This is a genomic window from Streptomyces sp. NPDC093089 (assembly GCF_044754405.1).
Taxonomy (GTDB): domain Bacteria; phylum Actinomycetota; class Actinomycetes; order Streptomycetales; family Streptomycetaceae; genus Streptomyces.
In genome coordinates, this window is the sequence record NZ_JBIVPA010000003.1 from 638,294 (window position 1) to 695,964 (window position 57,671).

Sequence of the window (57,671 nt, forward strand, 5' to 3'; positions counted from 1 at the left end):
CCTCGGCGACCCGGTGGCCGGAGTGTGGATGCCGACGGGCGGGAGTGCCCGGTGGTTCGTGGTTCCCTACGGCACCGACCAGCGGCTGCTGGCGGAGTGGCTGGTCCAGCACGCGCTGCCCGCCTACGTGCCCGGCGCGCTGACCCGCGCCCGCTCGCCCCTGGTGCGCGACCCGGCGTTCGCCACCGACGCCGAAGCCCAGCTGGTCGCGACGATCGCCGAGGAGCAGCGCGCCCACGAGCGGCGGCAGACCGAGCTGAAGCAGCGACTTGCCGAGCCGCGGGCCGTGGCCGATCCGCTGCGCGACCGCCTGCTGTTCGGCACCGGCCACCCGCTGGAGGACGCGGTATACGACGTCCTCGTGGCGGCCGGCGCCACGGTGACCCGCCTCGACGACGTGTACGGCACCAAGTCGGCGGATCTGCTGGCCGAGTACGGCCGGCGCCGAGTCCTGGTCGAGGTGAAGTCGGCAAACCAGCGGCCACCGCAGAGCCTGCCCGACAAACTGGTCAAGCACCTGAGCACCTGGCCCGGTCTGACCGGGACCGAGCCTGTTGACGGCGGCGTCTTGGTGGTCAACCACCAGATCAGGCTCCCACCCGCGCAGCGGGACGCCGAGGTCTACACCGACCGCGCGTTCGCCGACGCGCTGACCGTGCCGGTGTTCGGCAGCGCCCGTCTGTTCGAGTGGTGGCGCCGCGAAGACTGGGATGCCGTGCGACACGCCGTCTTCGGCGACACCGGCGTCGCGCAGCCTCCCGAGATCGCCATGCCGGATACCGATCCGAAGGCGCCCGGGCGGCCTGGCCTGCTCTCGCGCCTTCGCCGGTAGCCAGCAGACGCCGGAGCACGACGGGCCGCCACGCCAGACCTGCTCGGTGTCGAGGAGGCCCATCGGTGCCATCGCCGTCCCCAGCGCATCCCCGCAGGCAGGCGGATACCCGCAACGGGCCCCGCCGCTGCCGGGGTGCCTCGGTGGCGTCTGTCGGTCGCCGCTGCGCCCCTGGGCCGCAAGCCCCGCCCCGGGACCAGTCGGCTCCCTGACCCCTTGACGCGCCCGGCCTTGCGCATCAGCGTCCTCGGCCGACTGCTTCCCGCCAGAAGGCCTGCACCGGCCTGCCTCCGCCCGGACATGGAGCTCACCTCCAGGAACAGCCGGTCCGTGCGTCGCCCCGGTCCGCGACCCGGCAGCCAATCCGGCTTCAGCGGCCGGGGCCGGCTCTACCATCAACAGATGGATCACATGGTTTCAGACGATTCATCCAGACTTCTCTTGTGGCTGCATGGGCAGACTCGCGGGAATGTCGACATGATCATTGATCTGGGGTGGGACGACCCGCCCGACTGGCAGTGCGCCCCCGAATCGCGCACCGACATACTGGTGGGGGACCTTGCGGCCCGCAGGCTGGTCACCGTCCACCCCTACGGAGGGGGCGCCGCGCTTCAGATCACGCCGGACGGGGTCCGCGCGGCACATCAGGCCGCAACCGACCGGAACAAGCCCGCCCTGCGGATCCACTTTGCTGCAGATGCCCTGGTGAGTGCCGCCATGGAGTCCGAAGACTCCCAGGTCGACGTCCAGTCGTTCACCAACAGCCCCCGCGCTTGGTTTCACGATCGGCAGCTCACCCCCGCCGATGTGGCCCGTGCCGTCGAGCACCTCGAAGAACTCGGCCTGATCAAAGCCCCCGGGACACCCGTGGTGACCATCGCCCTCACCTACCGAGGCATCGAGTGCGGATCCCGCGAACCGATCTGCGTCAGGAGCGCCATGAGAGAGCAGAACCCCCAGCAGCCCCACATCACCTTCCACGGCTCCACCTACGGAGTGCAGATCGGGAACCACAACACCCAGAACAACGCCTACGGATACCCCACGGCGGAGCTCGCCGCCTTCACACGCGAGGTGCTCGAGACCGTCCGGTCTGCAGACCTCCCTGATGCCGCACGCAACCATGTCCTGAGCGCTGGTGAGCAGCTGCGCGACCAGCTCGAAGCAGAGCGCCCTGAGCCTGGCTTGATCCGCCGGTCCTGGGAGTCGTTTGTCCTGAGCATCATGCAGAACCTGGGCCAGAGCGCCGTAGGAGGTACCGTGCGAGCGATCGCAGCGTCCCACGGCATCGAGCTGCCTTCCTCTGAGTAGCCCTGAACGGGACATCAACGGCAACACAGCACGGCAGGAAAGGCCCCGATCCGCTCAGGACCGGGAGGGGAACGGCTTTCAGAGCGGAAGGTGCTGGCACAGCCCGCGGGTGACAGCGGCCAGGGAAGCCAGCACCATTCCCTCGTTCCGGAAGGAGCCGCGGGCGTACACCTAGGAACCTAGCCGACCCTCACCGGACCCGCCTGGTGCGCCACCGCACCCGGCACCTCCCTGGTCGCCGTGCACGTTCCGCGCAGCGCAACCGCCCCCGGCCCGGAGGCCGGGCGATTCCTGGACACGATCGCGACGCGCACTCTCCCCGACGGCGACAGCTATGGGCAAGGACCGGGCGTCGTACTCGTGACCACCGACCGGGACCGTGTAGTAATCCTGCCCGACTGCAGCGAGGCCGACCGGCTCGCCGCAGTCATCGAGTACACCGTCTGGCACTCCGGCTCCACCGTGAATGTGGTCGGGCTAGTGCCCAGCCTGAACGAAAAACTGATCGAAGCGGTGGAATCACTCCTCAACACCACACCCCGCACCACCCCCTGGAACCAGTTGGAGCGCCTCGCCGGGCCTCATCCACAGCGGGAAGCCTGCTACTACTGCCCGAGTTGATCTCGGAGATCGGAGACCGGCCGTACGAGCGCTTCGGCAGCGGACGCGCCCTGGCTGCCTACACCGGCGTCGCGCCGGTCACCTGCGCCTTCGGAACCACCGCCCGCGCCTCGTTCACGCGCGCCGCGGCTGTTGGGCTTCCAGGAGCAGGAGACCATCCGGCCCGGCACCGACGTCGTGGTCCTCCGGTTCCACCGAGCAGGACGCCGACCGCGTCCTGTGGCTCCCGCTGGCCCACGCCGCCGGACTCTACCTCTACCCGGCGGCCGGACCGCTGCTTGGGAGTCTGATGATTGCGGCGCGACTGGTCGGGGGAGGGGCGTGTCAGCGTCTGACACGGTTACGGACGGCCAGGAAGGCCAGCCCTAGAAGGATGGGCTCGGACACGCGGGAAGCCATCTCAATGTAGGTGCCGGCAGTTGTCAGGTCCTGCCCGGAGGATCGGAACACTACGGAGTTGAGCGTGACGTTCAGGGCCTTCTCGAAGCGCTCGCTGGTGAACCTTCGCTCCGTGGGGTTCTGTGGATCAGCCTTCTCGAGCTCGAAAGAGACCTTGCCCCCATCGCGTGGCATGGTGCCGATCGCTTCCAGTTTCGGGGAGTCTTTCGGGAGCCCGAAGCCCATGAGCAGCACGACGGTGACGAGCATGGCTGCAGCGAGCCAGCCCAGTGCCCGTGATGCGCGCAAACCGTAACCGGACAGCAGCCAGTAGCCCCACAGCAGTTTGCGTTCGCCCGGAGTGGTGCCAACGTGGTCGTGGCGGCGCATTTCCATCTCGCCGTAGTAAAAATCGGCAGCTCCAGGCTCGTTCTTGGCGTCCTCGAACGCTTTGCGCAGCTGTCGGTAGAGTGCAGCCGTATCTTCCGGGCCGGGCGTGAGGTTGGGGTCGGGGTGGTGCGGACCGGTGCGCCAGTTTCGAAGCGAGGGCGGCTGGCCCGTGAGCGAGGTAGGTTGATGCGCTCTGTGCGCGCGCCAGTGGTGTTCCTCGGCGAGGGTACGGCGCCTGGACCAGCGCAGCGGTAGTAGTCCGCGGCGATGCCAGCCGATCGGGGGATGTGCGAAAGCGGTGCGACCATCCATGTGGAGCTGGTCCAGGTGTACCGCGCCGGCGAAGCGGCATTCGGATAGGTCTATGTCCGTGAGGGCCAGGTGCGCCGCGTCCACGCCGCTAAGGTTGACCACCCGGACGCCTGAGTCCTGGCTCGCCAGCACCTCTTCGGACAGCATGTCCGCCTCTAGACCGGTGAAGGGGATTTGTTCGGCCGCCACAGTGACCGGGTACTCCATCACTGCCCCTGCCAGGTCTATTTGGGCGTAGCGCAGCCTCAAGGCGGCCGATGATGCCCACCGTGTCCGCCGGAGTGAGAGTCGTCGCGTGGCGATCGCCATGGTTATCGGCGCCTCGAACACCGCGAGATCCAGTCGCATCTCGCTGCCACATGCCAGGGGACCAAGCCATGGGGCAGACTTGAACCGAGCTCCGCTAAACGTAGCGTTGCTGGCGAAGGTTGTGCCGGGGAATTGGACGGGGCCGCTGAAGGTCGCCATGCGGAACCAGGCGTCACCGGTGAAGTTCGCCCCTCCAAACGAAGCAACGCTGTTGAAGGTCACCCAATCGAATTCGGCCTCGCCGGTGAAGGTCGCCCGGACGAACCCCGCAGTGCCGGTGAAGGTTGCCGTGCGGAAGGAGACGTTGTCGAAGGTTGCCTCCTCGAACCAGGCGGCGTCGGTGAAGGTTGCTCCGTCGAACCGGGCCTGGCCGAGACGGGGGCGTCCTGTGGCAGGGTCGTGCAGGGCGACGAGCAACTGAGCCAGTAGATCTTCGCTGAATGGCGTGCCGCGATGGTCGATGTCAGCGCCGGGGCCCAGGCGAGTCAGGTAGTCGGTGCGGTCGTTAGCGGTCAGGTGGGCGAGGCATGCGGTGTGACCGGGGACGCAGATTCCGCGGCAGCCGACCGGATCTTCCGCAGTTGTGCCATGGTCGCAGCAAGGCCACGCCGATGGCGGACTGGATGGTGGCTCGGCAGTTGCAGATGTCATGCCTCAAGGACGATTGATGGGTCTGGACAGTTCTCTCGCGCTCCGATCCGGGCCGAATCGGCTACCTCGAGGTGCGGCCCGTCGGTAGAGGCTCTTCGACGGGCCCTGGCTGCACCAGATGATCGCCCCGATTCTGGTGGGTAGTACGGCAGTACCGATGCCAGCATCCCCGGTCCCGTCTTGCTCTCGCCCGCTGACCTCTGGGCATGTGGAGGCCCCCAGCAGCAGAAGCCGTCTATGCCACCCCGGTCCCGGCGCGGGCATCCTCCTTCCGCGCGTCGGCGTGTTGCTCGTCCAGGTCGAAGCCCAGCTGTTCGGCTTCGACCTGCACGTCCGTCCACAACGCCAGCGGCGTCAGCAGCGTCCAAGGAGCGCCCCGCCCGGGGTCGTGGAGCAGCACGGTTTCGGTGTAGCCGTCACTCCAGCTCTCTCCGCGGTCCGCCCCGTTGCTCCACCCACGCTCGGTGAACCACAGCCGCTTTACTGCGCTTTCCACCAGCCGCGCGTGCAGCCCCACTGCGAACGGCCTGGTGTAGACGACTTCCCAGCCGTTGCGCGTGTGGACCTTCAGACGGGTGTTGCGTTCGGAGTCTTCGCAGATACCGATCTTCGCCATGGCCGGTTCTGTGGCCCGTTGCAGGAGATAGACGAGTGCGGGCTCGGTGTCCTTGAACCCGGTGAGCTTGCAGCTGCGGGAGTTGCAGGCTCCCTGGCCGCGATAGAGATTGCCCAGGCAGGGGTCCACCGGGGCCGAGCAGTCCATGCAGGTGCCCGCCCAGGGGGTGTTGGTGCCCTTGAAGGCGTCTGGGTCGTGCGGGCGGAACCGGTAGGACAGGGCCCTGTCCCACGCCTGCTGCTTGGTCAGCGGGGTGTTCGGGGCGCAGTAAATGCAGGCCCCTTGTCCCTGCATGACGTCGTGCAGCCTCGGCTGCACCGCGCGATGGCAGCGCTGGCAGATGGCCGGCCACGGCTCATCGACCCGTTCATAGACAGTCGTGGGTTCGACAAGGCCCTTCTGCCGCATGATGGCGACGGCCGCATCCGGATCGATCGCTCGCTTGGCGCAGTACTTGCAGGCCATGGCACCTTGGCGGACCGCCTTGACCAGGACCTTGATCGACTTGCCCTGGCGGGGGCAGTCCTTGTTCAGGCAGATGCTCTCCATCCGCGTTCTGTTGTTGGTGTATGGCTCGAGAGGCCTGATGTTGGCCTCGGCGATCGTCTTCGCCAACTCCGCTTCGCCCAAACGGAACTTCTCCGCCAGTGCGCGGTCGGCGCAGTCACGGCATCCGCGCGGTGCGTCGCCATGTTCCCTCGCCTTCGTGGCGATGCTGTCGTACGTCGGGTCGATGTCTGTTTCGCACCGCAGGCATACGCTGGGCCACGGTTCCCTCGCCCTGTTGAAAACCGTCTTCGGTCGGCAACCGTTGCGCAGCATCAGCTGCCGAGCCTCTTCCGGATCGACTGGTCGTCCCGACACCAATGTGACCTCCAATGCGTGTGCTGTGTAGCATCGCCGAGACTGTACGTGTCGGCACTGACGTCACTTCCCGGCGGTCATCTCACTGACCCGAGCCGCTCGCCCGAGAATGAGCCGCGGACCGCTCGCTCGTACCTGCTCGCTCCTGTCCTGTATTCCACAGGTTCTGATACACCCGCAGATCGGCGTTTGAGAGGCCCGGGTCGCCGCTGATGACCTGCACGGTCGTATCCCACTCGCGGTAGCCGTCCGCGCGTGGAGTGAGCAGCACCCCCACCGAGGTGAGAGAACCAAGGTCCGCATCCTCCCCGCGTTCGTGGTGGCGCAGCTGTAGCCAGGCGGAGAACGCGGCGCGGGTGCGATCGGTCAGGGCAGAGCAGACGGCGAACCCCAGCTGGTCCTGATCGGGGCCGGCGATGAACGTGCGCATCCGCCACGCGGTGGTCCCCGCTTCGGCGGTGATGACTGCGGAGAGGGCATCGAGCAGGAAACGGCCCAGGCTTGTGCGATGTCCGACGGGCAGACTGTCGAGAGAAGCGAGAACGGCCTGCCAGGGCTCCCATTCGTCGGGGCCGGTCAGGCTGGTGGCGACGTCCTCGAGCATGATGCGCACCATGGTGTGTGCTTCGTCATCATCGCTGCCGGCCGGCGCGGCAGGCAGGAGCGGGACACTGTACGACTGTCCTCCGCGCCGTTCCCAGGCCGGATCGACGGGTCCTGGAGCCGCTGCGGCGTCCGCGGCCGCCAGTTCGTAGTAGCGCTCCGGCTCGTCGCCCAGAACAGGCGCCGAGCCGCCGACCTGGTGCAGATAGGCGACCACGGCGTGGGTGGAACGCAGCTGGTTGAACAAGAACTCCCAGTCGCGGCGCGGCAGTGCAATCACCGGCGTTGCCCCCGGCTGTGCGGTGATCGGCACGTCTGAAGGGGGAGCCGGGTGCTCGATGATCGTCACACCGACCCAGTCGACGGCCGGGCTGTCGATGCGGATGCTGCGTCCCCTCCCGTTCGTCATCTGCACGTTGTCCATCTTCAGCCGCCGTACAGTGCCGTGAATCTGCTTGCTTGCCGCAGCGAGCTGCTTGAGAACCCAGGACGACTCCTTCTCGCGTGTGCCAGGCTCACCTTCGCGAGCCTTGATCTGCACAACCACGCCACGATTGCCGACGACCAGCAGACCATCACTGATCTCCCTGACCCCGCGGCCCTTGCGTTCCACACTGGGAATCATCACGAAGTCCGGCAGACCCCACGTCGCGGCAGCATCCTGCACAGCCACTTCCGCGGCCAAGCCTCGACGTTCATGACCGCGCAGAGGCGTCGCGTTCGGAACGACCCGCTCATACACCCCACCTACGGTGCTCACCATCAGTGTGAGCCTGTCGGCGTCCTCCACCCGTCCCAGGCCGATGTCCGAGGAGGCCAGCGCGGCGAGTTCTTCGGGAGACCAGCACCGGGAGGAACGTGCTGCTTCCACCCACGTGTCTCGTTCGCCAAGGCTGGAGTGGGCTAGCACTCTTCTGCTGCCCGGAACGTTGCTGGACAGCCAGGCGAACGAGACGGCGAACCTGGTCACCGCTTCTACGACCTGTGTCAGCCGGCGATCGAAGGTGTCCTCGATGTCGGTGGGAATGAAACCCTCGACGAAACACAAGTCGACGTAGGTGCCTGCCTGTGCTTCCACGGCGCAGCCGTGCTGGAACGAGCTCAGCCGGTAGCGAGCCAGGACTCGCTCCGCGTCCAGACCGCCCGGCGGTTCTGCCTCCACGTTCTGCAGCACAGCGGGTGCAGGCGCGTGGACCTGCGGTTCTACAGGGGTAGCCCACGCGCTCATCAGCGCGCCAGCAGCGAGAGCCGCTTCCCACTCGACCAGGTAGCCCAGCGATGTCCTCAGCAGGTCGATGATCTCGTTGCTGTCGTTGCTCTGGAAGGGCTGACAGTCCTGCACCATCGCCACATGAGACCGCAACGTCCCGTCCATGCAGGACTCCGCCAAAAGTCCCTGAAACCCTTCCGGTGAATCGGCGACCGGGAAGAAACGGCTGCGCTCTGGCCGACGCACCCTCTGCAGAACACTGAACGCTTCGACCGATTCTTCCACCAGCGAGTCCAGGCATGCCCACAGCTCCTGCACACACCCACGGAACAGCTCGGTCAGCTCCTCCTGACGCCCGGCGGGCCACGCCAGCCACGCACTGATCACCCCCGAACCGTCCGGGTGCGTGACCACGCTCTCCTCGACAAGGTCTCCATCGAGCAGTGTGCTCCAGAGCGACGCCATCTCTGTCTTTGCCTGCTGTGCCTTCTGCAGGTGCTCGTGAGCCCGCGGATAGTTCTCTCTGATCACAGCCGCCGACCCTAACGAAGGCCACTGACACTGCCCGCCGCGTCACAGATCTCAGCTGCCGAAGGAGCGACCGGTCCGGCTTCAGCATCCACTCCGTGGGCCAGCGGGAGCATCTCGCTTGGCACGCCGTGCCGGCTATTGGGGGCCTCGGCTTCAGCCGCGTTCCTCCGGGACCAGGTCAAGGTAGCGGGCGGCGTCGGTAATGACCTCTTCGGTGAGGGCTTCTGTGCCGTCGAGGATGGCGAGCTGGGAGGCCATGCCGATGAGCGGGGTGAGGTGTTCCATGAGTCCATCGGTGATCTGGTACAGCTTCTTCTGATGGTCCAGGAGGCTTCCGGGCTTGTGGTGCCGCAGTCGGAGCTTGCCATCCAGCGTCGCCAGGGTGCTGGCCCATTCGTCGGGGTGTTCTGTGCAGCGGGGCGGTAGTCGGTTGACCCAGAGGGTGGGGACGGAGCGCGGCCGGATCGGTGCGGTGGACTCGGTGGCCCGGCGCAGTACGGGGAAGCGGGCGGCGCGGGCCTCACGGAGGATGTCGCTGGAGCCGATGCCGCTCCAGAAGACGGTCAGTCCTAGTTCGTCGGCGAGGTAGTCGAAGAAGTCGAACGTGGGCTGCAGGTCTTCGGGCCGCAGCCGGTCGATGCCGTCGACCAGACAGACCTCCGTGTGGGCGTGGCGCATCACGTGGACCGCAGGTCCGGTGAAGTCCTTCATCCGCTGGACGGGGCGTTGCTCGGTGTCGCTGCGGTAGAGGTCCCAGCCGATGAACACGGCGAGGGCCGCGGACCAGTCGGCGGGCGAGCCCTGTTCGGGAGGGGCGTTGACGCAGACGACGGGGATGCGGGTGTCGTCGATGCCGTGAAGCTTCTCGCGGCGTCCCTGGTGGGCCATTCCGATGTGGTGGAGCAGGGTGCGTTTGCCGGTTCCGCGGCAGTCGCTGTCGATGGCGATGTGCTGGCAGGGGTGGCGGCGTTCGCCGTTGAGGCGCAGCAGCCGTCGTGCGGTCTTCAGGCCTGTGGCGATGTCGGTGGTTTCGACGAGGCCGAGCTGGGCGTGGTAGCGCACCCGGGCATCGTCCTCGTCGGGTGTGGAGTTGGAGTCGCCGGCCGGAGGGATCGGGGGAGCGGAGGGCTGGTGGCGTACGCGTGTCCGCCAGCCGGCCAGAGTGGTCGGCGGCCCGGGAGACAGGACCGGCGCCGGCGGGGGAGGCGGGGCGCTTCGAGCGTCGCGTACGGGGGTTCTCACTGGTTGTCTCCTTGCCGTGCGCTGTCCGGTTCTTCGCCGGGCAGGCCGCCGGGCGGGGGAGAGACGGAGCCTCTGCCGACCCGGAAGGTGTCCTCCGGTCGGGGCACGCCACCGGTTTCGTCCGCGGCTCAGGGGTCGGTGGGGGAGGGCGGTGGGAGGCCGGGTAGGGAGGCCAGGAACTGCTCAAGGTTCTGTTCCGCGCCGCGGACGGGCTCGGATGTGTCGAAGAGGTCACCGGCCGGGCGGTCGAGGGACCTGAACGGGCGGACAGAGTCCGGGTCCAGAGGCGGCATGTCGTCGTCGTAGGGTTCGGCCGGCGCTGGCAGCGCCGGCCGTGACGGCGCAGCCGCGCGGGGAATCGGCTTGCTCGCGGGGGTGGCTGGGGGGCCTTGGGCGGCATCGCGCAGCAGCTTTGCGGTGGCGCGGGTGATGGCGGCTTCGTTGCGGCGGCTGCCACCGTTGGAAAGATGGATGTGCAGGGCCTCGGCCCATGTCTCCTCAGTCCACCGGTCACTGAGGAGCCGGCGGTGGATGAAGGGCACCTCGATCCATGGATCGATGCCCGGTTCGGCGCGGTGGTTGAACAGCCAGGCGACCTCGGGGTGGTCGGGGGAGTAGTGGACCTCCCAGCGCCCCTGCTTGGCCGTGAGCCCGGAAGATCCGCGGCAGGGGTCCAGCTTTCCCCGGCCGAGGTTGTAGGTGCGGTTGTTGATCTGGAAGTCCTTGCGGCTGACCCGCACCCATACTGCCGGCAGGAGTTTGCGGTTTTCCTGCTCGGCCAGGGCTGTGGACCGGTAGCCGCGCAGGGACACCAGCGCCGCGTACATCTGGTTGGGAGTCAGGCGCAGCCCGGGGGTGAAGGGGGAGCGGAGCGCACCGTGGGGGGTCTGCTGCCAGTGCAGGACGACCCACTGCTCGAACAGCTCCTGCAGCTGGGCGATGGTCCACAGCGGCTGCTTGCGGATACGTTTGCCACGCAGGTCCAGGCGGTGGTGAGTGTAGGCGGCCAGATGCTGGCTGAAGCCGGTCTTCACCGCCCGCATGGCGCGCTCCACGATCGCCTTGTCGGGAGCGGTGCGCAGCCGGGCCTCGCGTACCTCGATGCCCAAGGAGTGGCAGGCGCGGGTGAAATCCGCCGAGATGAACGGCGAGCCGTGATCGATGACGAGCGTCTCGGGCTTGATGACGGGCCGGGCAGCGGACCCGGCGAATCGAGGGTCGGCCGCCAGGAGGTCCTCAAAGGGGAGATCGGATCCTTCCATGAACGTTTCCGGCGCCCAGCCCGGGCGCGCGGGTAGCGGTGCCGTGGTCTGGGCGACGACCTGCATGGTGTCGAAGGACCGGGTGGCCCGCCCGGCGAGCCACCGACCGGTCCCGCCGGTGCGACCGACCCGCTTGGGCACGATCAGCGAGCCGACGATGCTGCGGGTGGCCACATCGATTGCGATCGTGAGCTCCACGGAGATGACCCGCCCATCGTCCCCCAGGACGAGGACGTCCAGCCCCGTGGTGTCGATCTGCACCAGTTCCCCGGGCCAGCGAGCCCAGGTCGCCCGCCGGGCCCCGGGCCGCGCCGCTGAGATGGCCGGCCCTGCCGCGTGCCGGGCCGCGGCAGTATGGGCGTTCTCCGCGGTGATCCCCAGCCGCTCCAGCAACCGGTAGAACGTCGCCGGACTGTTCACCAGCCCCCGGGCGGTCTTCGGATCAGCCAGAAGCTTCGCATAGCGGACCCGAACCGTCTGCTCCACCCGGTCGATCAGCCGGGACAGCGTTCCCGGCGACAGCCCTCTGGCACGCTCGTCGTCCAGGATCTCCCACACGATGTCGACCACCCGCGCATCGACCCGTCCATGCGGGGCTGCAGTGCGCAGGTGCCGCTTGTCGACCAGACCCATCAGGCCTTCCCTGCGCCACGCCGCGCACTTCCGCTCCACGGTGGCCGCGGACACCGGCACTCCGCGCTGGGTGAGCTGTTCGGCCTTGGCCTGGTACCGCTGGCGCAGGGTACGGCGCTCCGGGTCGAAGGCCGGTTGGGGCAGGGTGGTGGCGGGAACGTTCGGGGCCTGCTGGTGCAGTACCTCCTTGACATGTCGCTCCCACTGCTCAGCGGCCTTGCGTACGTCGCGCGGCAGGGCATGGAACTCGCCGATGCGGCCGGGCAGCGTACTGCGCGGGGCCGCCCGGTTCAGCACGGCGAAGTCGGGGGCCGAGGTGACCGTGGTCTGCAGGATGATCAGCGGCTCTGCCGGATCCCCGGGTTCCACCGGCTCTGCGACGTCGAGAAACAGACGACCTCCGTGGAAGGCGGTGACCACCCAGTCGGCGCCACGGAACCGGACGATGTCCCCCAGCGCGATGGTGTCGGCAGCAGCTGGCGCTGCCGCGTCTGCGGCGTGCCAGAGAGCCGGGGTCACGCGAACGCTCCCGCGTCGGCCCATGTTGTCGACGACGGTGTGAGCGGGATGCACATGTCGGTGTGTAGACGCCCCGCCCAGATTAGGTGATAGGCGAGGTCGAGCCCCAACAGCGAGGGCAGACCGGCGGCACGCACTCCGGAGCGGATCGTGCGCGGGGGGTGGAACTGCTTGGCCAGCACCTGGTCCTGCCCGGCGGTGAGCCACTGCGGACTGCGGGCGGCATAAAGGAGTTTGAGGTTGTCCAGCTCCACACCGCCGGGTGGCACCAGCACTCGGATCTGCCAGTCGGCGGCCGCCGCCACGCTCAGCACCTCCTGCCCGTGCCGCCACTGGTCGGTGAGTTCCTCAGGCTGCACGCAGACCACTTCGCGCTGCCCCGCCCGCGAGACGACGAACCCCGGCCGCAGGCTGTGACGGCGCCCCTGGAGGCTCCAGCGCAGCTCCATCGGACCCGCGCTGCGCAGCCCCACCGCAGGGTCGCGGTCCAGAAGCATGGCGCAGTGCTGCTGACGCAGCGAGCCGCACGCCATGGACTGGTCGGTGGCCGATGCCCACGCGTTGCTGACGAACGACTTTCGTCCCGGGTAGGGGATCGGCCGGTCCAACGGGGCCAGCTCCTCGAACGGCACGTCGGCGGCCTCAATCACCGCAAGCTCACGCCGACGCCCGAACCGGTCGAGAAAGCGGACGGCGATATCGTCCGTGCTGACCAGCATCCCCGGCACGTCCGCCCCCTGTTCCCTCGATGCTGCGGGCCACAGCCACGCGTGGTGCCACTCCAGCATCCGGGCATGAAGGCAATGTCCGCAGCGACTTGCGTCTCGACCCTCCGATCGGGGACATGCGTGGACGTACGTCCGAATCCTGCGGGCGGTGTTCACCCGGGCGGGATGTCATACGGCGGTGAACGGATCGCTCCAGTCCCAGGGCAGGCAGCAGCTCTCGAGTGACATCTGGCTCTCATCCTCACGATGGACCAGTGCGGTGACCGGCCGCCGGGCCCGACGCCGCCCGCCCTCTTCTCCGCCGGCTGCGGGCTGTGCGCACCTGTGGTGCCGGGCGAGCCACTCCGCTACCGGAACCTGCCACCTGCCCGGCGGCAGGGCGAGCTCACCTGCGAGCCGGGACAGCTCAGCCACCAGATCGGCCTCGGCTCCGATCCAGGGGCCGCCGGGTTGGGCCGCTCGCCGCTGCTCGTAGCGCAGCAGAGCCCGCGCTACGAGCAGCACCTCCGGATACACCAGTAGCCAGGCTGTCTCGATGTCCTCGGGCTGCACCCCGGCTTGGGCGGCCCTGTCGGCCCACCGGCGGGTCGTAGGGGTGCGACGCCACCACCATCCGGTGACGGCGAAGGCATCCGCGACTAGAACCGCCCCGGTCGGACCGAACCGTCGCTCGAGCCTGCTCCGCCCGCGATGTGCACGCACCGTCTCCGGAAGCCGGGCCAGGTCCACCCCTCCCGGCCCGTCCTGGCGTGCATGGGTGAACCGGCTGTGCCGCTCGCAGATCCTCCACCTTTCCGGCCAGACCTGCCACACCTCACCCCAACCCCCACCTCGTGCCGCCGCGCACAACCCGCAGCCCGGAACTAAATAGTGCGCCAAGGGCTGCCACGGCCATTCCCACCGGGCCTGCTCACCAGACAGCAGATGACAATCACGTAGATGCGGCAGGGCCCATTGCAGCCGCGCGGGCGGTACGGCAAGCATTCTTGCGAGCCGGTCTACGGCCGTACGGCTGAGGAACACCTCGGCCAGATGAGGCCGCAGAGCCTGCTGCCCCGACGGCCCGTCCCCCAGATCGGCCAGCAGGAAATCGACGTCCACTCCCTGTGCCCCAGCCACTCGCCACAGAAACGAGCAGTTCGACTCGTCGGCAATGAAGCGCACCGGCCGCTGCGGAAGGCTTCCAGTCCACATCATGTATCCCGCTATCCCGCCCCCACTTGGGCTTTGGAGGCTATTGAGGTTCCAGTCCTTCGACGCTGGCTCAAGCTGTCTCCCACACGAGGGCAGACGGATGCCTCGCCGTAAGGTTCCCGCGCCTGCCGCATCGGCTCTTACCACGGCGAGACGCTCTTTGCCTGGAGCGTTCACCCTCGAGAGTGAGTGATCCTGAGATCAGCTCCGGCCAGCCAAGAGTCATCTGCATCCTCCCTCTTGAAGACCGTCACTTCAGCCGGGGAGCCGTCCCATTGCTGCACGACACGCCTGTCGAACGCCTGACCAGCGAACTATGGACGCGTGAGCGCGCCGCAGCGGACTGCGTCCTCAACGCCTTCGCCATGGGCTACGAGCGGCAGCAGGTCATCATGCCGTGCGGTACCGGCAAGACCCACCTCGCCGTCCACATCGCTCACGAGCTTATCTCCAGCAGCCGCAGCCTGACCGTGCTGCCGACACTGGCTCTGCTCAACCAGACCGCCCGTGTCTGGTACACCTCCGGCCGGCCCGGGCACTATTTCGGACTCTGTTCTGACCCGCAGACCAGTGAACCCGTCCTCAGCGACGCGCTCACAATGATCCGCGATCCAGCCCAACTGGCCACTGCCCTGCGCCGCGTCGAAGGGCCTGTCAGCGTCTTCGTCACCTACCACTCGCTGCCCAAGCTCGTCGAGGCCCACCGCAAACACCTGCTGCCCCAGTGGGACATCGCAGTCGTCGACGAGGCTCACCGAACAGCTGGCCGACGTCACAAACCCTGGGCCGTCATCCACGACAACGGCGCCATCCCCGCCCGCCACCGCCTCTACCTCACCGCAACGCCCCGGATCTGGGATGTCAACCGCGGCATTACCGTCGAACCGATCGCCTCCATGGACGACGTCTCCCTGTACGGCAACGTCGCCTACCGCTACTCACTGGCCGAAGCCATCCAGGAAGGCCGCCTCGCCGACTACCGCATCGCCGCCCCAGAAATCCACGACTCGCAACTGCGCGCCTACCTCACTGAACGCGACGGCGCCCGGCGCAGTCCCCAGGCCGACGCCATGCGCGTCGCAGTAGCCCAGTTGGCCCTCTTCAAAGCACGCGAAGAACACAAGATCCGCCGCACGGTTGTCTTCAGCCGGAGCATCGCCCGAAGCGAGGCCTTTGCCGAGACCCTGTCCGAGACTGCCGCCAGCATCCCCGGCAGCCACGCCGACAATCTATGGGCCGCTAGCGTCCACGGCCGCCTAGGCCGCCTCGAAAGAGGCGAGCGCATTGCCCGGTTCACCCAGCCCCCGCAACCGCACAACCCACTGCCAGTCGAGCTCAGCGTGCTGTGCAACGTCCGACTGTGCGTCGAAGGCGTCGACTTTCCCTTGGCTGACTCCGTACTTTTCGCCGACCCCAAACAGAGCACGATCGACATCGTCCAGGCGATCGGCCGCGCGCTGCGCATCGGCCCTGAATCGAACAAGATCTCCACCCTAATCGTCCCGGTCCTCTTCGGCCCCGGACAACGGCCTGAGGAAGCGACGTTCGGCACCCCGTACCACCTGCTGCACCAAGTCATGATCGCGCTCAAGGCATACGACGAGCACTACTTCCGCCGCCTCCCGATCAACGGCACCAAGCTGCTGCTGCCCACACCCGCCTTCGCTATCCGCCCCGCACGCGCAGCCGAGATCGCCCCGCACCTGATGCTGCGGATCATGAAACCCGAGCCCGACACCTGGGAGGCCGGAATGGCCAGGGCGCAGCAATTCTTCAGCACCCACGGCCACCTCAACGTTCCCAGCAACCACATCACCCCCGACGGCTTCCACCTTGGATGCTGGCTCGGCTACCAGCGCGCCCTCAAATCCTCCGGGAGCCTCGCACCGGCCCGCGTCGCCGCCCTGGCCACGTGCAACATGACCTGGGCCTATCCCAGGGACAGCACAGAGACCTTCCTGGAAACGGCCCAGGCCTACGCCCGTCACCACGGGCACCTGCTCCCCGAACCTGCCCAGACCTACCAACGAAAGCCACTGGGGCAGTGGCTCGCTGAACAGCGTCGCCTGGCGAACGAGGGTGCCCTGCCCGCCCCCTACCGGCGCGCCCTCAAAGACATCGACCCCTGGTGGAACCCCGCCTGGCCTCACGCCTGGCAGCGCATGTGCGCCCGAGCACGCACACCCGGCACAAGCCTGGTCATCCACAACAGCCTGCCGCCAGCCCAGGCCGATGAGATCACGCAATGGCTGGACGAACAGTTCGACATCTTTCCCACGCTTACCCAAGGGCAGCAGGCTCAACTGGACGCACTGCCGCTACCCGACGCCCCCTTGGCCCTCGCACTGCGCCGCCCGTTCGGCCCACAGGCGACCACCCACGCCCATGGCCTGCGCGCCGCCCGGCGCTTCTACCGCAACCACCAGCACCTGCGCGTCCCCGCCCACCACATCGACATCCATGACGGCATCCGCTTCCCGTTGGGCCAGTGGATCGCCGACCTGAGAACGCTCGCTGGCGCCGGCCGCCTCAGCCCAGAAGAGATCGCCTCGGTCGAAGCACTCGCCATGGAATGGATCCCCGGGCTCCAGTGCGATGACACCCCGGCGGCGTTCGTAGGGGCATCCGCGCACGCCGGCCAGGATGACCCAGCCGGCGACACTCAGACGCACGAGTGCTCCAACCACTCAGAGCCGGCCGGCAGCGATGCTGCGCCCGAACTCAGCATCTGGATCGCAGACAACGAGCCGTCACCCCCCGCACTGGCCGACGTCATGTTCCGTGGCGGCCGGCGCATGCTGCTCACCATGCCGTCCGGCGCCGGAAAGACCATGACGGCAGCGGTCGCGGTCCACGAGGCCGGGGCTGGCACCTGCCTGGTTCTCTGCCCCACTCGCTCCTATCTCCACCACGTGGTCAAGACCTGGCGCATGCTCGGCAAAGGGCCACTGGCCGGCATCAACCTGCGCCCCAGCCGGAGTGGAAAGGTGGGAACTAGACTCATCAGCGCGCGCGAACTGGCCCACTGGATGGCCAAGCAGCCCCCAGGATCTCTTGTCGTAGCCCTCTACGACGATGCCGAACTCATCAGCCGCAGCCACCGCAAACATCGACTGCCCCCATGGGACCAGCTCATCATCGAGGAGGCCCACCGCACCGCAGAAGGGAGCATCGATCCCCAGCACCCCCATGCTGCCATTCACTACGACGACTGCATCCTCGCCTACACGCGCATCTATCTCACCGCAAATCCATACATTCCCTGCGAACTACCCAAGCCTGCAGGCGACACAACAAAGGCGGACTGGATCGTCAACATGCCTGCCCAGCCCATCTTCGGCCCCTATCGGCCGACAGTGGGACGCCAGGATCTCCTCGACGAGGGGCTGCTCAGCCCCCATCAGTTCATCCAGATCGAGGTCCCCGACCTGCCTCAATCCCGCCCGTGGCGCACCCAGGCCCTCGGAACCAGGCATGCCATTGAGCGGTTCAATCTGCGCCGCGTAGTTGTCGCGCTCGAAAATGTGGCACAGGCACGGGACTTCGCCTGCCAGCTCGCCGTCCGGATGCTCGGCGCGGAGATCCTTGTACCGCCGCAGGGTCCCGTCCGCTACACACACGATCAGCCGGTCATCCGATGCCAGGGGCTGGATGACCCGATGCCGCCCGACCTCGATGCCGTCGTGCTTCCAGCTGACAGCTACACCACGATGGAACTCGTCAACGTGCTTTCACCCTTGATGGGCCAGCACGCAGACCGCGCTGCACAGACGGCGATCATTGTTCCCGTACCCGTTCCCACTGATGGCAGCTCTTCTGTCGCTACGCCTCTTCTCGTACGCCGCGTCTCGGCTGCCCTCTGGGCGCACCATTTCCTCAGGCGCAGAACCCTGCCCCTGAGCCGGCAGCGCACAATGCAGCCGACGTGAGCGCGAACCCCGCATGCCGCCATGCCCCTTCGGCTGTTCCAGCCTCCAGTCGAATCCACCGGCCGGTGACTGCGGGACCGGTCGACCCGCGCGCCGTTTTCGCCGCTCACCCGCGCCGTGTCGGCCGCAGTGCGGGCGCGCGACCTGCCGCCGCCCTGGGCAGCTGACTGGGGCCGGGCCAGGCCTGCGCCGGGTCGCCGCGGAGCAGGTCGATCTGGGCGAGCAGCAGCAGGGCCGACGGGAGTACGTCCCAGTCGTGAATCTCGTCGCGGTGGGCTTCGATCGGGAGCAGGTGACCGGCGGCCTTGGCTAACGGCCCTCGGGCTGTGTCCGGCGTGGCGTGGGCCACCAGCAGGCCGATCCGTACGGTGTCGTCGTCGCCGGTCTCTCGCAGTCGCTCCTCGATGCGGGCGTCCACCCGTTCCAGTGTCCGGCGATGAGGCCCAGGTGAATCTGTGTCACTGTGCAGAAGAAAGCGACTAGTTGGTAGCCGACGCGTTCGGCGAGGTGCTCGGCTTCGTTCACCAGCTGGCGGGCCTGGTCGTCGCAGCCCCGGACGAGTTCGTCGTAAGCGGAGTTGCTCAGGGGCGCGGGCGACCTGGCGCGGCACCAGCCGGTCTGTTGAGTGCCTGGGCAGTTCTGCGAGCAGTTCGCAGCCGCGTGGGTCTCCCATGAACTCGAGCACGGTGATGCGGTTGGCGGCTACGTAGCCCAGGCGACAGGGTCCTCGCTCGCCGAAACCGCCGCGCGGTCGGCGCCGGTCCCGCTCACGGCAACACTTCGACGACTGGCCGAGCCCGTGGTATACCGCGCGGGGCTGTCGTTGGGGGTGAGCGGTCACGCTGTTCGCAGGATGAGGTGGTCCAGCCATCCCAGGTCCCACTTGTCGACGTGCCAGCCTTGGCAGAGGTGGGAGATTTCGGCGGCGGGAAGTGCGCTGGAGCGGCGGCCGCTGGGGAGGATTTCGCGTTCCAGGACGGGAAGTACGAGGTAGATCAGTCCCCTTGGGCGCAGCAGCGATCTGGCCATTTCGAGAATCTGTTTCTTCCTGTCGAAGAACTGGAATGACAGGCGGAAGGAGACGATGTCCATGCTTGCCGCGGTGATGCCGGGTGGGGGGCCGGCCTGGATGTCGTGCCGTACCCAGCGTGGGCCCATCGTGTAGGAACGGGCGCGGGCTTTGAGGAGAGCTGCGGCGGAGACTTCTACTCCCGTCACGTCGTAGCCCAGGGAGTGGAGGCAGCGGGCGAGCTGGCCGGTGCCGCACCCGATGTCCAGGGCTTTCTGGCCGGGCTGGGGGGCGGCGAAGTGGGTGAGCATCGCGATCTCCGCGTCGCAGACCTGCTTCCAGTCGCGGCCGTCATCGTAGACCGGATTCCAGTAGTCGGCTGTGTTTCTGTCACTCACCATGATCCTTTCAACCCCTTGGTCCAAGTTGCATCACCAGTTGCCCCGGTTCTTGCTGTGTGCCGGTATGGCTGCTCCAGGGTCACCCTGGCGGTCCTGGCCTGGAAAGAGGGCCGGTGCGGGCGTCTGGCGGGCCCGCGTGCGGTCACCGGGCCTCCCGGCCCAGGGACTTGCCAGGCCGATCATGCTGCTCGTTAGGCTGGCGACGGGGGAGGGCGCAATGGGTGCTGTGGAGATGAGCCGGGCTGAAGCGGTCGTGCTCGTGCAGCGGACTATGCATCCGAGGATGAGGCTGACAAATGGCTGGACAGGCTCGACAGAGCCCTCTCCTTTTCCCAGCCGGCTACGTCAGCGGCCTGATCTTCTGGCCGTCAGAGGGCGAGCTGTATGCCGATGAGGTAGTCCATGGCACTTGGCCTATCGGGCAATCACGTTGTGACACGCTCTCAGGTGCGAAGTCAGATGGTCTGACCCTTGGGACGCGGATCTTCTCCAGCATGCCGACGACCTGGGTGCCGTCTGCTCGCCTACCTGTGGCGACGGTTAGAGACACCAGGCGGCAGCCCGGAGGACGGCGCGAGCGACGACCAGCTCGAGCAGACCGCGGCCTCAGGAGGTGTACTTCCAGGACACTGGCAGCGCCGGTCCATCGCCGCGCACGACCGCCCCTGAGACCAGCTGGATCGGCAGCGCCGCCGCGCACCACGATGCGCCGCGCCCTGTCCCGGTGCGGTGGTCCGACGGCTGTCGGTAGTCGTCGGCTGCACCATGCTCCCAGCAATCAGGCGGCCCGCACGCAGGCTGCCGCAGAAGGATCGAGCTCGACGGGGAGGGCCATGTCTCTGGTGACTTTCACGGGGGCACCGACGAGATGGCAGAGCGTCTCCCCGGTGCCATTCACCGCTTTGTACTCCCATGCCTATCTCGGCCGGTCGGCAGTGGAACCGGTGTGGTCGCAGTGGCTGGATCAGCAGGCGGCCGTTGTGTCGATCCGGATTCCTGTGACGGTGGAAGCCGACGAGAACTGGATGGTTCCGTTGGGAGGGATGCACTTGTAGTACGTGCTGCCGTTGTACGTGAAGCGGAGCATGGCGCGATCGTCGTTGCGGCTGTTGTAGACCCAGTCGGCCCCGTAAGCGTTAGAACTGAGATTCTGGTAGGTGGACGTGACGTCCTGGTACGCGGCGTCGGGCATGCCGATGGTCCAGTCGGGCTGGGTCTGGTAGAAGCAGACCCTCGGCCAGTCACACCCGTTGTAGCTGGTGGCCGAAGCACCGGGGGCCACTACGAGCGCGGCGCCAGCGACGACGGCGACGGAGGTGGCCACAGCCGCGATTCGTTTGATAGCTGTCATGACCGAAGATTCTGCTGCCGAAAGATCCTTCTCATGCAGCTAATATCCGGCCGATTCGTGCAATGTCCATGGGGCCCGTCTGGCTGACCGTACCTGTAGGGCATCCCAACTACTTCGTATGAGGTCCGGGCTTCGGGAACCCTGCGCTGAGATGCCCGCAGTCGTCGGTCGTGCGGGGCGCACCTGGGCGTCATTGCCGGCCCGGGAGCGGACGGCGCGGTCCGGCGCCGACGCGAGGCAGGCAACGACCAGGCGGTGGGACTTCGCCAGGCCAACGGGTTGGCGACCTCAAGAAGTGGGCCCGCAACCGGCGCTTGTGCCGCGCCCGCGACCACCGACCTTGGTTGACCGCCCCGGTGCTGTCAGGCTGGACCGGTCCGGTCCAGCCGACACGATCCCCAGCCAGGGAGAACACCTGGTTCACCGGCAGAGTGCAGAAGAGGAGCACCACGGCGTCCTCAGGGCACGCTGGTGGCTGCACCGTCCAACGACGCTGCAGCCCCGCCGTTGCTAGCTGCGACATCGGATGGAGTAACGGCTTCGGTGGCGGGCAACGGTGACGGCTCTGACTCGGTGGACGACAACGAAGGCGTAGGCGACTGAGCTTTCCCGGTCGCCCGGCGGCCGCGCGCTGTACGACCCGCGCGCCGGCCGGCGAACCATGCACACCCGGGCCGGGCGTCAGCTGCCGCTTCTACTGCGCCAGCGACATACCCTGATGGAGGCCAGCGCTGGTGCTTTCCGTCAGTCGGGCGGGCGTGTTCTTGATCCGCAACCGCGTCCACTCGACACCGCTCCGCCACCGGACTTTGCACCCTCACGCCTCAACCTGAGGTTGGAAAGGCTCAGTGGGTAGGCCGAAAGGTGCAGCAGTGCGTCAGGGTGTGAGCAGTTCGTCGGTGCATCCGGCGATGTAGTCGTCTGTCCCGGCCTGGTCGTAGCCTTCCAATTGTGCGGTGCTGCGGCACAGGCTTTCGGCCCGGGATCGGCTGATGTCGGGCCATGCTCCCTCCTCGCGGAAGGCGATTCCCATCTCCCGGCCGTCGCGGTGCTCGAGTGTTTCCGGTGGGGGAGTGCTGTTGGAACATGCCGTCGCGCTGGCGGCCGCCGTCAGCATGACCACGGCCGGCAGCCGGTATGTCCAGCTGCGGTGTTTGGCGAACGCCCGCTGCATGCGTGCTCCGTTTCTTGGGTTTGTTGTCGGGCTGGTCAGCCTGCAGCTCGCCGGTCTGGCGCGGACAGGCGGGCGATCCGGTGGGGAGGCAGCGCTGTTCGACCTGTGTGGCGACGCCTCTGTACGGCCGTCCCGTTACTCACCTGCTCGCTGTCCCGCACCGTGTGGGGGCTGTGGCGTTGGGGTGGCTGATGTTGGAGAGGTGAGCGGCGGGCCCCTGATGGCTATGGGTTGACGGTGCCCCCTGTTGCTGTCGGGGGCACCGTCGGGTTGTGGGCGGTTATCCGAGGGTGAGGAGGCCGGTCCAGCCTCCGGCGCCGACTTCGGTGGAGGTGCCGTGGCCGGTGCGGTTGCCGGGGTAGAAGCGGATGCTGGCGTTGCTCATGACGGCCCACAGGTCGGGGATGGTGTCGCCGTTGGCGTCAGGGATTCCGATGATCATGGGGATGCTGGCGCGGTTCCAGCCGCCGGAGCCGTAGACCTCGTCCTTTCCGGTGGCTGAGGCGGCGGGGGTGGTGAGGGAGGTGAGGTCGACGCCTCCGGTGGTGGCGGGTTTGCCGTGTCGCAGGAGGAGTCCGCGGCCGGTTTCCTCGGTGCGGAAGAGGAGGTCGGGGACGTTGTCGCCGGAGATGTCGGCGACGGTGACGATGTCTTGTGTGTTCCAGCCGGTGGTGGCGAGTTGGCGTGCGTCGGTGAAGGCGGCGCCGGTGTATCCGGTGAAGGCCCACAGTTGGGTGCCGGCGAGGGCGAACATGTCGGGCAGTCCGTCGCCGGTGATGTCGCCGGTGGCGGTGATCTGGGTGAGGGTTGCGGGGTTGGGGGCGTTGGCAGGCAGGAGGATGTCGAGGCGTTCGGCGGTGTTGAAGCTGCCGTATCCGTCGCCGGGGTAGAGGTAGAGCTTGCCGTCGGGCATGCGGGCGAGCATGTCGTTGACGCCGTCGCCGGGGTACCAGTCGCCGGAGTGGGTGATCAGGGCCGGCTTCGAGGTGGTCGGGTTCTTCCAGTAGCCGTCGTCGAGGAGTTTTCCGTTGGCGTCGAGCCCTGCGGGGAGGTCGATGCCGACGTCGCCCGCGGTCTCGGCGGCGTAGGTGCGCAGGTTGCCCTGGGCGTCGATGGCCAGGAGGTCGGGTGTGCCGTCTCCGCTGAGGTCGCCTGCCGGGTCCGGTGCTTTGCGCGGCTTGACGTAGAAGACGTACTTGGCCGGTGCCGCGGAGCGGTTTCCGGCGGAGTCGACGGCCCAGACGCACAGGATGTTGGGTCCTGCCATGGGCGGTGTGAGGGTCTTGGTCACCGCGGCGCCGCCGGTGGTGGTCAGGTAGGGGTTGGCGGTGGGGTTGGCGATGTTGATCGAGTATTCGTAGCGGGTGACGCCCGGGTCGGGCTTCGTCTCCCCGGCGACGGTGATGGCGGTGGAGAAGGTGAACTTGCCGGCGGTGCCGAACTCCACGAGGCTCCACTGGTCCAGGCCGGGGCCGGGGACGGGGAAGTCGGCGGAGGTGACGAGGGGGCTGCCGGGGGCGGTGTGGTCGACGGTGAACTGGCAGTAGGCGGTGGTGCCGGAGGGGCCGGCCGCGGATTTGCCGCCGGTGTAGTCGATGGTCCAGGCGGACCAGGAGTACGTCTTGCCGCCGGTGAACCTCTCCCAGTCGATGCGTTCCTTGATGTAGCCGTCGCTGGTGGGGCTGATGTCCTTGTCGATGACCGGGGCGCCGGGGTTGTCGTTGGGCCAGACCTTGAGATGGACGAAGCGCAGGTCGCCGTCCTTGTCGACGCCGGTGACCTGGAAGGTGATGTCGCTCTTGCCGATGGCGAGGTAGGGGCTGGCGGTGTCGCAGGTGCCGCCGGGGACGGTGGACATCCCGACCTGCAGCGGCTCGTTGGGGTTGTGGTTGTAGACGGTTTCGATGTACGGCGAGAGCTCGCCGTTGGCCATGAACTTCTTCCACTGGCTGGTGTCGGCCTCGTTGGCGGCACGCAAGCCGATGCCGATCCCGGCCCAGTGGCCGGTGGAGGCCTCCTGGGCGATCGACTTCATGTCGACGCCGACCCAGCTGTCGGGGCAGGTGTCGGCCCGGTAGCCGCTGCCACTGGTGGCGGGCTTGATCAGCCGCCCCCACGTCGGCGGACTGTTCCAACTGTGGGCGGGGGAGACCGTGCCGGCGAGGTAGACGTTGTACTGCGTCGGGGTGCAACCCCAGGAATAGGTCTGCCAGATCCGGAAGGTCGACTGCGTCACCACCGCGTCGTTCAGCTTGCTGTCGTGCTCGAAATTGAAGACCGACCGGGATATGCCCTGGGTGGTCGCCTCGAAGCCGACGCGGGCCTCGTTGGTGCCGTCGTTGAAGTTCTGCCCGTTGTAGAAGCTCGAGCTCGGGTACTTCTCGTACAGCAGCGTCCAGTTCTTCTTGCGGCCCTTGAAGGAGGGGTCGATGAAGACGGGGTAGACGACGTCGGGGTCATCGAGGACGCGTGGCTTCACGGCGAGCTGCAGCACGCCGTCCGCGCTGAGCGTGGCGCCCAGGGCCGCGTCGTGGCTGCCGGGCTGCGGGCCGGCCAGGCTCGGCAAGGCCAGAGCGGTATCCGCCAGGGACGGATCGACGGCGGGGACCGGCTCACCCAGCGTCGTCCGGATTTCCCCCGCGGAGTCCCACAGGTAGGGGGTGGGCGCGGCGGCCATCTCCGTACCGTTGCCGTCGACGGCGCTGACGACGTGGGAGACGGGGTCCAGGCGGAAGGTGAGCGTGGGGGAGGACAGGCGGTAGTTCAGGTCGGCGAGCAGCGGATCCTGGGCAGCCTGGCGGGTGTGGACGATCAGGACGTGGGAGTAGCCGCTGTCGCGCGCGGTGAGCAGGAGGTCGATTCCGGGCCGCACGTCCTGGTACAGGGCGCGGGCGCCGTCGACGACGGGTGCGGGCAGCTGCCCGGGCCAGCTGACGACGAGGTCGTGCCCGTCCACGGTGAGCCGCACGAGCTCACTCCAGGCGGGCGCGTCAGTTGTGAGGGAAGCGGCCTGCGGCAGGACGGTGCGCTGCACGGCGCGGGAGGCACGGCCGCCAAAGTCCTTGGCGGCGGTGCCCGCGCTGAACAGCAGCGCGTCGTTCACCGCGGCCGGCGCGTAGCCCTCCTTGGTCCGGCGCAGGGTGGTATCGATCTTCTTCCACTCGCCGCCGACCTTCGCGCGGATGGTGTCGCTGTGCGTCCGGGTGCGGAACTGTCCATCCGGCTGGGCCCAGGTGGTGGCGTGAGCGGTCCGCTCCGCGGTGACCTCGACATCCTTGCCCGTCCGCCTGGCCTCACGGGCCGCCTCGAGCATGCCCAGCGGATGGGCAGCGGTCGGCCTGGAGTGCGCCTCGCCCTTGCTATCACGCCCGCCGCCCACGAAATGGGCACCCAGCGGAAGAGCGATGGCGACAGCTACACCCGCGGCCACGACGGCAAACAGACGGCGCCTGCGTCCGGCTGCCGCGCCTTTGCCGCCGGGCGCGGCGAACGCCCCGGGACCGCTTTCCCCCGCGGGTGCGCGATCGGTTTCTTCAGGCCTTGCAGAGGCGTCCATGAGTCCCTTCCCCCCTGGGCACCGGGAAACCGCCATGCCCTGGAAATTCCTGCTGCGCACACACGAGTGCCAGCAGAGCATGGCGCATCTTCACGCTTTCGTCATACCCCCGCCTTTTCTCGCACCGGAGGGAACCAGCAGACTCCGTCAGCGCTCTTACCAGCTGTGATGCGCCATCAAGAGGGCGACGTAAAGCCCTAATCGGTCATATCAACCCGCGGGGGTGTCCCTATGTCGCAATCGCTGGATTGATCACTTGCGCCGTGAATGACCATCAGCGCAGTAGATTATTTCCATATTCATCTTTCGCGTGAATAGCTCCGCATTCGAATTCAAATGCGCAGTGACGAGTGTCACCTTCCGGGAAGTGTTGTGGATTTCCCGTGACGATTTCCCGCACAATCACGTGAATATTTGATGGGTTTTCCCTGCGGCCGGCCTTGCCGAGCACGCGGCGGAAGTGGGGGTTCTGCATGTCCTGGTCCCGTTCGGGATGGCCGCTGCGCACGCCTGGCCACCAGGCACGGCGCGCCGCGCGACGCGCGGGCGTCACGGTCTCGGCACTGCTGGCGATATCACTGCTGCCGTCCCAGGCGTTCGCCGCTCCGCCGCCGGAGGACCCGGTGCCCCACGCCGTCCAGCTCCCCGATCTGCAGGAGACGGCCAACGCGGACCCGGACGCGGTCAAGGCCGAAGAACTCAGCAGCTGGAAGGGCGACCCCGTAGAGCCCCCGGCCGAGTACATCCCCACCGAGACCACCCCGCCGGCGCCGGACAACGACACGGTCGATCTCGGGCAGGCGGCAGGGCAGATGAAGCCTGTCGGAGACCTCCCCGTGAAACTCGGCCAGGCCACCGCACTCGAAGGCGAGCCGCAGCCCCCGGCCCCCACCGGGACGTGGGCCGTCAAGATCGAGGCGCAGACGGCGAAGGACAAAGCCGGCGTCGACGCTGCGGTCATCAGCGTCACGCCGCCGCCCACCGGCTCGACCCCCATCGATGTGGAGCTCGACTACCGCAAGTTCGCCGACCTGTTCGGCACCGAGTGGGTCTCCCGACTCCGCATGGTCCAGCTGCCCGAGTGCTTCCTGGAAACCCCCGACCTCGACGAGTGCTCGACCCCCATCGACGTGCCGAGCGTGAACGACGCCGGCGCCGACACCGTCACCGCCACCATCGACCCGGCCGACGTCCCCACGCAAGGACTGTCCACCCAGGCCGGCGGCGGCACGAGCGTCCTGGTGGCCACCGACTCCGGGGCCGGCGCCGCCGGCTCCTACAAGGCCTCCTCGCTCGCCCCCTCCGGCTCCTGGACGGCCGGCGGCAGCGGCGGCGGGTTCACCTGGACCTACCCGCTCTCCGTCCCCGCACCCCCCGCCGGCCCGGCACCCAAGATCAGCTTCACCTACTCCTCCCAGGCCGTCGACGGCAAGACCTCCGTCGCCAACGCCCAGGCCTCCTGGATCGGAGACGGCTGGGACTACCACCCCGGCTTCGTCGAGCGCCGCTACCGCACCTGCTCCGAGGACCGCAAGGACAGCCCCAGCAGCCCCAACAACGACAACGCCACCGACAAGAAGAAGTCCGACCTCTGCTGGGCCAGCGACAACCTCGTCCTGTCCCTCGGCGGCAGCACCACCGAACTCGTCCACGACGCCGACGGCCGCTGGGTCTCCGCCAACGACGACGGCGCGAAGATCGAATACAAGGACAAGAACGGCACCACCAAGACCGGCGGCAAGCAGACCGGCGCCTACGACGGCGAGTACTGGCAAGTCACCACCCGCGACGGCACCCGCTACCACTTCGGCCGCAACGACGTGGACGGCACCACAGGCACCCGGCCCGAAACCCGCTCGACCTTCACCGCCCCCGTGGCCGGAAACCACACCGGCGAGCCCTGCCACCAGGCCACCTACGCGGCCTCCTTCTGCAAGCAGGCATGGCGCTGGAACCTCGACTACGTCGAGGACGTCCACGGCAACGCCATGATCATCGACTGGTTCCCCGAAACCAACCGCTACGCCCAGAACGGCAAGTACAAGCAGGCCAAGGAGTACATCCGCGGCGGCTACCCCACCCAGATCCTCTACGGCCTGCGCAGCGACAACCTCACCGGTGCTCCCGCAGGCAAGGTCGAGTTCAAGGTCGACGAACGCTGCATCAGGGAAGGTGCCATCTCCTGCAGCGACACCGAGTTCGAGTCGACGAACTACGAGGACAAGCAGCCCTGGTGGGACACCCCCGCCACCCTCCACTGCAAGACCAGTGCGACCAACTGCTACGTCACCTCACCCACCTTCTGGACCAAGGGACGACTGATCGCAGTCCGCACCCACGGCCAGCGCACCCCCGGCTCCACCGCTCTGTCCCTGGTCGACACCTGGGACCTGGCACAGTCGTTCCCCAAGCAGCGCACCGACACCCACCCACCGCTGTGGCTGGAGTCCATCACCCGGACCGGCTACGCGGCGGACGGCACCACCAGTGACCTGCCGGCCGTCACCTTCCTGGCCAACCAGGTCGACATGCCCAACCGTGTCGCCACCAGCTCCCAGGACCCCACCCCCGACTTCGACCGGCTGCGCGTGGAGACCATCCGCACCGAGACGGGCGGGGAGATCTACGTCGACTACTCCGCCCCCTGCCCCGTCGGCGCCACCCACCCCGCGCCCGAGGCCAACACCTCGCGCTGCTTCCCGGTCCACTGGTCACCCGACCCGGACCTCGAGAAGCCCAAGACCGAGTGGTTCAACAAGTACGTCGTCGACCGCGTCATCGAAAAGGACCGCGTCGCACGCCAGAAAGACGTCGTCACCACCTACACCTACCCCGACGACGGCGCGGCTTGGGCCAAGGACACCGACGAGTTCTCCAAGCCCGAACTGCGCACCTACAGCCAGTGGCGCGGCTACGCCGAAGTGACCGTCACCCACGGCGAGACCGCGAACACCGGCACGTCCACGGCCACCGAGCAGTCCAAGACCGTCACCCGCTACTTCCGCGGCATGTCCCAGGACGCCAACCGCCCCGCCGTCTTGGTCAAGGACTCCACCGGTACCCAGACCCTCGGCGAAGACCTCCCCGCCTACCAGGGCCAAGCCGCCGAGACGATCACCTACACCCGCGCGGACAACGGCACCGTCCACGCCCGCGCACTGTCCTGGCCCTATGCCAAGGAAACCGCCACCCGCGTGCGCGGCGACGGCCTGCCTGACCTGAAGGCCTACCGCACCGGCATCCTCACCACCGAGAGCATCCAGGAACTCGGCGCCGGCGAGACCCGCAAGGTCCGCACCGAGAACACCTACGACGAGACCTACGGGCTCCCCGAGAGCGTCTACACCTACGTGACCGGCGCCGACGGCACGATCTCCGACGAGGCATGCAGCACCACCGAGTACGTGCACAACACCACCGCGCATCTCATCGGCCTGCCCTCTCACACCCGCAGCATCACCGGCCGCTGCCAGATCGCCGGCTCGTACACGGACCGCATCATCAGCGAGACCCGCACCTCCTACGACGCCACGGCCGCCTTCGGCACCGCCCCCGTCAAGGGCCTGCCGCGCCAGGTCGACACCATCGCCGCGGACGGCACCAACTGGATCACCTCCGTCCGAACCGAGTACGACGAGCTGGGGCGCGCGGTCAAGGTCACCGACGCCAAGGACAACGCCAGCACGACCACGTACGTCCCTGACAAGGGGCCGGCGTTCCAGATCACCACCACTAACGCCGCCACCCACTCCGTCACCACGGCATTCGATCCCGGGCGCGGGACCCCGCTGTCCGTCACCGACCCCAACGGGCGGAAGACCACCAGCGCCTACGACGAACTGGGCCGCGTCATCAAGGTCTGGTCGGCCTCACGCAACCCCGACACCACCACCCCGTCTGTCCAGTTCGACTACCAGCTCGCTGACAACAAGATCCCCGCGGTCACCACCAAGACCCTGCGCGATGACGGCACCTACGAGTCATCCGTCGCGCTCTACGACGGCCTCATGCGCCCGCGCCAGACTCAGAGCGAGGCCCTCGGCGGCGGACGCATTGTCACCGACACGCAGTACAACTCCAGTGGCACCGTCAGCGAGACGAGCAACGCCTACCTCGCCCGCAGTGAGCCCACCACGGAGCTCTTCACCCCGGTCACCGTCTTCGAGGTCCCCAGCTCGACGAACACGGCCTACGACGGGCTCGGCCGCCCTGTCCGGGTGACCACGCTGAAGAACGACGTCGCCCAGCACACTGCGACCACGCAGTACGGCGCCGACTGGACCCTCACCCGCACCGGCATGTCAGCGAACGGCTCGACGCCGCTCTCGGGTAGCCGCGCCGCGAAGACCACGACCGACGCGCTCGGCCGCACGGTCAAGGTCGAGCACTACACCACCACCGACCTCGGTGCGCCCATCACCACGACCTATCGCTATGACCCGCGCGGCAAGCTCGCCGAGGTCACTGACGCCCAGGGCAATGCCTGGACCTACACCTACGACGTCCGCGGCCGGCTGAGCGCATCCAAGGACCCCGACACGGGTGAGTCCTCCTTCGGCTACGACATCCTCGACCGCCAGATCTGGTCGAGGGACAACAGCCTGCGCGAACAGCACACCCTCTACGACAACCTGGGCCGCACCACCGAACTCCACGACGACTCCGCCACCGGGCCCCTCGTCACCAAGTGGACCTACGACACCCTGCCCGGAGCCAAGGGCTACCCCGTCGCCTCCACCCAGTACAAGCAGGGCGCCGCCTACACCAGCGAAGTCACCGGCTACGACACCGAATACCGCCACACCGGCACCAAGGTCACCATCCCGTCCACCGTGGACACCGCCGGCCTTTCCGGCACCTACACCTACGGCTACACCTACACCTCCACCGGAAAACTCCAGACCACGACCCTGCCGGCCACTCCCGCCGGTCTCACCGCCGAAAAACTCATCACCCGCTACAACGCCGACGGCGCTCCGGTGACCACCTCGGGCCTCGCCTGGTACACCTCCGGCACCGTCTACGGCCCCCTCGGCCAGGTCCTGCGCACCACCTCGGGGCAGTCCCCTCGCCGTGTGTGGACCAGCAACATCTACGACGATTTCACCGGCCAGCTCTCTGAAGCCGAGAGCCAGCGCGAGGCCACGATCCCCTACGCTCACATCTCCACTCTCACCTACGGCTACGACACCGTCGGCAACGTCACCTCCATCAAGGACCTGCAGACCACCGTCACCACCGCCGGCGGACAGCAGACCCAGTCGCAGGCGACGGATCAGCAGTGTTTCGCCTACGACCCCATGGGCCGCCTCGTCCACGCCTGGACCGGCCAGACCGGCTGCCCGACCGCCACCACCGCACCGGGCGCGGGCCCCAGCCAGACCCAGCTCTCCGCCGGCATCGACGGCGGCGGCTACTGGCACCAGTACGAGTTCGACTCCATCGGCAACCGGACCAAACTCACCGCCCGCGACCTGACCGACCCGACGCTGAACGACACCTACACCTACGGCTACGGCAAAACGGTCAGCAACAACGGCACCCAGGCACCCACCACGGCACAGCCGCACACCCTCACCAGCATCGACTCCACCACCAACGCCCCCGGATCCACGGTCCAGGCCATCTCCACGCTCAAGTCCGACGACCTCGGCAACACCTACGAGCGCATGACGGGCGGCGACACCCAGACCCTGAACTGGGACCGCCGCAACAAGCTCACCTCCGTCACCGGCTTCGGCAACGGCCAAGGCCCCCTGGTCAACCCCTCCGGCAAATGCCTGGACCTGCGCAGCGGAAACAAGACCACCGGCACACCCATCCAGCTCTACACCTGCAACGGCACCACACCACAGCAGTGGAAGCTGACCGAAGGAGCCCTCCAGGTCCTCGGCAAGTGCGCCACGGTCTCCGCCACCAACCTCGTCATCGCCCCCTGCGACGGCCGCCCCGAACAGCAGCTCACCCACAACCCCGACGACGACTCGCTCCGCAACCCGGCCACCAACACCTGCGTTGTCGTCCCCAACGCCGAATACACCGACGGCAAGGCACTCCAGCTCGCCGCCTGCAACCAGCAGAACTCGCAGAAGTGGCGTTTGGGTAACGCCACCAGCTACCTCTACGACTCCGCCGGCAACCGCCTCATCGAGACCACCGACACCACCCGCACCCTCTACCTCCCCGACGCCCAGATCACCGTCACCACCACCGGCACCCCCCTGCGAGCCGAGCGCTACTACAACCACCCCGGCGCCCCCACCACCGTCCGCACCACTCTCGGCTCCACCACCGGCCACAAACTCACCGTCCTGCTTACCGACCACCACGACACCCCCCTCACCGCCATCGAGCAGACCGACGGCCAGCCCCTCACCCGCCGCGCCTTCGACCCCTACGGCAACCCCCGCGGCACCCAGCCCGTCAAATGGCCCGGCCGCCAGACCTTCGTCGGCACCGGCACCGACGACCCCACCACCGGCCTCACCCACATCGGCGCCCGCGAATACGACCCCACCACAGGCCGCTTCCTCTCCGCCGACCCCCTCATCGACCTCACCGACCCGCTCCAAATGAATGGGTACACCTACGCCAACGGCACCCCCGTCTCCCTCACCGATCCGAGCGGACTCGCAGCGTGCCGCACGCCTGACGAGTGCGGAGGCGGCACGCAATACGGAAATAACACCCCCACGACCAACAGTGAGGGCCTTCCACTCAACGACTCCTCCTGGGGCTGCAACGGCTGCGACAACGACAGCTACAACGGCAGCTGGTGGTCTACAAGCGGTTACAGCGGGTCGGGGACGGGTCCGGAGATCGTCCCCGGGTACATCTCGGTGCTCCCCGGAATTCATGTGCCCAAGACGTGGTCCGATGCCTCCGCGTTCGCAATGCAGCTGCACAAGCAGCTCCAGACCAGCTATTGCGCCGAGATGTGCGTAGTGAAGTGGTACACCGATCCCGTAGACGAGGATCAGAGGTCCGACTACTACGACTTGCTGGCCCGCGAGAAATGGCATGCCTGCACTCAAGCGAACAGTTTCCGGTGCCCCAGGGTGGTGTCGAGTAACAGTGAATTCCTGGCGTCGGGTATTGCGCTGGGCTCCGGAGAAAGCCCCGGCGGGAGCCTCAATGGTCCCGGAGGTAGGAGCCGGGCGGGATCTCCATGCACACGCAATAGCTTCATAGCGGGCACGGAAGTCCTCATGGCTGACGGCACTACCAAGCCGATCGAGGACATCAAGGTCGGCGAGGCAGTGTTGGCCACACACCCCGAGACGGGTGAAACCGAGGCGAAGAAGGTCACCGCCACCATCTTCACCGCAGGCGACAAGGCCTATGTCGACCTCACCGTCACCACTGACAGCGGCAGAGGTTCTGTCACCGCCACTGCCCACCACCCCTTCTGGGTGGAATCCGAACACGCGTGGCTTGACGCTAACGACCTCAAGCCGGGCATGACCCTACGCACCGACCGAGGATCCATCTCCACGGTCCAGGTCGTCCGCAGCTACACGGCAACACAGAGCACCTACAACCTCACCATCGCAGGCCTTCACACGTACTATGTGCTGGCTGGGGCCACTCCGGTCCTTGTGCACAATTCTGGCGGCTACACGCCTCCACCCTCCGATAAGAATCTTCCCGGTTTCCCCGAAGCGAAATACGTTGGCAAGGGATCCCCGAAAAAGGGTGGTGGCTATCGAGCTCGCTGGTCCCTGCCGGACGGTCGGATTCTTGAGTGGGATTCCGCGCACGGTACGATCGAAATGTGGACCAATGGGAAGAAGAATGCCAAGCATATGGGGGAGTTTGATCCGAATTCAGGAAATCAGCTCCCTGGTAATAAGGGAAAGCCGGTACCCGGGCGCACGCTGGGAGCATGTTGATGTCTAAATGGGTGATCGAAGAGTTCGACCGCGAGTCGGGTCGACTGATGAGTCGGCATGACCTCGCAGGTTTTTCGGACGCCGATGCGCGATCTTTGCTGCGGGTGACTGATCTCGGGCGTGGGGATCTCTATGATATCTTCGGAGATCCTCTCGTGGAGATATCAGTTCGATTCGGATTGCCCGTATCTCCGGGAGAGTTTGAATATCTGCTCGGGCGCGAGTCTCCTGATCCTTCCTGAGTAGGTGGCCGGGCGTCGCGCCCTGGCGCAACGTAAACGGCGACGACGGATGGCGTATTGTTGGTGGGGAGTGCTGGCTCCTTGATTCTGCAGCCCAGCCATCTGTGACAGCGGATTCCCGGAGAGTCAAGAACTTTGGGAAATCCCGTCATCCACGTCAGCTACCCCGCGCTCCCGCTGGCAGGCCACCCGGGGAACCAACCCGCCGCCATGACCAAGCCATCCACATGTATTGACTATTGCTCCAGATGTACGGACGCGCCGGCTTCAAGCTCCTGCGCAAGCGGGTGCTGCTTGCCTCGTGACCTCGTTGTCGGTGGTTAGTGCGACGATCCCCAGACGGCCATGCAAGGAGAGATATGGGCACCTGGGATACCGGCCCCTTCGGCAACGACACCGCCGCCGACTTCTGCGGTGATCTGGACGAGGCAGCGCGGGAAGAACGCGAACCCATGATCCGCGGCGTGCTCGTACGCGCCGCCAGCCCCGCGGACTTCCTCGGTATCTACGACGGCGAGCGGGCAGTGGCCGCAGCTGCCCTGGTCGTCGCCCAGCATCCTGACGGCGAGTCGGCGTGTTTGAACTATGGCCCGTCAGAGCTGCTACCGGAGTTGCCCGCAGACCTTCGAATGCTCGCCGTCGACGCCCTGGACCAAGTGGTCTCCGACCGGTCTGAACTCGCCGAACAGTGGGCCGAAGCTGCGAACTGGTCGAAGTGGCGTCAGGAGATCACCCGCCTCCGCGACGTCCTTGACCCTCCGATCCCGCCACAAGAGGAAGCCCTCTTCGAGATCTAATCGGTTACCCAAAGTCACAGACCGCAGAACTTGAGCCAGAAGCGGTTCTTCGTGAACAAAGCCATGCCGTCGAGTTCACGGTTTCAGTTGTCGGTTCCTCACGGTTTTCACCGACAGACCAGCAGCGGCAGCGATATCCCGGACCGTCTGCCCTTGACTGCGAAGGCGACGGATCTCTGCTCCGTCGAAGCCAGGAGCACGCCGGTTCACTTGCTTCGTCTGATCGCTGGTGCGTCGTTCGCCCTCAGGGATGAGGCGCACGATCGTCATGCACGACACCCCCTCGGCACGGGCAATGCTCGATGCGGACTCGCCGGCACGGTACCGCTTCAGGGCCTGCGCATGAGAGATCTGCAGCGCTGATCGACGCACGAGGATGCGGCGTTGAGGCTTCGGCCGCTGAGCTGCCAACGGCTTCGATGGAGACCGCCCGCGTCACTCGTCATCCGGGATCCGCCGGCGGATGACCGTCTGCGACACAGCGAAGGCTTTGGCAAGGCTGTAGGCACTCTCGCCGTTGCGATACCGCTGACGGATCTCCCTGTCAGGCAGATCGTGCGGGCCCCGGCGCTGTGCGGGAGAGAGCAGCCCACGGGGACGGGTCACGCCCTGAGGGATCCGCCGCCGGATGGTCGAGGGGTGAACGCCGTAACGCACCCCCAGAGCAGTGAGCGACTCGCCGGCCTCATAGCGCTCGATGATCTCCCTTTCAGGCAGACGGTCAGCGACACGTCTGCCGATCAGCGACGCGGTAACGCTGCGGGAGCGCCGCAGTTGCTGGGGGAGCCGCGACCACACCATGGACGTGGTGATGCCAAGAGTGGACGCGACTTCAGCGCCGGACATGCCTGATCGGTACAGCCGGATGACCTCGCCGCGGAGCTCCTCTGCCTCTGAGGTTTCCGACCGGTTCTTGTTGCGCTGCCGGGCGGCCTCGACCGCGCTTCGCCGTTCCCCAGGCGGAAGCTGCTGCTGCACAGTGTTCTTGCTGATCCCCAGCTCCATGGCCACTGCGCGAATACTGATGCCTTCTCGATACCGACGCCTGATGAGGCCGGCGACTTCGGCCGTGACCATCTCCCGCTCCCTCGCCTTGACCACCAGGCCAACGAGGAATAGCGGCCTGAGGTTGCTCGGCGCACCACCCCATGTCCGGTTCGGGCGGAGGTTGCGGTGCGGGGTGTGGGTGACCAGCGGGGCGACGGGTGGGTCTTCACAGAGCGGGCCGTGGTTGTGTAGACCTACCTTGCGGATTCGACGGCCGACCGCTCGTCTGGCCACCGGTGGCAACAGGCGGGACCTGGTCGCCTCAGGAGTCCGTGGTCAAAAGGTCCTTACGCCGTTTTCTGGTGGAGCGGGCCACCTGGCGACGCTCATGGGTGCACCCGTGGGGGTGGAGCCGGGGGTTGAGGCAGGTGTCGCGCTCGTAATCGTCCGCCTCCCATGCCTCCTTCACATACTGAGGGGTGAGTCGGGGATCGCTGGAGTCCTGTTCGGTGATGGCCGAGCTGAGGAGGCTGGCGATCCCGTCGGTGAGACTGGTGACGTCTTCGTAGTCGGCTTCCTCCTCGCGGTGCTTGGAGAAGGCCAGGAAACCTGCCCCTAGCGCAACCGCCACGCCTACGACCGCACCCGCCTTGCCAGTAACCCCGAGCCCGTTCCATCTCTCAGTGAGGCGCTGACGTAGGGGTCTGCCGCCGCCTTCTGGTACCGGGGCGGAAGGGTCAGGATCATCGCTCGCAGGGCGGGGTGTCTCGTCCGACTCTGCCATCTGATAAGTCGTCCTCTCTGCTAGCGGAACCGGCAGTCTAGATGCTGGTGGCCTCGCGCTACCCGGATTCGTCGGGCCGGGCTCCGCTGGTGGCTACCAGCGACGCGGCGACTCCCAACGTGGCCCCAAAGGCCAAGGACGTGCCATGCACTCGTAGCCGGAGGGCGCACGCAGCCAGGGGCGGCTGGCGCCCGGGCCACCGGTACAGCCGGTATATCGAGCTTCTCCCAGCACCGGCCCGTGCGACCTACCTGCGGATCCGGCGGACAGCGGCGCATCCGGCCGCCGTTTCGCGTCCGAAGCCTCGGAACCCCGCAAGGTAGCTCGTCCTTCCGCAAGGTTCGCCTTCACGGGGCACCGCAGGTCGCCGGATCTCGAACCTTCTCAGCCACCCCTCGGCGAGATATGTACGCAGTCCGTACGGTCAATGTGCGCTATCCGTACGGTTCGTAGGGGTAGTGTGTTGGTCAGGAGGTGTTCCATGTCTGAGTTGTTCGATGCGGTCGACGCACTGGTCGCGTCCCGTGCACCGCTGCCGTCGCCGGAAGAGCGCAAGCGACTGCGCACCGCGCACGGCCTGACCCTGGACGAGGTGGCCGCTGCTCTGCGGGTGCGCCGGGCGACGGTCAGCGGTTGGGAATCCAGGACCGAGCCCCGGGGGCCGGAACGCGAGGCGTATGCCCGGCTGCTCAAGCAACTCGCGGAGCTCTACCCCACCCCTACCAACATGGCCGAACCGGCAAAGGACACGACTCCGACCACGTTCACCGGCACGCACGCCCCGGCCACGGAAGCCGAACCTCTGCCCGCGGAAAAGCTGGCCGACGCGACGACCTCCGAGAACGCCCAGCCCCGCACGGCCACCCCTCCGGTAGCCGCGTTCCGTCCGGCGCGCACCACCGGCCCGCCGCCGACAACACGCCGCCCGGGCGGAAAGACCGCCCCGGCGAAAACCCTGGCCGCAGGTACAGGCCCGCAGTTCGAGAACGGCCCCCTCGCGGTCATCGACGTCACCGGCGAGGGCCAGGTCCTCGCGTACGGCGTCGGCGGCCTGGTCCTGGACGTGCCCGCGAAGACGCTGCCCGCCCTGGTGCAGTGGACACTAGCGGAGGCGAAATTCGGTGCGGAGCGACTGAACGGGTCGGGCAAGGACGCCGACCCGCTCCTCGTCCTCACCCGCGCCGCGCTCGAGCGCTTCGGCCTGCCCGCCGAGCTGACCGACGAAGAGCGCCTCGCTGGACGGCTGCCGGACAGCCACAGGGTGATCGCCCAGCTGACCCGGGCGGAGTGGCAGCTGACAAGGCGCGGCCTAGGCCCGTGGGCGCGGATCTACCGCCCGGCCCAGGGCGGCCGCCGCGCCTGCGTGCAGCTGTGCATCCCTTCGTGGAACGCACTCGACACCCGCAGTTGGGGCCACGCCGCAGACCTTCCCCCGGCCGAACTCGCCGCCGTTCTCGGTACGTACGCCACGCGGGTCCTGACGCCACGCGGATCGACCGCAGTGACCGGCCTGGAACTCATGACCGCCCTGCACCCCCCGACCCGCGCCTCCGCCCCGGACGAGACAGGCAAGCGGCACAGCATCCACAACCCCGGCTCCCTGGGCAAGGACCCGATGGACCCGGCCCCGTGCGAGGCGACCGACGGCCACCCCGTCCTCGCCCACCTGCCACGCTTCCACGTCCGCGGCCCCGACGAGAAACTCTTCGAAGAGGCATACGACTGGGCACGCCCGCTCACCGACGACGAGTGCATGCGCCGCCACCTGGTCGGCATCGACGTGAACATGGCCTTCGCCGCCGGCGCCAACGGCGCCGTCGTCGGCCTCGCCACCCCACCGGTCCACGTCACCAACCCCGCCTTCGACCCGAAGACACCCGGGTCATGGCTCGTCGACCTCTCCCACGTCGATCTGTCCCGCGTGAAGGTCGGCAAGGAATGGCGAACTCTCGACGGCGAACTGCTGCCGAGCCCGTTCACCCCAACCGGGGAACGCCCCACCGGCCCGGCCTGGTACGCCACCCCGACCGTCTCCTACGCGCAGGAACTGGGCTACGACGTCGCCCCCCTCGAAGCGTGGATCCGCCCGGAGTCGGGCCGCTACCTCGACGACTGGTACAAGCGGCTCCGCGACGCGTACGTGACGACCATGGCTGACCTGGGCGTCGACGAGAAGGCGACCCCGGCCGAGTTCCTGGCGTCGATGGACGGCTACAAGCGACGCGACCCGGCAATGGCGATCGTCCTGGACGCGGTCAAGTCGACGGTGAAAAACGGCATCGGGAAGTTCCAGGAGAAAGCACGCGGCGCTGGCTGGCGCCCGGGGCAGCCCTGGCCGGCCCTCGCCAGGCCGACCTGGCGGCCGGACATCCGGGCCGTGATCATCTCCCGCGCCCGGATCAACATGCACCGCAAGATGGTGTCTCTCGCCGCCGCCACCGGCCGCTACCCGGTCGCGGTCCTGTCCGACTGCGCTGTCTACGCCGCCGACGGCCCCTCCCCGCTCGACGTCCTGCCCTACGACGATGCCGGCAAGACCGTGCCCGGATCCTTCCGGCTCGGCGTCTCCCCGGGAATGGTCAAGCACGAAGGCACCCAGACGACACTGTGGGCCGAGGAAATCCGCGAACAGACCGAGGCTCCCGAGCTCAACCTGGCCCGCTATATCAAGACCGGCGAGACCACCGCCGCCGACACCGGAGAGTAGAAGACAGGCGATGACGAAGTCGGTCGGCGAAGGCCTCGACAAGGCACTGGAACAGGTGGTCACGCGCCCGGCGCCCAAGAGCGCGGGCGCGCGGATGCGCTTCCTGGTCAAGCAGCTGAAAGGCACCAAGGCCGTCGCCCAGACACTCGGGATCTCCCAGAGCACCGTCGAGCGGTACGTGACGAACCAGATCAAGAAGCCCCGCCCCGACCTCGCGGACCGCATGGCCCGCGAGGTGAAAAAGCGGTGGCAACCCCAGGTGAAGGCGAAGGCCAAGAAAGCCGCCGGAACCAGCAACGGCATCGTCATCGACGTCCAGGCCCGCCTCGGCTACAGCGCTCCGGCCGGCACCACCGACGAGGCCCGCGAGCGTCACCTCACCGTGGCCCTCCCACCCCGCTACGCCGAGCGCCTGTTCACCGCCCGAGACCAGGGCGACTCCGACGCCGCCCTTCAGCAGATCGCCGCTGAAGGGCTCAAGGAGGTGTACTTCCAGCAGCTCGGCACCCGCGCCGGGAGCCTGGAGCAAGTACACATGCTCGACGTCCAGAACATTGAGTTCGGCCTCTGACGGCAGCGGAGAGCGTGCCTGGTATTCAACTCCTATGACTGAGCAGCTCGATTGGCCAGTGGAATGCTGTGTGGAAGTTCACGTAATTCCTCAGCCGAGGAGTCAAATTCCCCACGTATAGGTTCGAGCCGGAACCCCGTCCGCATCGGGTCTGTGTGGGCAGTGGTCAGTCCCACCAGCCGTCGCCGGCGTGCCAGCGTTGCATCCATTCCAGGAAGCCGACCGCCTCCAGCATCAGATAGGGGTAGGCGCCGACTTCGGTGAGCAGCCAGACCTTGCCTCGCTGGGGTCCGGTTACGACCAGGACCCAGTAGGAGGAGCCGTCGTCGGTGCCGAGCACGATGGAGCCGTGGTTGTAGACGTCGGCGACGCGCTCGTGATGCCCATCGGCGAGGGGTTTACCTTCCCAGGCCCAGGTCTCCTGAAGGGGGAACGGGGCGGCGGGATTGCGGTCGGTTCCGTACGGCCAGTCCGGCGGGAGCCAGCCCAGAGGTAGGAGGCCGCCATCCTCCAGCGGTCCGAGGGACGCCCCGTTGGCGATCTCGGAGATCAGAGTCCGGTACGGCTCCGGAAGCACGACCCCGTGCTCGGATTCCCACGCCGAGACGCCCTCGTGCCCCAGTGCCGGCTCGCGCCACTCTGCCTCAATGGCGGAGCGCAGGAACTCCAGAGTGTCCTCGGCAGGGCACTGATCAGGTGATGTGGCTGTCACAGCAGCATGCTTGCAGATGGGACCGATAAGGCCGCTGAGAGGCCATCGGACTCGAATGAGCGCGACGACTGGCACCGCCAGCCGACGGGTGAGCCGCCGAACTACGCTGGCAGCTCTTCCGACCGCACAGGGAGCAGCGTGCCGCCGTCCTTCGTCCACCGGATCACCAAGTACGACCCCGTCGACCGTGATGAGCGCGGTCACTACACCGGCACTGAGGACACGGTCAGTGACCACGGGCCGGTCGAAGCGGCGTACCTGGCGGCGATCGCCGCCTTCGCGGAGTCCTCGGGTGTCGACCGGCTGGAGATCCGCGAGCCCGAGGTCACCGGCTTCGTCCATTTCGGCCTGGAGCCGCCGGTCGAGGGGCATGGCCTCGGCGGGCTGTTCCCGCCAGACCTCATCGGATACCACGACGGGGCCGAGGTCTCCCTTCCAGCCGCGCTTGAGCTTGTCCGGGTCATGCTCCGTGACCACGGTGCCTGGTGCCGCCTGGAGGCGAGCAACGTGTTCACCGTGCACGTCGGGTGGGACCAGTACGTGTACGTGGGCAGCGACCGGCTCTGCGCGGACGCCGTGACCCGTACACGCGAACTCGGCCTCTTCCCAGAAGCCATGCCGGCCTCTCCCTACGCGGCGCAGCTTGACGAACCGGGAGTGACAGAGGTCGCCGACGAGGATTTCTGGGAGCGCGTGCGCACGACGCTGGACTCGCGACAGACGGCGCTCCTGGAGGAGGCCTACGTCCGCAACGCCGCACGCTGGCACCGCCTCACGGCGGAGAACCTCGACGCGGTGCGCGCAGGTCTCAGCCCGCGTGCCCTTGTGACCGTCTGGCCCGACCTGACTCCCGATGTCGGCGCGGTCCTCGCCGCGCTGCCGGAGGACGGATCCGTGGAGTTCGTCTGGGAGGCGCAGGACGGGACGATCAGCCACGCGGTCGTCGACGACACCGAGTACCAGGAGCTCGCCGCCCTGGTGGCCGGTGCGCGGGCGGCCTGTGCCCTGCCCATGTACCTCGACGAACGCCACCCGTTGCATTACGCCGCCCTGCCTGACAGCGACGGTGTGCTGCGCGCCCGATGGTGATCTTCGTCGACATGCTGCGCCCGCCCGCATCGGCCGTTTCGCATGAGTCTGATGAAAGCGGCCTGGTCTTGAGAGTGCCGTGGGTGGCGTAGTGTTGCGCTTAACGACGCGGGGTGGAGCAGCTCGGTAGCTCGCTGGGCTCATAACCCAGAGGTCGCAGGTTCAAATCCTGTCCCCGCTACTGAAAAGGCATGAGGCCCGGATCCTGCGGATCCGGGCCTCATGCCTGCTGCTCCTGGCGAGCGCCTTTATTCGTGGCTGCGGCTGAGGGGTGCGCGATGTGGTGTCGGGGTCAGCTGAGTGTCACGGGTTGCTTGGACGTCCTGATCCGGTCTGCCAACCAGGTGTCCGTGGTGAGGCGATCTGACGATTTGAACGCGCGGTTCCTGTGAGTCGTCACGGGTGTTCTGGTCGGTGATCTCGCTGCGTAGGCGCTCATCAGCGGATGAGTCGGCCTCTCTGCGCCCGACTGCGGCATCGAAGATCCAGGTAAGGCAGTCGGCGCTCACGACCGTGCTTCGACGCGCGACGACTCTGTCGAGGCGCCCGTCATGGGACTACCCGTCGATGATGGGCCCGGCAGCGCATCGGTCAGCAGGGCGACTTCGTTGTGTACGAGGCGCGCGTCTTCCCGGCTCTTGAACGCAGGCTGTCAGACTCGGCAGTTCATACCGTTGGTGACTTCGCGGTAGTTGGCGATCACAGGACTTGCCATGGATTCCCGGTAGATGACGACGACCCGTCCGTAGGGCCAGTTGATATCGGTGCGTAGTTTGTCGTTGCCGCGGGAGCAGCCGGTGAACATCATGCTGCGCTCGAGGTCGGTGTAGTCGCCGCCGTTCTTCTCTGCCGTCAATGAAGGGCCGGCAGTGAGAAACATGGTCTGGGCCTCAGGGTTGAACGTCACCTGCACACCCTCGGACAGTCCCCATTCGTCGCGGAGGAAGGCCTTGAGGTCCTCGTTGATGGCGGTAGCGATGCCCCGTTCGGAGGCGGTCATGGCGTCACGAGCGGCCGACCATTCCCCGAGGGTGGGCTCGGCGTAGTCGCTGCGTGTGTAGGCCGGCTGCGGCTCGGCCGTCGGCATAGCGACAGCGGGCGTGCTGACCGCGACGACCGCAGGTCCTGTGCTCGTCGGCGGTACAGAAACGTCAGCGGGAGCAGCAGCGGCAGAGGAAGAAGGTGATGAAGACAGGGCAGCGGATGTGCTGGCGGGCGCAGCGGCGGTCGACGGCGCCTGCCGTTCCCGGACTGTGGACGCGTAGACGGCAGCGGCAGCGATGCTGAGAGCACCGACCGCCGTAGCGGCGATGATGCTGTATCTGCGGGCCCGGCCACTGGGCCGGGGCGTCGGCCAGATGTCCGCATGCATGGGCGGCGGGCTCCAGCGCTCGGTGACCAGACCGTCGACCAGCGTGTGTGCCGAATCATGCCGTGGCAGAACATGCGTGCTCGCATGCCCGAGGAGCTCGATACATTCCTTGCTCAGAGACTGTGCGGTGGGCCGGTCGCCTGCTTCCTTCGACATCGCACTCGTCACGATGCGTGCGAGGTCCTCAGGCAGACCGGTGAGGTCGGGGTCCTGCGACATCACACGGAAGGCGACGGTGTCCGGGGCCCCGGTTCCGAACGGGTGGCGGCCGGTTCCGGCGTAGGCGACAAGCGCGCCCCAGGCGAAGACGTCGGACTCCGGGCCGGCGTCGCCAGTGCGGTACTGCTCGGGACTGATCCAGCCCGGGGTCCCGGTCAGCATGCCGGTACGGGTCACTGAGGTTCCGTCGAAGGCGTGCGCGATACCGAAGTCGAGCAGACGCGGACCGCTGGGGGAGAGGATTACGTTGCCTGGCTTGATGTCACGGTGGATCACACCGGCCTCGTGGACCGACGCCAACGCGGCGGCGGTGCCGGTGGCCAGCGCGTGCAGCATTACCCCCTGGAGAGGGCCGTGCGCGGATATGTGCTGTTGGAGCGTGGGGCCCGGTATGTAGGGCGTGGCGAGCCACGGATGCTCAGCATCGCAGTCCGCTGCTATCACCGGTACGAGACACGGCCCGCTCACCCTGCTTGTCAGGGCTACCTCACGACGGAACCGGGCGCGGAACTCCTCGTCGCCGGTCTGAGAGGGGCGGATGACCTTCACCGCCAGACGGTTGCCGCTGGTGTCCAAGGCAGCATGGACGGTACCCATCCCTCCGGTACCCAGACGGCCCACTATCCGGTACGGGCCGACAAGAGCCGGGTCGCCGGGAAGTACGGGGAGGATGCGGGCAGTCACGTCGGTTCCCTCTCAGGCCGGGCATCTGGCGATGGATCCTACGTGCTGGTCTTCAGCGGAGAAGTACCACCCCACTTTCTTCGTTGGCGCGGGATTGATCACGCCGCGGACTTGCCCAGCAGGAGATCCTGCTCCGGCATAGAACCGGCCCGTTGGCCTCGCACAGCGGCCCGCCCATCTCACGAGCACTCAGGCGCCTGCGGACAGGGGGAGTCCTGCTATCCGATCCGCGCTGGAACGGCATGCTGGCACAGCAATTGGGCCAGGCCCTCGACCTCCTCCTCGGACACCGCCAGCGCAGCCAGGCGCCGGGCTCTGGTCACTGCGACGTACCAGATGCGCAGGAGCTCGTCGGTTGCCGGATCGCCCTGTGCCCAGCGCTGCACGCTTCCGTTGTCGGGCAGCATCAGCATGACGGCGTCGGCTTCGTCGCCTTTGAGCTGATGGACGATGTTGGTGCGCACCGCTGTGGCCTTGACCGGTCGGGCAATGACGGGCTTTCCCGCAAGGCGGCCCTTTGTGCCCTGCGGTGCGGCATCAGGCGGGGCGGGCCATGCCTTCATCGCCTGCCATACGTCGGTGGCCCACTCTTTGTGGGGCGGGGGAAGACTGTGGAGGAATGAGAAGGCAGTGCGGTTGGCCTGCTGTAGCGGCAGCCGGTGCGTGGCGCTGAGTCTTTCCGGGCTGCCGGTCTCTTCGGGGAACCAGTATCCGAACAGCACACGCAGCGCGACCGCGCAGGCTCGGATGAGTTCGCTGCTGGTAGCTCCCTCGGTGTGGGCTACGGTGCGTGCCCAGGCCAAGTGGGTGATCTGGTTGCTGTTCGGCTTTTCTCGCGTGATCCCGGGGAGCGTGGCGTACTTGTGGGCGGTCACCAGGCAGTCCTCGACCTTGATGCCGTACTCCTGGGCGATGTCGCGGAACACCTCGACGATTCCGCTGTTGCCCGGGGCATGCCGGTGGTTGCTGCCAGAGCCGGCGAACCGGGTCGGCAGGATGACAACAGGGATGTCGTCGTCTTTGACCACGGCTGTGTCAGGTGCCCGGTTGCCGGCACGCAGGGTGCTTGCCAGGCGGCAGATGACGGGGGAGCTGCGCCAGTTCCCGGTCAAAGGCGCCGCGACGGGGTTCAGCTTGGCAGCGAAGCGCTGGAGTGAGGCCGGCTGGGCTCCACGCCAGGCGTAGATGGCCTGATCGGGGTCGCCGACCAGCACGAGCGGAAGCCCGGCATCGTGCAGCAGCTCGAGTACCACGAGGTCTGCGGTAGAGCAGTCCTGCGCCTCGTCAACGACCACCTCGGCGAACCGGGAGAGCAACGGCGGCAGTAGACGGTCCGCCTGCTGCGGGTTCCGCAAGTTCCACAGAGCCAGGATGCGTGCCTCATGGCCAGTGAAGTAGCCCTTCTGGCACCACGATTTACGGGTGCTCAAGACTGCTGCCAGCCACGCATCGCGATCGTAGGCGCTGTCGTCGAGCAGCCGCTGCGTGTCGTGGTCGATCTTGTCCCAGGCGATTGCTTCCTGGGCAGGTATGGGAACGGGATCCAGGGTCAGGTGGAAGCGGTGAAGAGGGATCTCACGGTCCAGGCCCTGCACTGGGGCCTTGACGTTCGCCCAGGACTCCAGCAGCCGTACAGGAGGCTGTGTCGGACGTAGCGGCTTGACCAAGAACTCCCACAAGAACGAATCCAGCGTGCCGACGAAGTGAGGCGCGTGCAGCAGATCGGTGCGGCCGGCCTGGCGACAGCGCTGCGCCATCTGATCGCGCGCCACCCGTGTGAACGAGATCAGCGCCCGTCCCTGCCGCAGCAGCCGTGGCGGCGACTGCAAGTGCCTCAGGGCGATCACGTGTGTCTTGCCGGCCCCAGGACAGGCCGGCACATACGCCGGAGCCGGTGTCTGCACAGCGAGTAGCTGCTGTGCCTCAGCCGCGGTGCGCGGACCATCTGCAGCCTCGTCCGGCGTCACGCCGCACCGTCCGGCGCGGCGATGAATCCAATCGCTTCTGTCAGGTAGGTCGGAACCGTGAACGGGACCGACTGGTCGTTCAGTACATCCGCCAGCTCCTGGGCGAAGCGCCCCTTGGATATGGGAGTCCCCTTGATCGGCTTCCCATCGAGGCCGAGGACCTTCCTGGACTCCTTCGGGATGAACAGTTCCCCGAAGGCAACAGCAGGATCGGCTGTCTTCACGACCTGGTCCCAGCGGTCCTGCGACAGGGGCGCGCATCGTAGAAACGCCGCCCGCAGAGCCTGCTCGTTGCCTGACAACCACAGCGCCGGCTCCAGGGTCCGCGGCGCGGCGGCCACGTGCAGCTGCCCGGGTGACGACCACGTGGCGTGCAGGTCACGCAGCTTCGTGAGTCGTTCCGGCTCCGGGTTGTCGGGGGCGACGTCGGTGTCGGTGATCACAGCAACCCGACGTCCGAGACACACCTCGTCGACGGGGTACAGCAGGACCCGCAAGTACACATCGAAACCGACACCGTCCACGATCACCCGGGTCGTTCCGAAGAACCGCTCGAGCGCTTCGAAGGCCTCCTTCCTCACGTCGTAGCTCGCGCCATCGTCGGCGGCGAGCACACGCTCAGCGAGCGCGGGAAGCAGCAGTAGCTCGGAGATCCCTTCCACCAGAACCGCCCGGGGAGAGAGCAGCAGGGCGCTCTTGGTCGCATCCAGGTACCTGTCCAGATGCTTCGACTGCCGCTGGGTGAGCCCCAGACGGTGTACAGGAAGTGGTCGTGTCTGCCAGCCGCCGATCTTGCCGGGGCAGCGAGTCATGATGACCACGTCCTCGACGCTGGCCGCGGCCGAAAGAACGGGGGAGTGGGTGGTCACCAGCACCTGCAGGTGACCCGCCGGCTCCGTCGGGTCCTCCGGAACCCTTATACGCGACTCACGGGCACGACGCTGCAGATAGCGCAGCAGCAGTGTCTGCAGTTGCGGGTGTAGGTGAGCCTCAGGCTCCTCCACCAGCAGCACGGTCAGATCAGCCTCAGCAGCGGTGTCCAGTTCCGCCATCACCGTGGCGATGAACAACGTGTTGGCGTAGCCCAGCCCAGAGGCGGAAAGAGGGAATGCCTCGGACCCGGAATCGCCCAGCAGCATACGCAGTGACCGGGCGATCGACTCGAACGTCGGGTCAGCGGGCGTCAGTTCACTGTGCTGCGGATGCGTTCCCGCAGTCAGCTCTTCCAAAGGACCGTTGATCTGCCTACTCACCGCCGCGACGGACTCGTCCGTCGCTACCTTCTTCAGCTCCGTCCCGATGCGCTCGACAAACGCCTCGACCTGCTCCTTGTCGCCCAGCAGCCCACGCAGGATCAGCCGCACCCGGTCCCCGCCTGCCGACGCCAGCTCCCGCTCCGCATCTCGCAGCGCCGGTAGATACACATGCCGCACCCCACCACGTGCAGGAGGCTCGCCAGTCACCGGGTGCCCAGCCCCTTGCACCCAAGCGGTGTTGCCGCGGCGAGCGTTTCCCTGAGGCGAGGTGTACGACACCTGCCATCGCGCGGTCCGACCCTCTGAGCCCTCGGTAGGCACCAACGCTTCGAGATAGGCACCACTGTGCTCCGGGCTGATGCCGGACACCTCGAGCTGAAGGGCCGGTCCGCCCAGATGGGCGGCGGCCTTCAGGATGTCCGACTCCTCGAAGTACCGTGACCGCCGCCCATCCAGCGGATCAGAGAGTAGACGCAGCGCATCGACCATCGTGGTCTTGCCCGCGTTGTTCTCGCCCACGAGAACCGTCACCTCTGGACGCAGAGGTATCCGCACCTCCTCACACGACCGGAACCTCTCTATGAGCACCTCGGATACGTGCACACCCGCCCCTATTTCCTGAACAGCGCAGACCAAGCGCGCTGTTCATTTCGCTCCACTGCCGGACACCGTTCAGCTCACCCCGCCAGCCAGGGCGCCCGTGCCGCCATGCACGGCGGGCTTCCACCGCACGGGTGCTGGCACTGTCCATCGGACGAGCCGGCTCAGCTCTCGTTCACGTCGTCACCCAAAGCCGCTGCCCCGATGGGGAAGAACCCGAAGCGGTGGTCGTCGGGGTCGCGGCTGAACATGTACACCTGTGCTTCCTGGGCGATGTCGGCGGGCGGGTCGGTGTTCTCCACGACAATCGCCTGGCCGGTGAACCGGTGGAACAGGTCGCGGTAGAAGTAGTCGCTGACGCTGTCGGGCAGGTTCTCGTCGTCGGTGCGCCGCGCAGCGACGGGCTGCCGATAGGTGACCAGAGGGGAGTCGAGGATGAGGAATCCGGGATGGATGCGTTCCTCGCCGAGGCAGTAGTCGGCCAGACCGACGGCGAAGGCTGCGTGAAGAACCGCCCGCATGCCCTTGCCGTGACCGGCGCGGCCACGGTCGCCCACGAACAGTTCCGCGGTGTACTGGTCGTAGGACACGCTGTGGAGCTGGACGCGCCACGCCTGAAGGGCCTGCTCGACGGCGCGGTCGAACGCGGCCACGGTGCCGGCGGGGATGCTGCCCGTAGGGCGCCCGCCGGGGACAGCACCGTCGGCGACCAGCTGGTCGCGGACTTCCTGAAGCTCCTGGATCCGCTGGTGGAGTCCGAGCTCCTTCTCGAGGCGTGAACGAGCGGCCATCGCTTCCGAGGCCAGGTTCTCGACGGGGAGTAGTTCTTCTGTGACGCGGGCGATCTCGAGATCGGCTTGCTCGGCCTGGGCGGCGCAGTTCTCACGCTGTCCGGCGATGTCCTCGCGCTGGACCTGGAGATCGTCGATGGTCAGGCGCAGGTCGGACAGTAGGTGACGGGTTTTGCCGTTCTCGGCTGCGACCGCGGCGTGCAGAGCGGTCGTCTCCTGATCGTGCTCTGCCGTCTGGTGCTCTGGATCGGCACCGCAGAAGACACACGCCCCAGTGCGGAAGTACCCCAGGAGGTTGCCTGCCTCACCGACCATGGCCAGGCGAGCAAGGTCGGACTCGTACTGGCTGCGCAGGAGCCCGAATCGTCCGAGGAGATCGTCGATCTCCGCCAGACGCTGGTCGTACTGGCCGAGCGTGATAGCAACGTCCGCACGCCGGGCGGCGGCGGCCGTGTGCCGCAGGGTGATCTCGCGCAGGGAATTCGCGACGGTGTCCTGGTGGGCGAGCAGCCGGTGCAGCTGCGCCGCCAGCTCGCCCTCGTTCCCGCCGTGCGGATCGAGCTGGCGCTGCAGGTCGAGGATCAGTTCGTCCAGCAGCCCGATCTTTCCCTTCTGCAGCCGCCGCTGTGCCGCGTTCGGCCGGGCGTCGGTCACCGGCTCTCCCTGACCGGTCAGCAGCAGCTTCAGAACCGACTTGAGGGCGGTCTGCCCGCTGGTGCCGGTCGAACGCAGAACCGGCGGAACCTTCGACACCATCCGCGTCTCGCTGATCAGACACAGGTGCAGCAGGTCACGGAACCCCACCAGCTTGGTGCCGCCGGTGTCGTTCGTCGCGATCAGCGTGCCCTCGAGCCCGAGCCTCTCCAGCAGATAACGGGAGATGTTCTTCGAGCCCCTGGCACTCACACTCAGCTCAAGGTCCGGCGCCCGGTAGACCAGGTCCCGAACATCTTCATCGAAGACATGGATCCTGCTTGCCTGCGGGCCGCGCATGAGCGTGATGACACTGCCATCGGGTAGTCCAAGGCCGAGGAGGATCTGCGAGTATCCCTCGGCCTCGGGGATGAGGTCGAGCTTGCGCGCCCCCAGCATGTAGTCGATCGCCTCAGTGACGAACGATTTGCCGGTGTCCGAGGCGCCGTAGATGACGGTCAGCTTCTCGCCGAAGACGACCTGCGCCCTCTCCCGGCCGGAGCCGGCGAACGTCAGATGCAGGAGCCGGATGCTAGGCATGGTCACTTCCCGAAGGCGGCATTTGTGAATCGAAATCTCGGACCCACCGGTCGGTGATGGCCCTCGTCGCTGCACGCACATCCAGTTCGGAGGACGACCGGGCGGCGATTACCCACGCGGCCCGGTCCCTCAGAGCGGCGACGTAAGGAGCTTCGAGGAGGTCGACGAAACCAGGCCCCTCCTCGCTCGCCCGGTACAGCAGTCCCTTTTCGCCAGCCTCCACGTCGGCCAGCCCGGCCCGCATCAGCACGCCCAGGCCCTGCTCGATCAGATGCCGCCGCATCGCCAACTCGCCCGGACCCGCCGGCAGTGTGGGATGAAGACTGGGCGGCCCGTCCAGCTCACCGCTGTGCAGCATGACGTGATCCAGGTACACCAGCTCTGCCACGTCCAGCGGCTCGGGGAACGTGGCCGTGAGCAGGACCAGCGCGCGCATACCGACTTCGATCGGACTGTTCAGGGGGTTCACTGCTCCTCCTGGACCCACGTGAGACGGTCCTCGTTGGCGAGCTGGTGGCAGATCCCCTTACGGTCCTCGGGCTTCACATAGGTGATCAGTACGTTGGCGCCCAGCTGCATGTCCCGCGCGGCGGCGAGCACGGCCTTCATCCGCGCGTATCCGGTGGCGAAGTCATCCTCCTCCACCTCCGAGACGCCGCTGTACACGTCGCTCTGCAGAGACTCGAAGGTGCCTTCAGGCACGCTGTCGCGGGCGAACATGCGCAGCTGCTCGGCGCAGTAGAACGCCTCCCGCTGCCGCTGCAGGTTCGGCCCCGCTTTGGGGTGGGCGCGCGCCTCGTCCGGGACGTTCGGCGAGCACCCCCACTTCTCGTGATAGACGTCCAACAGCTGTTGGATATACCGGGTCTCCTCCGGCGCGTGATCGGCCGGTGCAGCAGGGATGGCAGGCCGGTCGGGCAACCGTGTGCCGAACCTCCTGACATGGTGAGGCGTCCTGGAGTGCTGTTCGAGGATCTTGTCGAGGTTGCCGGCCTCGAACCGGGAGAAGTCCGACCGCTCTGCGAGGTCCAGCGCACGCTTCAGAGGGGTCTCGCCGTACTCCTGGGCGAGTTTCACCGCGTTCTTGTCTGCCCACTCGAAGAAGGCCGTTCGGAGCGTAGACGGCTTGGCGAGAAGCTGGATGAACGAGCCGCCGACCTTGGGGGCAACGAAGACGTACCGCTCGGGCAGTACCTTGTACTGCCGCTCGGCCACCGCGGAGTGGATTTTGAGGATCTCCGGGTAGGCGACAGCGCCGCTGATCGCCTTGTCGTAGTGCTTGCACTGGAAGCAGTGCCAAGGACCGTCGGTCTTGCCCAGGGTGAGGAACGCGGCGATATCTGCACCACGATCGTTGGATCCCCCCATGCGTACTACGTCCACGTAATCGGCCTCCTTGAGCGCACTCACCCACTCGTAGATGAACTCCTCCCACTCATCGGCCGAGTGGTGCACAAGGATCTGCTTGGGCGTCAGCGTGGGCGGCATGGCCATCATGGGGGCGACCACTGTCACTGGCGTCTGCGCAGGCTTGGGCAGCTCATAAAACAGAGGCTCAGCATGGAACGCAGAGAACCGCTCCGACGTGCTCATCGACCCCCCGGTCGTACATGAAACGGAACCCCAACTCCGTCGTTCCTACCACCTGTCTCTACACCACGGATAGAGGAAGTTCAGCCAGCAACCACCGACAATGTCACTTACACACCCTCCGCCTGCTATCAGCCTTCCGGGCGGGATTTGGACCCCCCCGCCCTTCCGGACCCGCTCCGCGCCATCAGCAAGCACTGTCAGTCCTCTTTCTTGCGATCACCGCGTGTCGGATGCCTTCACCGTCCTGGGGACCCACGACCCACGACACGTGCCGTGCCCTGCGCAAGGCCGGCCGCGCGGGCGAGCGGCCGCTGGTCGCCCACTCCGGCGTCGAATAGTTCCTGCCCACCTGGTCAACGGTGGTGTCGGTGGGGCGCCGTAGGGTCTCGGGGAGTTAGTGCGGGGATCGTCAAGGAGGCGCGCGTGCGGCGGGTTCGGCCTGAGTATCCGTATGGGGTCGTCGCCAGCTGGAAGTTGGGGCTCATCGTGCTGGGGGCGCTCGCGGTGCCCGTACTCGACAACCTGGCAGGCGGGGCCATGCGGCTCCAGGACGTGTCCGCCGCGCTGACGCTGGGGCTGCTGCTCGCCCTCCCCGTCGAGTTCACCGCCCGCGTCGCTTTCCGGCGTCGGGTACGGCGGTACGAAGAGGAGGCCGAACGCCTGCGTGCGGAGGCGGAGCAGCTCCGCGAACGACAGCGGAGCTTGGAGGAGGAGTTGCGGCGGCAGAAGGAGCTGCTGCGGCTCGCGCGGATTCGGGAGGAGGAGGCGCAGCGCCTGCTGCACCAGCAGGAGAGTGCGGCCCGCCGGGTGGCGTGGGAGGCGGGACTCGAAGCCAGCCGCAGTACCCGGAAGGCGGAGTTCAGTCTCGATGCCCGGGCAGTGGACGGGGCTTCGCCGACCGGGTTCGAGGAGATCGTGCGGCGGCTGCTGGAGCGGGACGGTCTACGGGCCAAGGTTGTCGGCGGCCGCGGCGACCAGGCGGTGGACGTGCTCGCCGTCGACGCTGCCGGCCGCACCCTCGCGGTGCAGTGCAAGCACACGGTCGGGGGTCGTAGGGTCGGCTCCGAGGTCCTTTACCGGATCAACGGAACGGCCGGGCCCGTGTACGGAGCCGCGCAGTCGATGGTCGTGACGAACGGGTCGTTCACCCGCGACGCCGCCGCCTGGGGGAAGAGCCAAGGGATCCTGCTGGTCGACCGGGAGGCGCTTCTCGCTTGGGCGCAGGACGCCGACCACGTCTGCCGGGTCGTTGCCCTCGCGCCGCCGTACTGAGCGCGGACGGCTACGGTGCGGAGGCGGGGGCGGTGTGGAGTTCCGCCTCCAGGCCCAGGACCGCCGTGGTCGTGGCGCCGACGGCCCTGCAAGGCCAGCCGGGGCGCCTGCCTGCAGCATCCCCGGCTCCCTCGACGCCAACGCGCCGACCAGGACCGTTGGTGATCCAGGAAGTCAAGGTTTCTTGAGCATGCCTGGGGCAACTCGGAGCGCCGAACGGGGGAGGTTTCAGTTTCAACGAGGCTCATCAAGGGGCCTCGGTCCGGTCCGCAAGTCGGGCGCGAAGGCGCTGGTTCCCACCTCGCCCGGATCAACCCGCGGTACTCGCCCATGACTCCAGCCTGCTGCTACGTGCCGTACGGGACCTATGTGCGTGGCTGGGAGGCTGACCTGTGTGGATGTCTGTCACCGAACTCCGGCGGCAGGCATCTTGCATGACGGACCTTCAGATAGGTGTTGTCTTGCTGGTCGGACCCATATTAGAGTTTGAGTATGGCTAAGACTCCGCGCATGACGCTCCAGACGCAACTGGTGCTGCGGACGTTCCTGGAGACGCCCGCGAAGGCCCGCTACGGCCTTGAACTCTCTGACGCCGCAGGCCTCGCCCCCGGCACCATCCACCCAATCCTCGCCCGTCTCGAGAACGCCGGCTGGCTCGAGTCCTTCTGGGAAGACCAGAGCGAGATCGAGAAGACCGACCCGCCTCGCCCCCGCCGCCGCTACTACCGCTTCTCGCCCGGCGGTGCAGAGTCCGCCCGCCTCGCCCTCGCCCAGGCCTACAACGGCGGAGCCATCTCTGCGCGGCTTCGGCCCGCTACCGGCGGACTGGGAGCGTAGATCATGCGCGGCGACACGAACCCCGACGTATTCGCTCGTGAGCCGGCTGACCGCCCCCCGAGGCCAGGTCAACTGTCCAAGAACGTGCAGGATGCACAAACGATCGCCAAGACCAGCGGTGCTGTCCAATACGTCGAGACGCCGAAGGCCATCCGCTTCTGGGAGACCCGGCTTGTCGCAATCAAGCCACCAAAGCCCCCTCGGACCTTCGATTTCGCCTCCCGGCTGCTTCCCACGCAGGAGCGGGAACGCTGCTTGGCGGAGTGGTCCAGCTTCTTGTACGACATGGGGGACAGGCCGCGGCGAAGCCGCGCCGCCTACATGATTCAGGTCCTGTTGTGGGTCGGCCCCACGATGGCCTGGATCCAGCGGATGGAGAAGCGTCGGGGGCACGCGTGACCACTACTGGTGACTGGAGGCGTGGTCCCTTGGCGAGTTCCCAAGCCAAGGAGGTCCAGAAGCTCGCAAACAAGATCGTTGCGGATCCGCGCCTTAGGGCGGCATCCCTCGTCAAGAACAAAGCACAGTTCGACGCCGCCTTCAACGAGCTCCTGAGAGAGCTCTACCCCGGGCTGAAGCCTGAGGCAGTCAAGAACCTTCTCGGGGATGTACACACGGCGGCCTTCCAGGCCCTCCTCCTATCCGACGAAGGACAGAAGTCCGTCGGGCCAAAGGCCCGACGCGACAAGCGCTCAACCCGGGTGATCAACGTGGCTGTCCAGTGCCTGCCCTCTGCGGAGCGCGCGCGTTGGGCTGAGGAATGGGCCGCCGAGTGGCAGGACATGGCCAGCGCACGTCGTCGCGCCAGGTGGGCCTTGCTTGCCCGACTCCTCCTGAGCACCGGCCCGAAGCTCGCATGGGTGCTTCGCGTACAGCACCGTAGGGAGGCAGCATGAGCGCCATCCTGGAGGCCGTCGAAGTCGCCACGCAGGGCGCCTCGTCGACGGCGACCCTAGCCGCCGCGTATGCGGCGTGGAAGCGACAGCGCAATGGGGAGCATCCATCGGTAGTAGCGGTGCAGACGCAGGGCGAAGCGCGGTCTGCGACACCGAGCAGCCGCAGCATTTCGCTTGCCGCCCGGCTGACAGGCGACAGCGCCCGGTACGCGGAGGAGTGGGCGGCGGAGTGGCACGACCTACCCAGACGTCCGCGCCGTATCCGGGCGATGTACCTGGCCCGCATCTCGACCCGCGCGATCCCGATAGGGGTGATCGCCTGGTCAAGGAAGCGCAGGAAGGCGTGAACATCTGCGCCCGGCCCGCACACCGGGCCCCGTACAGCAGTCCGCCGCCCCCCTCTCGGCCTAGGAACCGTGGGAGCGGCGGAACCACCCGGCACCACTATGAAGGAGAGCACCAGATGTCCATCCAGGATCCCATGGCCGTCGCCGGACCGGAACCCGGGCCCGGCCGGCAGCTCACGATCCCGCTGCGCTACCCCTCCGGCACCGGCGTCGCTCTCGCGGGCGGGATCACCATTGGTGTCACCTGGCAGTACATCCCTCCGGATGCCACGTGGCCGCTAGTGGTCCTCGGCACCGTCGCGATGGTCTGCGACACAGTGATCATCGCGATCAGGGCTCGCCGCCGCGCGAGCTGATCCGCAGTCAGGGGATAGCACCTCAGACAAACCACCGATCGCCCAACATGCCCCCCCCGCGCCCTGGACGCAGCGCACTTCCCATCAAGCCCTGGAGGCGTCCCCGCGTCGCGACCACCAGGCACCGCAGCCCCGCTGGTCACCTCCGGCCGGCGGGGCTGCTTCGAGTCTCAGCCCTCCGGGTGCTCGCGAAACACAGGCGACCGCGTCCTGTAGTGGTCGAGATCGCGAAGTACGTGGTGGATGGCCGCCTGGAGCGCTCGGTCAGCCTCCAGTGCTCTACGACCCACCTCCGAGTCCGCCGACTCGCTGGCTGGGCTCATCGACAGCGCTCCGTGAACGGCCACGGCACGCCCTTAGGCCGTGTGTCGAAAGTGGATCTTGGGCTGTGGATGATCACGGTTCATGGGTCGGGGAGATCTCACGGATGAGCAGTGGGCGATGCTGGAACCGCTGCTGCCGAAGGGCACGAGGACGGGGCGGCCGCCGGTCTGGCTTCGGCGACGGCGACGGCATACGGTTCCGACGCGTTAGACGGACCTACGGAACAATGAAGCTCCTGGCAGGCGGGTTTCGCCCAAGATCACCCTCAGCCACCGGGGGCTTCGTGTGCTTGCTCACCCGTCCCCGACCGTCCCACCCGGTCGCACCCTGCAGTGCCTGCCCGGGCAGATCAGAACCCGCTCTCGTGAACAAGCCATCATGCCTTGAGGCGGCCCGCGGGCACGGCCAGAAGCCGACGAACAGGTAACCGAGAGGCTCCTGGGCACTGCGGTCCATCGGCACGCGATGATGTCCGTCATGGTCACACCGGTCGAGCCCCCAGCCCAGCGCCCCGCCGACCGCCCTGCACTGCGTCCGGACCAGGAGCGCGGACTGCGGGCCGCGGTCAGGCATCTGCGCCGCCCGAACACCCGAGCCCTCTACGTGGCGGCCACCGGGACAGGTAAGACGCTGGTGTCGATCAGGGCCGCGGACGAACTCGGCGCCCGCCTGGTTTTGGTCGCCGTCCCGACGCTGGACCTGGCCGCGCAGACCGCACTCGCGTGGCGCCGCGACGGCCACCTGGAGCACATGGTGATCGTCTCCTCGATGGACACGGCCGCACACGACGCGCTCGCCGCCCGCAGGGTCGGTTCCGCCAGCAGCCCCCAGGCGCTGGCCGCTCTCATGTCGGTCGTGGGGGAGAGGGACGACCAGCTCCCCGCCCTGACAGTGATCTCCACCTACGACTCCCTCGACAAGATCGAGGCGACACAGCACACCCGCTACACCGTGCCCCCCTTCGATCTCGCCATCATGGACGAGGCCCACCGCATTGCCGGCCGGGCGGACAAGAAGTGGGCGATGGTCAACAACACGGCACGGATCCACGCCGACCGCCGTCTCTACATGACCGCCACCCCGCGCAGCTTCGCCGCCCCCGACCTGGCAGACTCCGCGAACACCGCCCGCCGCCGGCCGCGCCCCGCACCCGTGCCGGATGTGGATGCGGCGGGGAACAGCATGGACAACGAGGCCGTCTACGGAAAGAAGGTCTTCGAGTACCCCCTGGCGCAGGCCATCGCCGACGGCGTCGCCGCGGACTACCGCATCGTGATCCCCGCCGTCACCGACACCGAGCTCCGCACCCGCCTCAACCTCCCCGCCCCAGGCACACCCCCGACCGGCGCAGACCCCGACGACGCGCTGCGCACCACCGCGCTCCACCTTGCCGTCCTGGGCGCCATGACCAAGCACTCCATGCGCCGGGTCCTGGTCTTCTTCCACCTTGTCGAGGACTCCATCCGCTTCACCCGCGAACTGCCCCACACCCTGCGCCGCCTCCGCAACGCCGACCCCGACTGCTTCCCCGGCCTCGACCCCGACGTCTCCTTCGTCCACGGCGACCACACCACAGACGAACGCGCAGAGATCTTCGCCCGCTTCGCCGCCTCACCGAGCGCGATCCTGGCCAACGCCAAAGTGATCGCCGAAGGCATCGACATCCCCAGCGTCGACGCCGTCGTCTTCGCCGACCCCACCAGCAGCGTCACCCGCTGCGTCCAAGGCCTCGGCCGCGCCCTGCGCCTGGATGTCTCGGGCAAGACCGCCAGCCTTATCGTCCCCGTCTACATCCCGCCCAGTGACGACCCCGAGAACATCCTCGGCACCCCCTACGAGCCCGTCTGGGCCATCACCACTGCCCTGGCCAGCCACGACCACCGCATCCTCGAACGACTCCCCAACAAGACCAACCGCCTCACCACCGAGACCAGCCGCCTCATCCAGCACCGCTGGCACTTCGACTTCACTCTCCACCCCGAGCGCATCGCCCGCGCCATGGACCTCATCGCCTTCAACCCCCGCGGCGCCCTCACCCGCACCCGCCGCGAAGGCCTCGCCTCCGCCCAGGCGTTCCACGACACCTACGGCCACCTCGACATCCCCACCGACCACACCGACCCCGCAGGCTTCGAACTCGGCCGCTTCATCACCACCATGCGCGACGCCATGACCGCCGGCCGCCTCGAGCCCGAGTGGATCGCCGAACTCGACGCGCTGGGCATGATCTGGGACAAGCACGACGCCGCCTGGCGCGCCCGCCTCACCCAGGCAGCCGACTACCACCAGGCGCACGGCCACCTCGCCGCCCCCGCCACCACCCCCCTCGGCGCCTGGCTTGCCGAGCAACGCTCCCACGCCACACACGGCCGTCTCACCGAGGCCCGCGCCGCCGACCTGGCGGCCATCGACCCCGACTGGCAGCTGCCCCACGGCCCGGACTGGCACCGCAAGTACCACCTACTGCGCCGCCACCTGGAGACCGGCCAGCCCCTCACCCCCGACACCACCGCCGCC

The 57,671-nt window shown here is 67.4% G+C and carries 40 protein-coding genes and 1 tRNA gene (2 of these 41 running past the window's edge); 19 read left to right on the plus strand and 22 right to left on the minus strand.

Going from position 1 to position 57,671, the window contains the following annotated elements; translation table 11 throughout:
* From ACIQFX_RS09810 to ACIQFX_RS09820, 3 genes are all read left to right on the plus strand, one after another.
* A protein-coding gene (locus ACIQFX_RS09810; protein WP_402460565.1) for a hypothetical protein crosses the window boundary here: on the plus strand, positions 1–832 show its 3' portion. The gene continues 602 nt to the left of window position 1, outside the view; 832 of the gene's 1,434 nt are visible here — the last part of the coding sequence; its start codon lies off the left edge, out of view; its stop codon occupies positions 830–832.
* Between the two features lie 402 nt (positions 833–1,234).
* A complete protein-coding gene (locus tag ACIQFX_RS09815) occupies positions 1,235–2,143 on the plus strand; it encodes a hypothetical protein (protein WP_402460568.1) in 909 nt (302 codons plus the stop codon).
* Positions 2,144–2,503: 360 nt separating this feature from the next.
* A complete protein-coding gene (locus tag ACIQFX_RS09820; RefSeq protein ID WP_402460570.1) occupies positions 2,504–2,764 on the plus strand; it encodes a hypothetical protein in 261 nt (86 codons plus the stop codon).
* A gap of 324 nt (positions 2,765–3,088) precedes the next feature.
* Here ACIQFX_RS09820 and ACIQFX_RS09825 read toward each other — a convergent pair whose 3' ends face one another.
* From ACIQFX_RS09825 to ACIQFX_RS09850, 6 genes are all read right to left on the minus strand, one after another.
* Positions 3,089–4,804: a pentapeptide repeat-containing protein gene (locus ACIQFX_RS09825; RefSeq protein WP_402460571.1), complete on the minus strand. Its 1,716-nt coding sequence runs from the start codon at positions 4,802–4,804 to the stop codon at positions 3,089–3,091.
* Positions 4,805–5,039: 235 nt separating this feature from the next.
* Positions 5,040–6,242 (minus strand): hypothetical protein, encoded by a 1,203-nt coding sequence (locus ACIQFX_RS09830; RefSeq protein WP_402460573.1) that lies wholly within the window; start codon positions 6,240–6,242, stop codon positions 5,040–5,042.
* Between the two features lie 124 nt (positions 6,243–6,366).
* A complete protein-coding gene (locus ACIQFX_RS09835) occupies positions 6,367–8,628 on the minus strand; it encodes a hypothetical protein (RefSeq protein WP_402460574.1) in 2,262 nt (753 codons plus the stop codon).
* 153 nt (positions 8,629–8,781) lie between these two features.
* On the minus strand, positions 8,782–9,690 hold the full coding sequence (locus ACIQFX_RS09840; protein WP_402460576.1) for a hypothetical protein: 909 nt from the start codon (positions 9,688–9,690) through the stop codon (positions 8,782–8,784).
* A 308-nt stretch (positions 9,691–9,998) separates the two neighbouring features.
* A complete protein-coding gene (locus tag ACIQFX_RS09845; protein ID WP_402460579.1) occupies positions 9,999–12,284 on the minus strand; it encodes an integrase in 2,286 nt (761 codons plus the stop codon).
* Entirely contained in the window at positions 12,281–13,072 is a 792-nt protein-coding gene (locus ACIQFX_RS09850; RefSeq protein ID WP_402460580.1) for a hypothetical protein, read from the minus strand. The genes ACIQFX_RS09845 and ACIQFX_RS09850 overlap by 4 nt, the downstream gene beginning before the upstream one ends.
* Positions 13,073–13,258: 186 nt before the next feature.
* On the opposite strand from ACIQFX_RS09850, the gene ACIQFX_RS09855 reads away from it, so the two are divergent.
* A complete protein-coding gene (locus ACIQFX_RS09855) occupies positions 13,259–13,534 on the plus strand; it encodes a hypothetical protein (RefSeq protein ID WP_402460582.1) in 276 nt (91 codons plus the stop codon).
* 947 nt (positions 13,535–14,481) lie between these two features.
* A complete protein-coding gene (locus ACIQFX_RS09860; RefSeq protein WP_402460585.1) occupies positions 14,482–18,135 on the plus strand; it encodes a Helicase associated domain protein in 3,654 nt (1,217 codons plus the stop codon).
* 106 nt (positions 18,136–18,241) lie between these two features.
* On the opposite strand, the gene ACIQFX_RS09865 is transcribed toward ACIQFX_RS09860, so the two are convergent.
* The 6 genes from ACIQFX_RS09865 to ACIQFX_RS09890 form a co-directional block, all read right to left on the minus strand.
* A complete protein-coding gene (locus ACIQFX_RS09865) occupies positions 18,242–18,553 on the minus strand; it encodes a hypothetical protein (protein ID WP_402460586.1) in 312 nt (103 codons plus the stop codon).
* A 419-nt stretch (positions 18,554–18,972) separates the two neighbouring features.
* The gene (locus tag ACIQFX_RS09870; RefSeq protein ID WP_402460588.1) at positions 18,973–19,545 is read right to left on the minus strand and encodes a class I SAM-dependent methyltransferase; all 573 of its coding nucleotides are present in this window, start codon (positions 19,543–19,545) and stop codon (positions 18,973–18,975) included.
* A 964-nt stretch (positions 19,546–20,509) separates the two neighbouring features.
* Positions 20,510–20,896, minus strand: a complete 387-nt coding sequence (locus tag ACIQFX_RS09875; RefSeq protein ID WP_402460590.1) for a hypothetical protein — start codon at positions 20,894–20,896, stop codon at positions 20,510–20,512.
* Between the two features lie 877 nt (positions 20,897–21,773).
* Positions 21,774–22,070 (minus strand): hypothetical protein, encoded by a 297-nt coding sequence (locus ACIQFX_RS09880; protein WP_402460592.1) that lies wholly within the window; start codon positions 22,068–22,070, stop codon positions 21,774–21,776.
* 280 nt (positions 22,071–22,350) lie between these two features.
* The gene (locus tag ACIQFX_RS09885; protein ID WP_402460593.1) at positions 22,351–25,383 is read right to left on the minus strand and encodes an FG-GAP repeat domain-containing protein; all 3,033 of its coding nucleotides are present in this window, start codon (positions 25,381–25,383) and stop codon (positions 22,351–22,353) included.
* Between the two features lie 517 nt (positions 25,384–25,900).
* Positions 25,901–26,101, minus strand: a complete 201-nt coding sequence (locus tag ACIQFX_RS09890) for a hypothetical protein (protein WP_402460595.1) — start codon at positions 26,099–26,101, stop codon at positions 25,901–25,903.
* Here ACIQFX_RS09890 and ACIQFX_RS09895 point away from each other — a divergent pair.
* The 3 genes from ACIQFX_RS09895 (at position 26,100) to ACIQFX_RS09905 (ending at position 34,557) form a co-directional block, all read left to right on the plus strand.
* Positions 26,100–33,518, plus strand: a complete 7,419-nt coding sequence (locus ACIQFX_RS09895; protein WP_402460597.1) for a ricin-type beta-trefoil lectin domain protein — start codon at positions 26,100–26,102, stop codon at positions 33,516–33,518. The genes ACIQFX_RS09890 and ACIQFX_RS09895 overlap by 2 nt on opposite strands.
* Positions 33,512–33,760, plus strand: coding sequence for a hypothetical protein (locus ACIQFX_RS09900; protein WP_402460600.1), 249 nt, complete (start codon positions 33,512–33,514; stop codon positions 33,758–33,760). Before ACIQFX_RS09895 ends, ACIQFX_RS09900 begins: the two co-directional genes overlap by 7 nt.
* 359 nt (positions 33,761–34,119) lie before the next feature.
* Complete coding sequence (locus tag ACIQFX_RS09905) at positions 34,120–34,557, plus strand: DUF4259 domain-containing protein (protein ID WP_402460602.1); 438 nt, start codon at positions 34,120–34,122, stop codon at positions 34,555–34,557.
* Positions 34,558–34,632: 75 nt separating this feature from the next.
* Here the strand turns inward: ACIQFX_RS09905 and ACIQFX_RS09910 are convergent, their stop codons facing one another.
* From ACIQFX_RS09910 to ACIQFX_RS09920, 3 genes are all read right to left on the minus strand, one after another.
* Positions 34,633–34,827, minus strand: a complete 195-nt coding sequence (locus ACIQFX_RS09910; RefSeq protein ID WP_402460605.1) for a hypothetical protein — start codon at positions 34,825–34,827, stop codon at positions 34,633–34,635.
* 165 nt (positions 34,828–34,992) lie between these two features.
* Positions 34,993–35,634 carry a hypothetical protein gene (locus ACIQFX_RS09915; protein WP_402460607.1) on the minus strand — a complete coding sequence of 214 codons (642 nt, stop codon included), beginning with the start codon at positions 35,632–35,634 and terminating at the stop codon, positions 34,993–34,995.
* Positions 35,635–35,866: 232 nt separating this feature from the next.
* A complete protein-coding gene (locus ACIQFX_RS09920; protein ID WP_402460609.1) occupies positions 35,867–36,175 on the minus strand; it encodes a hypothetical protein in 309 nt (102 codons plus the stop codon).
* Positions 36,176–36,809: 634 nt separating this feature from the next.
* Between ACIQFX_RS09920 and tap the strand changes: the two genes are divergently transcribed.
* Both tap and tpg read left to right on the plus strand, forming a co-directional pair.
* Entirely contained in the window at positions 36,810–39,035 is a 2,226-nt protein-coding gene (gene tap / locus ACIQFX_RS09925) for a telomere-associated protein Tap (protein WP_402460611.1), read from the plus strand.
* 10 nt (positions 39,036–39,045) lie between these two features.
* Positions 39,046–39,606 (plus strand): telomere-protecting terminal protein Tpg, encoded by a 561-nt coding sequence (gene tpg, locus ACIQFX_RS09930; RefSeq protein ID WP_402460613.1) that lies wholly within the window; start codon positions 39,046–39,048, stop codon positions 39,604–39,606.
* 166 nt (positions 39,607–39,772) lie between these two features.
* Here tpg and ACIQFX_RS09935 read toward each other — a convergent pair whose 3' ends face one another.
* Positions 39,773–40,318 carry an SMI1/KNR4 family protein gene (locus ACIQFX_RS09935; protein ID WP_402460614.1) on the minus strand — a complete coding sequence of 182 codons (546 nt, stop codon included), beginning with the start codon at positions 40,316–40,318 and terminating at the stop codon, positions 39,773–39,775.
* Positions 40,319–40,324: 6 nt separating this feature from the next.
* Here ACIQFX_RS09935 and ACIQFX_RS09940 point away from each other — a divergent pair, with 6 nt between their 5' ends.
* Positions 40,325–41,407, plus strand: a complete 1,083-nt coding sequence (locus ACIQFX_RS09940) for an RNA-binding protein (RefSeq protein WP_402460616.1) — start codon at positions 40,325–40,327, stop codon at positions 41,405–41,407.
* A gap of 107 nt (positions 41,408–41,514) precedes the next feature.
* Positions 41,515–41,588: transfer RNA gene (locus tag ACIQFX_RS09945), tRNA-Met, on the plus strand.
* Between the two features lie 471 nt (positions 41,589–42,059).
* Here the strand turns inward: ACIQFX_RS09945 and ACIQFX_RS09950 are convergent.
* From ACIQFX_RS09950 to ACIQFX_RS09975, 6 genes are all read right to left on the minus strand, one after another.
* Positions 42,060–43,682, minus strand: a complete 1,623-nt coding sequence (locus tag ACIQFX_RS09950) for a serine/threonine protein kinase (RefSeq protein ID WP_402460618.1) — start codon at positions 43,680–43,682, stop codon at positions 42,060–42,062.
* A 218-nt stretch (positions 43,683–43,900) separates the two neighbouring features.
* On the minus strand, positions 43,901–45,649 hold the full coding sequence (locus ACIQFX_RS09955; RefSeq protein WP_402460620.1) for a UvrD-helicase domain-containing protein: 1,749 nt from the start codon (positions 45,647–45,649) through the stop codon (positions 43,901–43,903).
* Positions 45,646–47,508 (minus strand): ATP-dependent nuclease, encoded by a 1,863-nt coding sequence (locus tag ACIQFX_RS09960; protein ID WP_402460622.1) that lies wholly within the window; start codon positions 47,506–47,508, stop codon positions 45,646–45,648. The genes ACIQFX_RS09955 and ACIQFX_RS09960 overlap by 4 nt, the downstream gene beginning before the upstream one ends.
* A 161-nt stretch (positions 47,509–47,669) precedes the next feature.
* Positions 47,670–49,529, minus strand: coding sequence for a hypothetical protein (locus ACIQFX_RS09965; RefSeq protein WP_402460624.1), 1,860 nt, complete (start codon positions 49,527–49,529; stop codon positions 47,670–47,672).
* Positions 49,522–49,998 (minus strand): ABC-three component system middle component 2, encoded by a 477-nt coding sequence (locus ACIQFX_RS09970; protein ID WP_402460626.1) that lies wholly within the window; start codon positions 49,996–49,998, stop codon positions 49,522–49,524. Before ACIQFX_RS09970 ends, ACIQFX_RS09965 begins: the two co-directional genes overlap by 8 nt.
* Complete coding sequence (locus tag ACIQFX_RS09975; RefSeq protein WP_402460628.1) at positions 49,995–51,122, minus strand: ABC-three component system protein; 1,128 nt, start codon at positions 51,120–51,122, stop codon at positions 49,995–49,997. Before ACIQFX_RS09975 ends, ACIQFX_RS09970 begins: the two co-directional genes overlap by 4 nt.
* 423 nt (positions 51,123–51,545) lie before the next feature.
* Here ACIQFX_RS09975 and ACIQFX_RS09980 point away from each other — a divergent pair, with 423 nt between their 5' ends.
* The 7 genes from ACIQFX_RS09980 to ACIQFX_RS10010 form a co-directional block, all read left to right on the plus strand.
* Complete coding sequence (locus ACIQFX_RS09980; protein WP_402460631.1) at positions 51,546–52,394, plus strand: restriction endonuclease; 849 nt, start codon at positions 51,546–51,548, stop codon at positions 52,392–52,394.
* A gap of 492 nt (positions 52,395–52,886) precedes the next feature.
* A complete protein-coding gene (locus tag ACIQFX_RS09985; RefSeq protein WP_402460634.1) occupies positions 52,887–53,231 on the plus strand; it encodes a PadR family transcriptional regulator in 345 nt (114 codons plus the stop codon).
* A 3-nt stretch (positions 53,232–53,234) separates the two neighbouring features.
* A complete protein-coding gene (locus ACIQFX_RS09990; RefSeq protein WP_402460636.1) occupies positions 53,235–53,630 on the plus strand; it encodes a hypothetical protein in 396 nt (131 codons plus the stop codon).
* Positions 53,631–53,659: 29 nt separating this feature from the next.
* Entirely contained in the window at positions 53,660–54,127 is a 468-nt protein-coding gene (locus ACIQFX_RS09995; protein WP_402460638.1) for a hypothetical protein, read from the plus strand.
* A complete protein-coding gene (locus ACIQFX_RS10000; protein WP_402460640.1) occupies positions 54,124–54,474 on the plus strand; it encodes a hypothetical protein in 351 nt (116 codons plus the stop codon). Before ACIQFX_RS09995 ends, ACIQFX_RS10000 begins: the two co-directional genes overlap by 4 nt.
* A 116-nt stretch (positions 54,475–54,590) precedes the next feature.
* Positions 54,591–54,830 (plus strand): hypothetical protein, encoded by a 240-nt coding sequence (locus ACIQFX_RS10005; protein WP_402460642.1) that lies wholly within the window; start codon positions 54,591–54,593, stop codon positions 54,828–54,830.
* An 801-nt stretch (positions 54,831–55,631) separates the two neighbouring features.
* Positions 55,632–57,671, plus strand: partial view of a Helicase associated domain protein gene (locus tag ACIQFX_RS10010; RefSeq protein ID WP_402460644.1) — the 5' portion only. 372 nt of this gene lie beyond the right edge of the window; the window shows 2,040 of its 2,412 coding nt (coding positions 1–2,040); its start codon is at positions 55,632–55,634; its stop codon lies beyond the right edge, outside the window.

Excerpts from the sequence above, each read along its gene's own strand:
- tpg (WP_402460613.1), top strand. The coding sequence starts at position 39,046 with ATGACGAAGTCGGTCGGCGAAGGCCTCGACAAGGCACTGGAACAGGTG.
- ACIQFX_RS09895 (WP_402460597.1), top strand. The coding sequence starts at position 26,100 with ATGTCCTGGTCCCGTTCGGGATGGCCGCTGCGCACGCCTGGCCACCAG.
- ACIQFX_RS09975 (WP_402460628.1), bottom strand. The coding sequence starts at position 51,122 with ATGAGCACGTCGGAGCGGTTCTCTGCGTTCCATGCTGAGCCTCTGTTT.
- tap (WP_402460611.1), top strand. The coding sequence starts at position 36,810 with ATGTCTGAGTTGTTCGATGCGGTCGACGCACTGGTCGCGTCCCGTGCA.
- ACIQFX_RS10000 (WP_402460640.1), top strand. The coding sequence starts at position 54,124 with ATGAGCGCCATCCTGGAGGCCGTCGAAGTCGCCACGCAGGGCGCCTCG.
- ACIQFX_RS10005 (WP_402460642.1), top strand. The coding sequence starts at position 54,591 with ATGTCCATCCAGGATCCCATGGCCGTCGCCGGACCGGAACCCGGGCCC.
- ACIQFX_RS09890 (WP_402460595.1), bottom strand. The coding sequence starts at position 26,101 with ATGCAGAACCCCCACTTCCGCCGCGTGCTCGGCAAGGCCGGCCGCAGG.
- ACIQFX_RS09900 (WP_402460600.1), top strand. The coding sequence starts at position 33,512 with ATGTTGATGTCTAAATGGGTGATCGAAGAGTTCGACCGCGAGTCGGGT.
- ACIQFX_RS09965 (WP_402460624.1), bottom strand. The coding sequence starts at position 49,529 with ATGCCTAGCATCCGGCTCCTGCATCTGACGTTCGCCGGCTCCGGCCGG.
- ACIQFX_RS09830 (WP_402460573.1), bottom strand. The coding sequence starts at position 6,242 with ATGCTGCGCAACGGTTGCCGACCGAAGACGGTTTTCAACAGGGCGAGG.
- ACIQFX_RS09855 (WP_402460582.1), top strand. The coding sequence starts at position 13,259 with ATGGACCAGTGCGGTGACCGGCCGCCGGGCCCGACGCCGCCCGCCCTC.
- ACIQFX_RS09910 (WP_402460605.1), bottom strand. The coding sequence starts at position 34,827 with ATGACGATCGTGCGCCTCATCCCTGAGGGCGAACGACGCACCAGCGAT.
- ACIQFX_RS09825 (WP_402460571.1), bottom strand. The coding sequence starts at position 4,804 with ATGACATCTGCAACTGCCGAGCCACCATCCAGTCCGCCATCGGCGTGG.
- ACIQFX_RS09870 (WP_402460588.1), bottom strand. The coding sequence starts at position 19,545 with ATGGTGAGTGACAGAAACACAGCCGACTACTGGAATCCGGTCTACGAT.
- ACIQFX_RS09880 (WP_402460592.1), bottom strand. The coding sequence starts at position 22,070 with ATGCAGCGGGCGTTCGCCAAACACCGCAGCTGGACATACCGGCTGCCG.
- ACIQFX_RS09940 (WP_402460616.1), top strand. The coding sequence starts at position 40,325 with ATGCTTGCAGATGGGACCGATAAGGCCGCTGAGAGGCCATCGGACTCG.
- ACIQFX_RS09850 (WP_402460580.1), bottom strand. The coding sequence starts at position 13,072 with ATGCTGGAGTGGCACCACGCGTGGCTGTGGCCCGCAGCATCGAGGGAA.
- ACIQFX_RS09905 (WP_402460602.1), top strand. The coding sequence starts at position 34,120 with ATGGGCACCTGGGATACCGGCCCCTTCGGCAACGACACCGCCGCCGAC.
- ACIQFX_RS09990 (WP_402460636.1), top strand. The coding sequence starts at position 53,235 with ATGCGCGGCGACACGAACCCCGACGTATTCGCTCGTGAGCCGGCTGAC.
- ACIQFX_RS09815 (WP_402460568.1), top strand. The coding sequence starts at position 1,235 with ATGGATCACATGGTTTCAGACGATTCATCCAGACTTCTCTTGTGGCTG.
- ACIQFX_RS09875 (WP_402460590.1), bottom strand. The coding sequence starts at position 20,896 with ATGACAGCTATCAAACGAATCGCGGCTGTGGCCACCTCCGTCGCCGTC.
- ACIQFX_RS09915 (WP_402460607.1), bottom strand. The coding sequence starts at position 35,634 with ATGGTCACGGCCGAAGTCGCCGGCCTCATCAGGCGTCGGTATCGAGAA.
- ACIQFX_RS09885 (WP_402460593.1), bottom strand. The coding sequence starts at position 25,383 with ATGCTCGAGGCGGCCCGTGAGGCCAGGCGGACGGGCAAGGATGTCGAG.
- ACIQFX_RS09985 (WP_402460634.1), top strand. The coding sequence starts at position 52,887 with ATGGCTAAGACTCCGCGCATGACGCTCCAGACGCAACTGGTGCTGCGG.